We start from the raw sequence: 55,716 nt of genomic DNA, 5'->3' as shown, positions 1-55,716 counted from the left end.
GGCACGGTACACGCCCGCCACGAAATCGAAGTGGTGGCCCGTGTCGGTGGTGTAATTGAGCGTGTGGGTCAGGCGTTTGTACCCGGCGGTTTCTTCGATGAGGGTGCCAGCCTACTTCAGCTTGAACAGGCGGATTATGTCTACAAGGTGACCCGCTCCGAGTCACAGCTGGCGGATGCCAAGTCCGCCCTCGCCCAGGAGCAAGGCCGAGCCAAACAGGCCAAGCGCGAGTGGCGCGATCTGGGGAGTGCAGCCGCCAACGCCCTGTTCCTGCGCAAACCCCACCTGCAGGCAGCCGAAGCCGCGGTGGCTGCCGCGCGAGCGGATCGCGATCAGGCCAAGCTGGATCTGGCGCGCACCGAGGTGAAGACCCCCTTTGCCGGGCGCGTGATGGAAACCTATGTCGACCTGGGCCAATACATCACTCCCGGCACTCCCCTGGCAAAAATTCACAGCACCGGTGTCGCCGAGGTGCGCCTGCCCCTGACCGACCAGCAATTGGCACTGCTCGACCTGCCCCTGGGTAAATCTTTTGAGCAAGGCCCCGAAGTGCGGCTGCAAGCTGTAGTGGCGGGGCGCCAGCGCGAATGGCGCGCCCAGCTGGTGCGTACCGAGGCCAGCATCGATACCAACAGTCGCTTTATTTATGCCGTGGCCCAGGTACAGAACCCCTACCAGGGCGATGTTCCCTTGATGAATGGCCTGTTTGTCGAGGCAGATATAGCGGGCCTGACCCTGGATGACGTGGTGATATTGCCGCGCCAGGCATTGCACGAGGGGGATCACCTGCTGGTGCTGGACGCAGAGAGCAAGCTGCAGTTCAAAACTGTAGAACTGTTGCAGAGTATCGGCGATAAAGTGTGGCTGCGCGGCGATATTGCCAATGGTGATCGCGTGGTGGTCTCCAGTCTGGGATATTCCCGCGAGGGCATGGCGCTGACCGCCAACCCCCTGAATAAAAAACCATCCGGCCTGATTGAGAGTGTGGAGAAAGAGGCGGAAGCCTCCGCAACGGCCACCAGTGAGACCGCGGCAGCGAATAGTGCTGCCCCCGGAGGCCGCTAATGAACGGAATTATTACTTGGTTCGCGCGCAATAGTAAGGCCGCAAACCTGCTGATGATTATGATCATCATCGGTGGTTTTTTCGGTATCAGCGGGATTGATCGCGAGGTATTCCCGGCCATCCAGCCGGGTATCGTCGAGGTGGAAATCTCCTACCCCGGTGCCGGCCCTGCGGAAGTTGAGCAGCAGGTGACCGTGCGTGTCGAGGAGGCTATCTCCGAGGTGAAGGGGGTCAAGGAAGTGAACTCCGCCTCCCGCCGCAGCCACGCCTCCATCGAAATTCAGGCGGTGGATGGTTACGATGAGTTGCGCCTGCTCAACGATATCAAGGTGCAGGTCGATAGTATTAATACCTTCCCCGAGGGTATCGAGCGCCCGGTGATCCGCTTGCAGGAGTGGGATACCCAGCTGATGATGATCGCCATCGGCGGTCCGGTCTCCGAGCGCCAGCTCAAGGAGACCGCCCTGGACCTGCGCGACAAGCTCACCCTGATTCCCGGTGTGCGCAGTGTGGATATCTGGGGCGAACGCCCGGACGAGCTGTCCATCGAGGTTTCCGAACTGGATCTGCGTCGTTATAACCTGAGCTTCAATGATGTAGCTAATGCGGTGCGCCGCTCCTCCCTGGATTTGCCCGCGGGCATGGTGCGTTCCGACCGGGGTGATATCCAGGTACAGACTCGCGGCCAGGCCTATAGCGCCGAGGATTTTGAACGTATTCCCGTCGTCAGTCGCGCGGATGGCTCGGTGCTGCTGCTGCGCGATGTAGCCACCGTGCGGGATGGCTTCGAAGAGTACAATAACGTCATTCTCTTCAACGGCAACCCGGCCATGAACCTGCGCGTCGTGCAGGGTGAACCGCTGGATGTGGTCGCTACCGCCGAGCGTATCAAAACATTTATGGCGGAGGCTCGCACCCAGCTGCCGCCGGGTATGGAGTTCGACGTCTGGTTCGACTTCTCCAAAGCTTTTGAAGGCCGCATGAACCTGCTGACCACCAACGCCTTAAGCGGCTTCGCCATGGTCTTTATCATGTTGATGCTGTTCCTGCGCCCGGCTTTGGCGATGTGGGTGACCGTGGGGATTATCGTGGCCTTCCTCGGTGCATTTTGGCTGTTGCCGATCACTGGGGTCAGCCTGAATATGCTGTCGCTGTTCGCCTTCCTGCTGATTCTCGGGATTGTGGTGGACGATGCGATTATTGTGGGGGAAGCGGTGCATGCGGCCCACGACCGCGGCGTTACCGGTCTGGCCGCAGCGGAAGAGGGGGTGAAGCAGGTCTCCGCTCCGGTGATTTTTGCCGTGACCTCCACCATGGTGTTCTTTATTCCGATGCTGTTCCTGCCCGGTTATACCGCGCAGATGATGCTGGCCCTGCCGGTGGTGGTATTGCTGTGCCTGGTGTTCTCCCTGGTGGAATCCCTGTTGATCCTGCCGGCGCATTTGGTGGGTATGAAACCGGAGCAGCCGGCCAAGTCCAGTTTGGGCATCAAGCTGCAGAAGCTGCGCGGGCACTTCGCCGGCGCCATGAAAACCGCCGGTGATAAGTACTATCTGCCACTGTTGAAAAAGTCTCTCGGCAATAGCCGCACCACGGTGATGGGTTTTCTGCTGGCACTGGGGCTCTCGATCAGTGTCTTTATGAGTGGATACGTGGGTTCCTCTTTCTCACCCCAGGTACCGTCGGACCTACTGGAGCTGCGCGCCAGCATGGCGGATGGCGAACCTTTCCACGAAGCCGAGCGAGTGATGAATCAGGTGCTGGCCGCAGCGGATAAGCTCGCGACCGATGAAGAGATGCTGAAGAAAAACAACGGCGCGCCTTTTGTTCAGAACTCCATGGTATTCAACTGGCGCGGCAATATTTTTGTGATATTGCAGCTGACCGACGGTGAGTTGCGCGATGTGACATCCAAAACCCTGTCGCTGCGCTGGCGCGAATTGATTGGTGAAATGCCGGCCAGTGTCGAGGACTTGAATATCGACGCCACCATTAACGATGGCGGCAACGGTATGAGCCTGAACCTGAGCACTGCTTCGGGGGATATGGACGAGTTGCGCGCGGCCGCTGATGCGGTGAAGAAGAAAATGAACACCTACGCCGGTGTTTACGATGTGCGCGACAACCTCACCAGTGCCCGCCGCGATATCGAAATCCAGCTGAGGCCCTACGCCACCAATATGGGGATCAACCTGGCCGATGTGGCCAGACAGGTACGCCAGGGTTTCTATGGTGAAGAGGTGCAGCGTATTCCCCGCGGCCGCGAGGATGTGCGCGTGATGGTGCGCTATCCCCAGGAGGAGCGTGCCAGTGAGGAGCAGATGGACCGCATCCGCATTCGCACAGCGGAGGGCGAGGTACCTTTCTCCGCGGTGGCCGATGCGGTGTATGTACCCGGTTACACCACGATCCGCCGCAACAATCGCGAGCGCACCGTAAGGGTCTTTGCCGAGATAACACCGAATACCTCAACCGCGCAGGAAATTCTCAAGGATATGCGCGAGACCCTGGTGCCTGAGCTGGAGCGTGAGTTCCCCGGTTTCTCCCTGCGTACCGCTGGGGAAATGCAGGAGGAAGAGGAATTTAACGGGGCGATCCTGGCGTTCTTCGTGCTGTCCCTGTTCGCTATTTATGCCTTGCTGGCCATTGCCTTCCGTTCCTACTCACAGCCGCTGCTGATCCTCACCGCTGTGCCGTTCGGTTTCTTCGGTGCGGTGGTTGGCCATTTGTTGATGGGGCACGACATCAGCATTATGTCCATGCTCGGCTTCCTCGCCGCCGCGGGGGTAGTGGTAAACGACAACCTGGTCTTGATGGACCGTATCAACCAGCTGCGCGCTCAGGGCTGGGCGGTAATGGACGCGGTGATTCAGGCCGGACGCGATCGCTTCCGCCCCATTATCCTGACTTCCATCACCACTTTTATCGGCCTGGTGCCGATCATGTTCGAGCGCTCTATCCAGGCGCAGTTCCTGATTCCGATGGTGATCAGCCTCGCCTTCGGCGTACTGTTTGCCACTGCGGTGACTCTGGTATTGGTGCCAAATCTGTACAAGGTGATCGAAGTGCTTCGCCCGAAAAGCAAGCGTCTGGGTCAAGGTGAGCCCCCGGTATCACTGGAAACCGTGTGATCCTATCGCGCCCGAGGCAATGGTGGAATGACTCCGCCATTGCCTCACCAGCCTATAAATGCCTAAACTACCTGCCTGCAAAACGCCGACATCCCTGTCGGCTTTTTTATAGTGTTTTACAGGATCTTCCCCCATGCGCATCCCGCGTATCTTCTCCCACCAGGCGCTGGCGGGTGTTTCGCACGTTGAACTGGATGAATCCGCTTCCCGGCATCTGGTAAAAGTCCTGCGCCTTGGCGCCGGTCATCCAATTACCCTGTTCGATGGCCTCGGTGGCGAGTACAACGCAGAGTTGGCTGAAACAGGCAAGCGCGCGCGGGTGCGTATCGGTGCATTTCGCGAGGATAATCGCCAGTCGCCGCTGGCACTGACTCTGGCCATTGGCATTTCCCGTGGTGACCGCTTCGATTGGGTGGTGCAAAAGGCCACCGAGCTGGGGGTGGCGGTCATACAGCCGCTCTTTAGCGAGCGCTGCGAAGTGAAATTATCCGGCGAGCGGTTGCAGAAAAAACTCGGCCACTGGCGTCAAATTGCCGTTAGCGCCTGCGAGCAGTGTGAGCGCAACCTGATACCGGAGATTGCTGAGCCGGTAAAACTTACTCAGTATTTACCGGCTTCGGTACAGCAGGGGGCTTCTTCGACCAAACTAGTTCTGCACCATCGCACTGAGCTGGATTTGCGTCGCTGGCAGGTGGACAATGGCAAACCGGATTCCGCGGTGCTGTTGGTGGGGCCGGAGGGTGGGCTGTCCCAGGCAGAAATCGATATGGCTCTGGCACACGCGTTTATGCCCCTACGCCTGGGGCCGAGGGTAATGCGCACGGAGACCGCCCCCATTGCCGCACTCTCTGTACTGCAATTTCAATGGGGTGACCTGTAGCGGTCAGCGCAGTAAAAAATTTGATGTGATCATAATCCGGGAGGGAGACCATGATCAGAGTACTTATAGGGATGTTGGGCGTCGTTATCGTCGTGTTGTCGGTGGCGATAATCGCCAGGCCGCATCTGGCGCAAAAGATTAGTGAGCGCCTGAATGAAACCGGCTATTTCTTTTCCGCCTGGCTGCGCATCGCCGTTGGGCTATTCCTGCTTTTGATCGCCGGTACGCGACACTGGTATATCCTATTCAATGCCCTGGGCGTACTGGTGCTGTTGAGTGGTGCTTATATGCTGCAAATTGGCTTTGAGCGCGGCAAGGCGCTGGCGATCAAGCTCTCCAGAGGCAATGAAAACTTCCTGCGCATCAGCGGCATACTCGGTGTGATCATCGGTATTATGCTGCTCTCCGCGCGCTGACTTTATGGGGTCCCATGTCTTCCACAGATTTGATCATTTTTGATTGCGATGGCGTGCTGGTAGACAGCGAAAGTATTGTCTGCCGCATCCTGGCCGAGGAAATGAATAAGCTGGGCATGGCCACCACTGCAGAAGAGCTGGATGAACAGTTCAGTGGCCGCCCCGCCAGGGATTGCCTGCTGGAAATCGAAAAGCGTTTCGGCGGCCCCCTACCCGACAATTATTTTGGTAACACCGAACGGCGCATTCGCGAGGCATTTCACGCCGAACTGCAGCCAGTGGCCGGTATCGAGGGGTTACTCGACCACTTACAGCAAATTGGCCTGCGCAGCTGTGTGGCCTCATCGGGCTCCCATCAAAAGATGCAGTTAACCCTGAATAAAACCGGCCTCTTCGACTACTTTGACGGCAAGATCTTTAGTGCAGAGGATGTCTCCCGTGGCAAACCTTGGCCGGAGCTATTTCTGCACGCGGCGACCACCATGGGGGTGGACCCGCAGCGCTGCCTCGTAGTGGAAGACTCCATCGCCGGGGTGGAGGCCGCGGTAGCCGCGGGCATGCGGGTGGTGGGCTACAGCACCCATGCGCTCAGGGCCCCGCAATTGGAGCAGCGCGGCGCGCGGGTTGTCGGCGATATGATGGCGGTAGTGAATTTCCTCTAATACGGATAGCCCCCTCGATTAGTTCCCTGTGCTGTCAGGGACCGGCATCCATGTTCTACACTGAATTTGACGTCTGGAAACCGGAAGTTCTACCTATGGCGGACAAGCCTTTAGTCGTCTGCTGCCTCGTCCTGCTGGTGTTGTTGCTTGCCGGCTGCCCCGATCCTGACCCCAATAGGAAATATGCACTGAAACCCCTTGCGGAGGTACAGTCTGGAGAGGGTGAAAAAGTGGCGCGACAGGCCGCTCCTTTCGGCGATGATCTGGTGCGCTTCCTGCGTGGAAGTACGCGTAAGGGAGGGGACACTTTTCGGTTGCGACTGGAGTTTGCCCCCGGTGGGTTCGCACCACAGATGGATAGCATTGCCGACCTGGAAGCACTGCTGGTGATCATGCGCGATTTTCCGGAAATGCGTATTGCGATTGAGGGGCACACCGACAATGATGGTGACCCCAAGAAGAATCTGCACCTGTCCCAGTGGCGGGCCGACTGGGTGCGTAATTTTCTTATAGAACGCGGTATCGATTCCGAGCGTATGCAGGCCCAGGGTTATGGGGATACGGATCCCATTGCCGATAATGAGAGTAAGAAGGGGCAGAGGGAAAACCGGCGCTTAGTGATCCGCGTACTGAACTTTGACCGGATGCCCAGTCGATTACCGCAGTTGCAGTCCTCTCCGAACCCGTGAACCCAGTGGAGAAACCCGGCCGGGGCCGGGCGTTCCCTCCTGCTGACAGGTGTTGGCCTTAGGTGGGCGCTTTGTCCAGCACCTTATCACTATCACTGTCTGGTGATACTGTCGCTGGCTTGCCGCTAATTACCCGGCGCATCAACTTAGCTCCCTCACGCAACCCCAGAATACTTTGCGCGGTCAGCACACCGGAGATCATCGCCCCGGCGACACCGCAGCTCATAACATCCTGGCCCGTCAGGTACAGGCCCTGCAGTCGTGTCTTGGGTCTCAGCCAGCTTTGCTCAAAGCGTTTCGGGTCGTGATCGAGCCCATAGATCTCTCCGCGCGGGTAGAAGCAAAAGTAATCCGTCGATAGTGGCGTGGATAATTCGTAGTAATCGATTTGCCCGCGCAGTTGTGGAAAATGCTTATACAGGTGCTCCAACAAGCGTTGGCTGAAGGCTTCTTTGAGGGCTTCGTAGTCGTCACCGCGCTTGCCCCAGGGCTTGTCGTGCCACTGGGCAAACCAATCGTAATTGGCTGGCGCTACGATCTCGATCGTGGCGCGCCCCGGATAGCGCTGGGTAAAGGTGGGGTCTTTGGCCGAGGGGAAAGAAATATAGGCCAGCGGAATATCCTGGTCGCTGTCCTGCAGGAAAGCCTGCATGTCCCCTTCGTAGTGTTCGCTGGCATAGAGCCAGTAATTGGTTTTGGGCAGCTGCAGCTCTTCGGCGGTTTTCTCCAGGCCGATATACAGGCACAGATGAGACATGGACGGAGTGACGGTTTTCAGGTTGCGCAGATAACCGAGGCGCTCACTGGCGCTCTGTGGAAGCAGCTTCTCGAAGGTATTGAATACACCGGCGCTGGAAATTACTAGCGGCGCCTCGATCTCAGTGCCATCGCCCATACGCAGACCGCGTACTTTGTTCCCCTGCAACAAGATGGTTTCCACCTTGGCGTAGGTAAGCACATCGCCACCACTGGCTTGGATCTGTGGAATAATGGTTTCGGAAATCTTGCTGGCACCACCAACCGGATAATAACCGCCGTATAAGTAGTGCTTGGCGATCAGCGCGTGAATAATAAAACTGCTCTTCGCCGGGGTCATGCCGTTGTCGCCCCACTGGCCAGTGAGCACCGAGATAAGCTTTTCGTTGCTGGTAATTTCTGCCAGTACCTCTCGGGTAGTCTTGTTCAGCCAGGAGGGATCGCGCAGTTTTCGCCATAGGCGCACTGCAGGACCACACCAGCGGGGAAACAATTTTTCCATGGCTATACGCTGGATGGACTTGGCTACCTCATTGAGACGGCCCAGATAGCGTTCGATATTTTCCCGCTCAGCGGGAAAGTGTTTGACCAGCTCATCGATAAATTCGCGTCGCCCAGCGTGTAGATCAAATTGTTCCTCGCCAATGCAAATTCGGTCGTAGACCTTGTCCATTGGTGCCCAATGCAGATTACCGGCCGTGATAAAGTCAAAAATTTTGCTCGTCATGGTGGGGTGTTCACCGACATCGCCAATGTAGTGCACACCCACATCCCACTCGTAACCGTTGCGGTCGTAGGCATGGGTATAGCCGCCGGCAGTATAGTGTTGTTCCAGGACCAGTACCTTCTTACCAGTGGCGCTCAACATCGCTGCTGTGGTCAGCCCACCAATGCCGGAACCAATAATCAGGGCATCGTAGGGGCCTTCTAAACGACTGGCGCGATAGCGCTTACCAATGCGCAGGCGGCTTGGCTTGGGAGCGCTGCGTTTCTTCTCGGTGTTTTCGGACATGGTGGCCTCGTCACTATTGTTTTTATGGATCAACCATATCGCTCAAAAATTTCCTATGCAACAAGTTGCATAATATTGTCATGGTGTCCGTCCTTGCCCTCACCTTGAAAAAGAATATACACTTTGGATATGAAACGTATATGAAGTGTATAGTATGGGAATCGTCAAACTCTCGGATGAATTACATGATGAGATCCGTAAAGCCAGCACAACTCTGGGGCGCTCAATCAATGCGCAGGCGGAGTACTGGATAAAGATCGGTATGCTCGCCGAGCTGAATCCAGAGCTCAGTTACAGCCAGTTGTGCAAGAAGCTGCTGCGGACAGATGCATTTACTTTGGAAGAGCTCACTCGTGAATAACATCAAAATAAAGACCGCCAGGGAACAGGCGTTGATGCGTAACTCCGGCGAGTTACTGAGCCGTGTGTTTGCCAGGCTCGATGACATTGTTAAGCCGGGTATCACCACCATGGAAATTAATAACCAGGTGGAAATGTTTATTCTCCGAGAGCTACAGGCACGCCCAGCAAGCAAGGGTCAATACGACTACCCCTACTCTCTCAATACTTCGATTAACGATGTGGTATGTCACGGCATGCCTCGCGAGGGGCAGGCGCTGCGCGATGGCGATATCGTCAATGTAGATATTACCCTGGAGAAATCTGGCTATATTGCCGACTCCAGCAAGATGTATATGATCGGCAGCGTTACGCCGATTGCCAAGAAGCTGGTGCAGTGTTGCTACGAGGCGATGTGGGCTGGTATTCACACAGTCAAACCCGGGGCTACTTTTGGTGATGTAGGCCATGCCATTCAGCAATATACCGAGCGGCGCGGATTCAGCGTGGTGCGGGAATATTGCGGCCATGGTATTGGCCGTGAAATGCATGAAGAGCCCCAAGTAATGCATTTTGGTCGGGTTGGCACAGGTGCTGTTTTGCGTGAGGGGATGACATTTACGATTGAGCCCATGATCAATCAGGGCAACCGCAAAACCAAACTCAAGAAAGACGGTTGGACCGTGGTGACTAAGGACGGCAAGCTTTCCGCACAATGGGAGCATACGGTGTTGGTTACCGCGGATGGATATGAGGTGCTGACCTTGAGGGAAGAGGAAAGGAAGAGTTAGAAGAAAGACTAATTTCTTCGCTTTCACAGCACGCAGAGAGCAGTTCCCTGCGTGCTTGTAGACCTGGACGAGCTCTTGGACTCAGGATGTCTGGCCTGAATCCGTTTCACTACCTGTTGTGGCTTCTCTTGCGACCCAGTCGAGCAATTTTTTAGCGCGCGATCGAACCTTGTGATTGTGGGACCAGATCAGAGTTCTCTCCAGAAATGGTTTTGCGAGCTGTGGCTTTTTAAGTTTTGCGAGATAAAAGCCAATAGCACTATTAATTTCAATACTATTTGGGTTCTGCTGATAGGCGGCCATCATAGTTTTTAGTGCGGCAACACTTTCGCCTTTGTACTGCTGAGCCATCCATTTAAACTGGTAGGCCGATAGGGATGTCGGGTTCAGTTCAATGGCCATATCTGCATAATGCAGAGTGTTGGTATAGCTCTCCTCATCCCATTGCTGGGATTCGAGTGTATTTTGTAAGCTATATAAATGGTAAACAGACAGATTAGTTGCCGCGGTATGGTTTAATTCAGGTATTGCTGATAATTTTTCAAGTAAAGCCTGTGCTGCAGCCTCCTGCTGTTCATGCATTAAAAGGTTCGCTTTCAGAGCGATCACCCCTGGGAGTTTGGTAGCATTGCCTTTTACTTTGTTCAGATAGCTTAAAGCCTGGCCGTATCTTTCGAGATCAACGGCTCGTTCCGCTAATAATAGAGACTTTTCATTATGACTCAGTTTGCGCTTCTCAATTTTAAAGTCACTAGTGGCTAGATTAACCTTGTATCCTGATAGGCGTCGCTCTTTTAAGTATCGGGTTAATGCAATATCCAAGTCTTCCACTCGGATGTCATAATGCTGTATGAAGAGGTCTAATGGATCTCCACCATTATTGATGTCGGTTAGGTAGTTTTTGGTTTTTTCATTGTATGCATTATCTCTGGCATCTTCACTGAAAAATAAATAGTGTAATAATAACCATGCACTGGCGTAATACCGATTGGCATGCTGCCAACCTTTTTTACTGTAATCCGGCTGTAGAATCTCCCTCGCTTTAAGGGGGCCCTCTTCCAGGGCGTAAGCTCTCCATTCAGGAAAGTTGCCGATGGTGATGGAATCTTTATTAATGGTTGCACTGGCCAGTAACTCTGCGAAACCCTCTGAATACCACTTTGGATAGCGCATGGAGCCGCGTTCACGCATCAGATGGTGAACATATTCATGAAACATTATTTCTTTACCGCTCAATATGCCGCGTCTGTTTTCCTGAGAGAAAATCAAGGGGCCATCGATGGTGTTGGTATAGAAGCCGGCTATACTTCTTTTTCCTGAGAATTTTTCAAATTCTCTAGATTTATTAAAGTGGTATACCCTAAGCCTTGAATTTTCAAAACGATCTTCCATGCCCGTTAGCACAAGGGTGGCACTGCGAAATTTTTCCAAATCGCGCAATAACGCCTCAGATTTTTTCGGTGAAATATCGGAGTAGACAGTAAAGTTAGTGCTTTTATATTCTCGCCAATCTCTGGCATAAGCTGATACCGTCAGAGCGGATAGCAAGAGAAAGGATATAAGGCAGTAAGCTCTGCTTTTCATGGGGTATCTCGAATCAAAGTGCGGAGAGGCCTACTATTCTTCCGTAGTTTTCCTCATTCGTCAGCTCCTTGATCTCTATGGAGGCCAGTTCTTTGCGGGCAATATCCTCGGGGAGTCCGCTTTTAGTACATAGTCCGTAAGTACCATCGATAAAGTGTTTCCATTCGTTTTCAATATGTGTAGAAAGCCCCTTGTTCATTTTTCTACCGGAGCAGGCATGGCCAATGGACTTCAATTGGTAGACCGTATCCAGGTATCTTTTCTTGAACAACGTAAATACCTGTTCTGGATTGCTCTGAGACTGAAGATTCTTTAGCCATGACACATACCCTTTGGCATAAAACTCCCGGTTTTGGGATTCACTGTGGGCGCCGAAGAATGAATGGCATTGTAGGTCTAACACTAGTGTGTACGAAGCTTTAGGCATAACAAAGGTGTTTTGATAGGATGTAAATTCTTCTTGCCCTAGATTACACAGAGACAGCAATTGCTCTTTGAGGTAAAAGTGATTTTGTAAATACTCTATCAGTTCCATAAGTGCACACCCGTATATCCTGTTGCGATTTGATTGGTGGTGCAGGGTTACATAAACGGCACCGCAATACTCCGATGGGGGGCTTAGTGTGTTAGCAGGGCTCTAGGGTATGGTCGACAAATTTCGCAAAATTCTACAGAACCGTTTCTTTTTATTCTGGTTCTAGCCGCTTCCCTGCGGTTAAAATTTATCCATGGATTTTTAAAAAATAGCGGAAGGTTGATGCGGTTCTTCAATCCTGAAGAAATAATACGTCTGTACGAATAATATATTTCGTACCCTGAGTAATTGGCGTTGAGCTGTGAATTCTATGCAGGGGGTGCATACCATGGGGAAAGCACAGCACAGATCCAGCCGGTGTGCGTACATCGATGTCTTTCATGGAGTGCCGGTTGGGCTGCTGATAAGGGTCTTCTGCATTGACTCGAAAACGTGTGGCACCGCCATTGAAGTCCTCGCTGAGTAAAACCAGGAAAGTCATTTCACTAAAACGATCAGGAAAACCATTACTGATCAATCGATCATCTATGATTCGACTACCCGGCCAGGCGCCGTCGGTATGGAATTGGAAGTAATCACCCACGCCATAACGGTAGAAACGAAAACGCTGATTGAGGCCAACTGGCTGTCGGCCCTCAAAATGGTGATTGGGGTCTTGCATTAAAGGGCTGCAGCGCTCCCAGATGAGTCGCTCACTAACCGCATCTACTACCCAAGTGAGGTTGTCGTTATGACGTACTTCTCTTGGCAGGGAGACAGCGGCATCTGGCAGATAACCGATATTCTCTGTGATCTCGATCAGACGCTGACATTCATCATTGGAAAATACGTTGAGTAATTGAAAAGCACCGGGGACTCCGACAATTTCTCTACGCTGAATTAAAGAGGGGGCTGTATTATTTAGTGAAGCAGGGTTCTCCTCTCTCGATGCCCAGGTGGGCAGAGCGGGATGCTCCGCGCCGGGTTCCCGAGCGATAATAAAGAACTTCTGCTTTAGATTCCTGCTGGAATCCGTTGGCGTATTTGTATCGGCGACTGGAGTACTTGGCATAATCACTTCATCCAAATTATATTCATGAAGGCTTTATATTCGTTAAATTAATGGTTAATTACGGTGAGCTGGGCAAACTGACGATGTCCCTCGGCACCACCATGAAAGCCAAATCCACTTTGTTTTGCCCCTACCCATGGTGTTCCTCCGGCTCCCTGATTTATACCGATCATGCCAGCCTGTAATTGATTCGCAACCAGGAGGGCATCATCTTTGCCGAAGACAACGGCACCCAGGCCATATATGGAATCGTTTGCTCTGTGGATCACTTCTTCAATGGTACTGAAGCGATCCATTGCGACCACCGGTCCGAAAGTTTCCTCGTCTTCCAGTTGCATCCCCGGTTTTATTTTGCTGATAACCGTTGGTGGTATAAAGGGAAGTTTGGGAGATTTATCTCCCAATAGAAGAGTTGCGCCCTTCTCCAGTGCATCCTGAATATGTCTAACCACTTTTTTATGTTGGCGTGCATTTACCAGTGGGCCTATATCGACATCAGTGTCAGGCCAGCCGCCAACACGATAATTTTTCGCGATAGCTACCACAGCGTGTTCAAATTGATCGGCGATACGCTCGTCCACGTAAATACGCTCCGTAGAGGTGCACATTTGACCGGCATTCTCAAAGCTGGATGCCACGGCAAATTGTGCGGCTCTGGGAATGTCCGCACTGGCCAAAACCACCATGGGATCGTTTCCGCCTAATTCCATAATCAAGCGTTTTAAGTTTGCTGCGGCATTGGCCATGATGGTCTGGCCGGTTGCGCGAGAACCAGTAAAAGCAATCATATTGATGTTCGCTTTTACCAGGGCTTCTCCAGTGCGTCCATCTCCATGGGCGATTTGCAGTACCCCGGTGGGGAGGGATTGATTTAGGGTTTTTATTAGGAGATCGGCAACCAGCGGTGTTTCCTCAGAGGGTTTTAAAATAACGCTGTTGCCGGCAATCAGTGCCGGAACTAACAAGTTATTGGCCATCGCCAGAGGATAATTCCAGGGGGAAATTACTGCGACCACGCCCAGCGCTCGGTATTGAATCTCGTTGTTGCCCGTGCGCTGGCTGCGCAAGGCATCAGCGGAGTCTTCAGCTAACCAGGGACCGCTGTGAATTGCACCGCCGGCTTCATACGTTGCGCGCCGGGCGTCCTTACCCATTTCACGACTAATCAGTTTGGCTAGTGTTGCCTGTATAGGCTGTAGGTTTTTATAGGCTTGTTGAACCAAGTGTACGCGCTGTTGAATGGATTGTTTTGCCCAAGAGAGTTGGGCCTGCTTTGCCTGTTTTACCAAGGTTTGAATTGAGTCTTCATCACAAACATCGACATTGCCGATCACTTCGCCGTTAAAGGGGTCTATAGAATTTAAAGTTTTTTGCATATTTGCCTACTGGATTTGTTAGCTAAAAACTGGGCTAGGGCACCACCAACCTGGCGGGATAAAATTCATTACTTATACAGGGCAATCGTTCGCACTTCGATACTGGTGCGTCTGACGGCATTTTCACTGTCTGGTAGATCAAAGGCGCTGTGAGGTGTGCCGGTAATTGTGCCTGTGTGTTCGCTGTCAAAAACTCTGAGCAAAAGTCCTTCACCTGGGCGCATAGCACTAAACCAGATCCAACGGTGTTTGGGGTTGGGGCTGATGACTGAGATCTGTCCTTCGCGCTCGGGATAAATCAGGCGCATTTTATGAAAGTCTGTTTCGACCACGCAGCGTAAATCCACCATCGCTAACGGGGATTCCTCCACGGGATTTAAAAGTGGCAACCATAGATTTACAAATTGATAGCGGGGGAAATCTCTGGGGTTTAAATTGTATTCGGGCAGAGTCTGATTGAGTTGTCGCTGTGCAGACCATGGGGTGTAATCGTTGTGTACGATTTTAACCGGGGCGCGGCGGCTACGGCTTTTTTCCGTATTCGAGTCCGCAGAAGCTTGAGCTCTCAAGGTATGGTCAAAGGTCAAAACATGCTCTGCACCCAGGTGCGTTGCCAGCCACTTCTGCAGCGCCGGATACCACTGTGTGCGGATGAGTGTGTCGCGGGCTTGTGGTGCCAGGGCGTGGTTACTGACGCTGTCCAATGCTCTCAAGGTCTCGTCCAGTTGGTGCAGGTCGATCTCGAGGTTGGGTTCTACCAGCTCAAATCCCTGTTCAGTTAGGCTGAAAGCTTCTCCAGCAGCGCTTAGTTGTCTGCCATCGTGAAGCGTTACCTGTTGGGGAATGACCTGTTCTATCAGGCTCGCAGGACCGGGTCCGGTGTGGCGCTGATCGTAAACCAGGTCTGCACTGGGGTCTGCATAGTTGATGTTCGCTTTCAGTGTTTTGCGGGGCGGCGGTTGCAGAGTCTTATCCGGCACTATGGCCTCCTCACTCGCGGTGGATCAATCTACCGGTAATGCTAGGCTGGAGTGGATACAAAGAAAATCAATTAACGCTTGTAGGTGATACAGGTTTGAGTAGAGGTCATAGGCCAGACCGCCTCGAGCGACTGGAGTTAAAGCAGCTGCGCCTCTTGCAGGCTATTTTGCGGGAGTTGAATTTAACGCGGGTAGCCGACCAGCTAGGTGTGACCCAGCAGACGGTCAGCGAGCAACTCAAGCGATTGAGGGAGGTGTTTGATGACCGTTTATTTATTCGAGCCAGTAACGGAGTGATAGCCACTCCCCTGGCAGAGCGCCTGGGGCCCAAACTAGATAGGATTTTGAACGATATTGCCGCACTGCTGCGTGGGCAAGAATTTAACCCAGCGGAATATACGGGAATTTTTACGATCAGTGCCACCGACTTCGAACAACGTGTGGTACTACCGGGTCTGCTGAAAAAGCTACGTGAACAGGCGCCTGGGCTCAGGGTGGTTGTGCTCAAGCTGGAAATTGACCGTATGGCCCAGCAGTTGCAAACCGGCGAGGTGGACCTGGTTTTCAGCACGCCCGGTTTTGTGCCGGATAGCTGCCCAACGATGCTTTTGTATCGGGAGCACTATGTCTGTGTTTGTTGCCGGCAGGCAAACTTGCCTGGTTGTGAAACGGGTGAGCCCCTGGCGCTGGCTCAACTGGCGGCTCGACCACAGCTGGTCGTTTCCCCCTCCCGAGGCGATCTGCGCGGTATGGCCGATATTTGGTTTGAAGCGTTTGGCTTGCAGCGCAATGTGGTTTTGTCAGTCCCTTCTTTTGCCGCTGCAGCCGAGTGTATCGCTTCTACCAATACGGTGGCTTTTCTGCCTTCGCGCCTGCTTCCCGATGCGCGCTTAAGCACCTTGCCGATCGCCGCTCAACCACCGGGTTTCGATGTAATTGCCGCCTGGCACAGTCGCAGTGGGCAGGACCCACTTCATAAATGGGTCAGGGAGTTATTAGCGCGGCAGTTCGCTTCGAATACTGATGAATAGGCTGGAATTTCTGCTAATCGGGCCTGATAAACGAGCTTGCATCAGTGTTCGGCATGGCCCCCCATAAAGTTCAGATATTCAAGACTCTTAATGAATCTGACCTGTTTACTTACCCAGATGGGATTGGCAAAGCCCGATAAGCAGTGACGAAACTTTATCGGCCCACCGGGTTTTGGCTCAGGAATACTGCAATGATAGTGTCGAGTGCTCAGCCAGCTATTTTGAAGACCACACCAGCTACCCGACTCTAAAAATCCCCAGAGAAAAGCCTATCGATACAAAAGCCGATGTATTTTCCGGCAATGGCGTGGCGTTTAATGACGTAAAATTCGATATTAGTGCCCCTGTCAGTGCTATTCTTGGCGCCTATACTCTAGCGCCGGTGGACCCTATGGTGGCCATGTAAGCCACCGTGTGGAATATCACGATCACACGGCACAGGGCCAGCAGCTAGGCTTACCCCTCGGTGGCGAGCCATGCGCCTATTATCGGGGTCGCTATGGATGGCTAATAGAACACAAGTATCCTTGCCTGAGATATGGCTATCAATCACCCCTAAGCTGGCTGGCCTGTTGCCTCTCACTTGATCTGACCGAGTGGTTTTGTTGTTGGCTGGCTCGATAATACCGGCCTTTTAATAGGCTCGTTGAGTGATTGCATTGAAACCTGGTTATTCTCCGATGAATCATCCCTCCAATGTTTACCTGATCAGAATGGTGGAATCCCTGGGCCTGCTAGTGCGCACCCGCCTTTGGATGCAAATAGTATTAGCCATGGTTTTGGGGTTGGGCACTGGCCTGCTGCTATCGCCGGAAGGGGCCGGATGGGTCGATGAGGGCCTCAGTGTCATATTGGCCAGTTGGTTCAAACTGCCCGGTGCGTTGTTCCTGAATATGATCCAGATGGTGGTGATTCCACTGGTGGTCTCTTCCATCATCCTTGGGCTTTGCGGCAGCGGTAATGTGGGCCAGCTCAGGCGGGTCGGGCTGCGTATTGCCCCCTATTTTATCGCCACCACCACCGTAGCGGTGATTATCGGAATAGTCCTGGCCCAGATAATCCAGCCGGGTCATTACATTGATGAAGCGCTGCTTACGGCGGCAACTGAGTTACCCAAATCTGCTCCCCTTCAGGTACTTGAATCCAAACCCCTGCCGGAGCGGATTGCCGAGCTGATACCGGCCAACCTGAATCAAAGCATCGCCATGCGCAATATGCTGCAGCTGGTGGTCTACGCAATCTTCACTGGCGTTGCGGTCATGTTATTGCCGAGCAAGCAGCGTGAAACGGCGGTTTATGCCTTTGGCATAGTGCAGGAAATTGCTCTGAAAATTGTTGGCTGGGCCATGTTGTTCGCACCGCTGGCGGTATTTGGCCTGCTTGCCGATATCGCTATCCGTGTGGGGTTAACCGCAATTGTCGGTATGTCTGTTTATGTAGGCACAGTGATCTTGGGTCTGTTGATTCTGTTGACGTTTTACCTGTTGATTGTTTCGCTGGCCACGCCACAGGGTCCCTTAAGCTTTTTGCAGCGCATCGGCGGGGTGCAGCTCCTGGCCTTTTCCACCTCCAGTTCCGCCGCAGTGATGCCGCTTTCTATGCGTGTTGCCGAGCACTCTCTCGGAGTCAAGCCGCCCATCGCCAAGTTTATTGTGCCTCTTGGGGCCACGGTGAATATGGATGGCACGGCACTTTACCAGGTTATCGCGGCGATCTTTCTCACCCAGGTATACGGTATAGATCTCAGCACAGCGCAGCTGGTCGGCCTGACAGTCACCACTGTGGGAGCCTCAATTGGTTCCCCAAGTACACCCGGTGTGGGAATCGTAATCCTAGCCACCATCCTGACCGGTATTGGTGTGCCGGCCGAGGGCATCGCGCTCATTATTGGCGTGGACCGAATCCTCGATATGTGCAGGACTTCAGTAAATGTCACCGGAGACCTGACCGCTTGCTTGGTGATGGATAAATTACTGGGCAGCGACAGCCTGGAGGATGCCGGGACTCAGGCTGCGTGAAGGCTGTTCATTAGGAGGGTTTGATCGTACTGGAGTCCTGCAGGATCTCTAGTGTGCGCGAGTCCTGTTGCCCCCCGTAGTATCTTGCTAAAACCTGGGTAAATAGGTTGTCGGTACCGCCTTCAGCCTGAGCGAACAAAGTCATGCTGGATCTGACCTTGATGGCATCAAGGCTTCCAAATATCTCCTGGGCGCTGAGACCTTGCAGGTTTAACAGCGCCTGGCAACATTCCCGCAGTTGCGGGCCAAGCTGTGGATGCTTCAGGTAAGCCTGCGCCTCTTCCAGACCCGTCAGTCCATAGCGTTGTGATGTAGCACTGTGGCCCAGCCCCTTCAGCTGCGGAAAAATATACCAAATCCAATGGCTACGTTTGTGTCCCTGCCGCAACTCCTGCAGGGCCTGTGCATAAGTATCGTTTTGTGCCTGGCAGAACCGCTCCAGGTCAAAATAATCACTCATAAACATTTTTCCGTAAAAGGTTATTTATGTTTTACAAAAAGAAAAGCGTAGCATGAATATCCATGGGCTAGGTTATAGCGGCCATGTTCTGGCAGGAATAGTAAAGTGGTAGTACTTACCCTCTAAGCAGACGCTTTTGAGACATGTGAACTCGTGGTGATCAAACCCTTGTCTATTACGCCCTGTTTGACGATAAAATTTTTCAGGATTAGTTATTTGAAAGACGGGGTTAACCGTCTTTTTGATTGAAGAAATCCAATTTAAGCGGTGGGCAATAAAGCCCGTATATCATCAGGTACCGGCATAGATTTCCCAGCCTGTTGGTCTACCCAAACAATCTTAGCTTCACCGGTGGTGTAGACTTTATCGGTGTTATCCGCATCTCTGATCTCATAATAGCTATTAAAGCTACTGCGCCCTGGAGTACCGCCATACATACTTACAGTAATGTTGGCAGGAAATACCAAAGGTAAATGAAAATTGGCTGAGGCATTCAGTAATACAGGGCCATCTCCTTGATTGCTGCTTAGAGCGCCTGAGCTATATATCGAGGCTAACCAACTGCAGCGACACTGCTCAAAGTAGCTGAAGTAGGTAGCGTTGTTAATATGTCCAAAGGCATCCATATCACCCCAGCGCACGGCTAAGGTTTCCTGATGTAGAAGGTTGCGGGGGGCTTCACTCATTGTTATTACACTTAAGTCAATACAGTAAAGCTGTTAATTGTAATAGGCCACTGGAGCTATGAATAGTTCTATATTTTTTACCTTGAGATAAAGACGAGATTGCAAGTAAAAAATAATTATTCCTAGTATTTTTCACGGCCTCTAAGAGGAGTTTGATAGCGGCTTATATTGATAAGCCGCTGAGGAGCGCTTAACTAACTTCTTTTAAAATGTATAGCCTGACTGATGGTAATAAGGAGCAGCTTTGTGTCTGTAAGTTAGCTGTCCTCCGGGTAAGCGTTTAATGAGCATGCCTCCATCAAGTTCTTCCAGAAGATGTTTTGTAGGTTTTAGTTGATCTGCCGGCAGTGGATACTGGCCTGATAGTTCCTTGGCCATAATCTTAGCAATTATCGTAGGCGCTTTCGTCAGTTCTTCTTTTAATAATTTTCCCTGATTGGCTAGCCAAATATTGCCATTTGGGTTGTGGTTATCTATCTCGACAAATCGGTACTTTAATTTCGATAGGGACCTATTCAGTAGCGGCTTATTTCTTTCTGCAAGAGTTTTTGGTACTGATGAATCGGTAGGATATTTTTCATTTAATCGTCTAATCTCAGCTTCTCTTTCTTCTGGGTTGAGAAGGTGGACTGATCTATTGTGTGGGTAAGATTGAAATATAATTAAATTGTGGTAGGCAAGTTCATGATTTTTTCCGTTTACTCTATTATATAAAGAGTATTCAGTAATAAATTCGATAACTTCCATGTTAGGAGTCATGGAATATTTTGTGGAAATAAGTAAAAGCGAATCCTCTTTGGCAAATCGCATGTACTCATTTTGTTGAATCCTCCACTAATTTGCTCACTAGTAAAGCTTCTGTTTTTGCCCCAACCTTGATGTTCCAGATTATTCTTAAATGAAGTTTCCAGAAGATCTTTTAGGTTGATATCCTGTTCAAGAACTTTGAAAGGGTGGATTATTTTTGCACCTTGAATGGCGTGAACGGCTTTTGCTAGCGAAATTACTGCTCCTCCAGTGCCGAGTGGACTTACAAAGGGCTCTTTGATTAAAGAGTCCTGCTGAACATGAGAAATGACTCTAATACTTGCACTTTTCTCTATTTTTTGAGGATTAAAGTTTTCATATGGAGATAGTGAGCATGCGCCAACCAATAAGGCTCCGGCTAATACGAAAATCTTCTTGATCATTTCTTTCCTAAAAATATACAACTTAAGATTTCAGGTATATTACAGGAGTAGGGTCGAATCCGTTAATTTAGTGTGTTGTTCAGTACTTATGTAAGATCTCTCTAATACTCTGTTTCATAGCGGAGATGATAAATACTTGGGTGCCAACGATCACTCTCATCTGAGGCTCAAATTTTAATGATTCTATGTCAAGATGATGAAATTTTTGGAATCTTTAAATGAAAATAGTCCTTTCTAAGCAGATAACGATAACTGCTGCCACAGCTTGATAAAGTATCATTCACCTTCAAACCAGCTAATTTTTTCTTTTCTATTCACTAATTAAGCATAGAGTCATGTTTAGCTATGAAGGGGTTTTGAGTATTTGCCGCAATTGAGGGTCAAGAGGATAGGGGCTTAGAGGGTGTGCTGAACTGAAAATACCAACTTTATTTTAACTAGCTGAATGTAGAGGTTGGCATTTGGGAGGAGAAAGAAACTAAGCGATTTTTTGAGCTGCAAGCCCTTACGCGCGAGTGCCAAGTTGGCTTGCGTCGTTATTCGTTAGAGCATAAAAAAGCCCCATCTCTGCGGATGAGGCTTTTTAAAAATGGTGCCCGGAGGCGGAATCGAACCACCGACACGGGGATTTTCAATGCCAATAGTTTACTGCACGTTCGGAACAGTATCCCCATAAATCAAATACTTAGCGAGTTATTGGTGCAGGTTTATCCTCGTTTCAGCTCCTTTGCGTTGACGCTTTGTTGACATGCAGCTGACTATGCCGATCTTTCATGAGAATAGTATTCCTCTCTTTTCATTGCCGCATCTCGACAAGGAGCCAATGTTTTGGGTCCTGAGTCTAGAAATCAAAAAGTAAAAGCTGTTGATAGCAGGCGGTTAAAAATTGCTCAAACGGTGGCGACCATTTGAGCAGCTATCTTGCCGGAACCTTCACGTGGAAATCGTTTGACGAGTAGCGATAACATATTCCGTAAGTGGTGTTACCAAAGTAGTTTCTTGTAGCGGATCTCACCCCGATAACAATCCGGTACGTGAGTATTGTCAATTATAAGGCTTTGGCTGCCCTGCTGTTTTCTTCCTGTGATAAGTTGTCCAGATCAGTAGGAATGTCTTGAGGATGACGTATGGCTCTGAATTTACACGATGCGTGCAAAGCGCGGTTGCTCCAAGTACTTAGCGATGAGCTTCCTGAAGTTATGGTTGATAATCGTATGTTCTTGAGTAGGAAGTCAGCAATTCGATTTTATCCGGCTGAAGACATCGTACCAAGTTCAGGGGAAATTCGGGAATGGTTGAATAATTACATAAGTGATATTCCAGTTTCTGAATTTTTTTTCGAGACTTTATCCCGTGACCTATTCGATAACCAAGACTACCAAGCGGATGAAGTTGGTTCGAAATTAACTGATCTGCCAGGATGTGAAGATGCTCAAACCGTCGCAGTTAACTTGATAGAAAAGCTAGACTCTCTACCCTGGAATTACTCTTTCTCTTTACGCCTTCCCTCTGAGTTGTCAGGAGTCCTGGATGAATCATTAAAAGACTACAGTTTCAGTGACTACCTTAAATTAGTAAAAGTTGATGAGCAGTTTAGGAGTCGCTTCCCAATACCAATTGATAATTTTCCAGTTGCTAAAGGTGAAGGGCTGGCGGCTCTCGCTAGGGTCTACTTAGATCCGTGGGATGGGACCGATAAGGTTGTTTTGCAGGTTAACCGGGAAGGCTTCATCGGAAAATATGGTCTTACTGAGACTTATATACAAGTTGAGGAGCTTATTAGGGCATTTTTTGGCTTAGGAATAGCCCTGCGGTTATTCAAGATAGATAGAAAATATCAGTCTACGCCTCAGAAAGCGGAAATTTATATTCACAAAATTGAAGGTGAGGCTTGGAGCTTCCAGCAGAGTCAAGAAATTGATGCGTCGAAGTCCGAGTCAATAAATGACTTAACAATTCATGATCTAAATGGAAAGTTAGATAGCGAAGCTAAAAAGCAATTCTGGATACAAGATGTATTGGCAGATATTGGTATGGTCTTTGAGTTTGACAGCAAGACCAAAAAGCTAATTTTGGCCAGTCAGTGGCTATTTGATAGTTACTGCGGAAAGGACGAGTTACTAGCGTTTATCCAGTCGACAGTGGTGATCGAGATTTTGTTGGGGGATAAGGCTGAATCTGATGTGGCAGGGCTTGGGGTTCTATTGAGAAATCGATGCGCCTATTTAATTGGTGCGAGCCAAACCCAAAGGGAAGAGGTTCTGAAGGACTTTCAGGAAATCTATGATGTTCGATCAAGAATTGTGCATGGAGGGAAAAATAGATTAAACAGGAAGGAGCGTAAATTGCTCACTAAATTACAGTGGATGTCTCGACGCATTATTCAGGAAGAGGTGCGTCTCCTAAAGGAAGATACATCTGAGGATTAGGGGGGCTCCTCTTTCTTTACCCAAGTCTGAAGCAATTGTACATGCTTAGGGGGCGGCATCGTGAATCGCGAAGAGACTGCGATAAGTGGGCAGCTTTCTTACGAAGCGCAAGAAGAGATTTAAAGGATATCGCTGCAAGGGGGTTTTACTCCCCCTGTCACGTGATTGTTTGGAGCTTCTGGTAGATTGATTGAAAAGTGAGCTTTTTTTGATTGGGGTGAGCGACTTAGGGGGCGTGAAGCCAGCGATGTACTCGCAAAATCGGGATTTAGGGGATCTGCGTTGACACTGGTGGGTATTTAGATGCTTTGGTGGGACATTAAAAAACCCGCGAAAGCTAGCGCTGACGCGGGTTTTAATATGGTGCCCGGAGGCGGAATCGAACCACCGACACGGGGATTTTCAATCCCCTGCTCTACCGACTGAGCTATCCGGGCTTTGCGATTTTGCTGGGCTTCCCCTGCGTCGCGAGGCGCGTATTAAAGCTCTTCCCCGGTATAGAGTCAACCCCTTGATTATAAAAAGTTTTCTTTCTTTACCGAGGAAGGTTTGCGAGGCCCGCTTACTGTTGTTCCGGGGGGACGTAGCCGTCGGCGGCGTCGTACTCTTCGCCGCTGAGGAACTTCATCATCTGCTCACTGAGATAGGCGCGGCTGGAGGGTTCCATCATGTTCAGATGCTTTTCGTTGATCAGCATGGTCTGGTGTGACATCCACTCCTGCCAGGCTTTTTTGGATACGTGTTCAAAAAGTTCTACGCCTTTGGGGCCGGGGAAGGGCGGTGCGTCCAAGCCTTCCAATTCCTCTTGGTACTTGCGGCAGAATACGGTTCTGGACATGGACTCCTCCTGATTTTAGTCGGCCGTTGTTGGTGCTCACAGGGGTGCCTGCAGCGCCAGTAGTTGTTTTGCCAGCTTGACGATCGGGGCGGGTAGCCCCAGTTCCTGGGCCGCGCGAGCGCGGTTTAACTGCCGGAGTTTATACCAGCCGGCGCCGTTCTCCGCCACCTGTGCGGGGACTTTGTCGAGTTGTACCCACTGCGGGGTAATATCCAAGTGAAAGTGGCTGAAGGTATGGCGCAGTAGTGGCAATGTTTGTATGGCGCTGGCGTGCCAGCGCCGTTGAGCCAGCCAGGCCTTGGGATCTTCAGCTTGGGGTGGACTCCAGAGGCCGCCCCAAATACCGCTAGCGGGGCGCTGCTGCAGATAAATCTCACCTTCGTATTCCAGTAGCAAGAGGGTGGCACTGCGCACCGGTTTTTCCTTGCGCGGTTTCTTTCCGGGGTAATCCTGCGGTTTGCCCTGGGCGTGGGCCGCACAGGATTTCTTTAACGGACACTCTTCACAGCGGGGTTTGCTGCGAGTACACAAGGTAGCGCCCAGATCCATCATCACCTGGGTGTAATCATTGACGCGCTTGTCGGGCGTGTAGGTCTCGGCCAGATCCCACAGCTCTTTGGCCACGGCGCTCTGCCCAGGCCAGCCCTCTACGGCGCGGTAGCGCGCCAGAACCCGTTTTACGTTGCCGTCGAGGATTGGTGCTCGGAGCCCCATACTGATACTGGCAATCGCGCCGGCAGTGGAGCGACCGATACCGCTCAATTCTGTGAGTGCTTCAACATCCTGTGGGAATTCTCCGCGGTGTACCTGCAAAACTGTCTGCGCACATTTGTGCAGGTTGCGCGCACGGGCGTAATAGCCGAGGCCGCTCCAGTGGGCCAGTACCTTATCCAGCGGCGCGGTGGCGAGGGTCTGCAGGGTGGGGAAGCTCTGCATAAAGCGCTCGAAATAGGGGATAACGGCGCTCACTTGAGTCTGTTGCAGCATGATCTCGGAGACCCACACTCGGTAGGGATTGATGTTTTGTTGCCAGGGCAGGTCCTTGCGCCCGTGTTTGTCGAACCATTTGAGGACGGCGTTTTGGAACTGCTTTGGGGTCATGGAGGTACTGCGAGTTTGGGTGGCGTGGAGTATTGGGGCCGGAGTTGCGTACCGGGCGGACCCGGTGCGGCTGCGATCAACGGCCGAAGAGATTTTTCAATTTTTCTTTTAGTTCGTCGACCTTTTCTTCGATTTTATCCCCATATTTTTTTGGCTTTGTATTTCAGTTCTTCGCGCAAGAGGTTGTCGATACGGCGGCTGAGGGGGCTACAGCACATCGGATCAGTGTTGATCGGCAGGTACTGGGGGCGGGGATCTACCTACCGGCCCGAAAGAGAAGCGTCAGTGGTAGAGGCATCCCCTGATCCTGGTTACAAATAACCAGGGGGGAGCCCCCAATAGAGTTGCGTACGCTGACGGCACTGTTTGGATCGCCCAGATGAAATATATGAGGGCCGGTCACACATCCCGTATCGTCTAGATCTGCCTGAGAAAGATCGTGACGATCCCGGTTGAGTTGTCAGACCTGAATGCCCTCTTCCGGCACATAGAAATAGCCGACAAAGTGATAGTCCGTGGCTGCCATACCATAGTTATGGTTTGCTCTTTCCAGCTGCTTGGGCAGAATCACAAAACCGGGGCCGTAGTTTTTCACCCCGTGAGCGCCTGGTTTGTGAGTCCAGTAGCCGGTTTCCGGGTCTCGCCGGTACCAGTGGTGATCGGTTGTGGACTTATATAGGGCAACACAATAATAACCCTTTGTGAAAGGGGGGGGATCATTTGCTGGGGCATTGGCTACATAGGCCATACCGTCGCGCTTGGCGCCCTCAATCAGACGGGCATTGTCCAGGCCCGCGTCATAGCCGGAGTTGGAGCCGGGGTCTGGCTTGCCCTTGTGGGGCTTCTCGCAGTTTGCGGCCCAGGCATAGCAGTTCACGTGGTTGTTACCCCAGGCCTCCTCTCCAGGTGTGTTTTTCGCAGCATTAGTAACCAGCTTGGTGATCACTTGCTTGGATTTATTGTCTCGATTCCGTTCCAGTAATGGCATTTGTTATTCCCGTTATTTGGCCAATTCACCCTGTAGAGTTTGTACTGATCTTGGGAAAAGAAAGTGCAAGCAATAAGGAAGTTGTCGTGGGATGGGAAAAAAATCAAAGGATATGTAAAAAAGGGCAGGGGATGATTCAGGCCTTTGGCAACGGTATCGCCAGTCCCCTCGTTATCATTCGTTACTGCAGTTCAATGCGGTCTTTAGAAACGGCTTTCGAGTAATGAGGGTATTGCGAGCGTGGCTGGCGTGGAATATTGGGGCCGAAGTTGCGCACCGGGCGGACCCCGGTGCGGCTTTCATTAACGGCCAAAAAGGTTTTTCAATTTTTCTTTCAGTTCGTCGACCTTTTCTTCCACTTTATCGCCATATTTTTTTTTGGCTTTGTATTTCAGTTCTTCGCGCACCAGGTCGTCGATGCGGCGGCTGTCGGGTTTACAGGTACCCGGTCCCACATCGTTGAAGTCGCCCTTGCAGCGCAGTGGCAGCGGGCGGTTGCGCCAGCGCTTGTTCTTCACGGAGCAGCCGTCGGCGGAGGTGTTCTCGCCGACCAGGGCGAGGCCGAGGGCGAAATCGAAGTCCTGTTTTTTCAGGTCTATCTCACCATCGCCGGTCATGGCGATATTCTCGATGCCGGCGAGAATTTCGGTCACGTTCACCTCTTCGCCTTTCACCGCGATAGTGGCGCGCAGGTCTTGCAGGTCGGTTTGCGCTGGCCAGTCGCGGTCTGGCATCGGGGTACTCTCCGCATAGCTGAACAGTTGGCACATGCTCTTTTCCAGGTTAAACGGCGTTATGGAGAGCTCTTTGCTGGACAGGTTAACGGCCGCGCGCAGATTCTCCTGCAGATCGGTGGAGGTTTTGCCCTTGGTGCGCCCATCCCAATTCACGCTGGCCTCGCCGGTCACCTGTACTTTCTCACTGGGGAACAGCGCTTCCTGCACCTTACCGATATCCACGCCGGTGAGGCCGCCGCGGACTTGTCCTTCGGCCGTCTGGGCGCGGGCGTTAAACTGGCCGTTGCTATTGAGTTGGCCACCATAGAGGTCGGCACTGAGTTTTTGTAGCTGGTAGAGGCCGTTGTCCACCGTGAGTTGTATTTCCGGGCTGTCGAGCTGCAGACCGGCGGCTTGCAACTGATCCAGGGCGAGGCTGATGTTGGCGTTGAAACCGCGCAGATCGCTGAGGGGCAGGGGTTCGCCGGGTACTTGCTGGGCGGTTTTCCCCTGCGTGTCGGCCTTGGATTTCTTTTCGGTCTGCTGAGCGCTGAGGGTCTCCGCGGACGTTGGAGTTTGTGTCGATTCCTCACTTTGTGCTGTGGCTTCCGTGGAGGGTGCCTTTGTTACAGGCTCCCCGCTCTTCTTATTGCCCTCCTCACCGCTTTCTTCATCGGAAGGCGGCAGGTAGCTGTCCAGGTTAAAAACGCCGCCGCGCAGGCTTAGGTCGAGCCCAGGCATTTCCGCGTTGCGCAGCTGAGCGCTGCCGTTGAAGGTGGTGCCGTCGAGCTGCAACTGTAGTGGTGTCAGATTGAGTTTTTGTTCCGTGCCTTCGATGCTGGCTTCGATATTCAGTTTCTGTAGTACGGCGCTATCGCGGGTAACGACTTCGCTGCCGGTCAGATCGAGCCAGGGGCGCAGGGGGTCGGCGCTGGCGTTGAGATTCATCTGTACACGCCAGGGCTGATTGCCGTTGTCGCGACGCACATAGCCGCGTAGGTGTACGGTGGCCTTGGCGCTGTTGCTGGAGGTAACGATTAGTTGCAGGGGTTGCAGACGCAGGCCGTTGAGGCCTTCGTCCAGGGCCAGGGTACTGTCCAGTTTCAGTTTGAGCGGATAGCGCAAATCGCTGCCACTCACATTGGCATTGGCGCTGAGTTGCCCAGGTTCGCCGCCGGGCACTAGGTTGTCGGCGCTAATACTCAGGTCTTCCACCTTGTAGGTCTTAGCGGTGCGGGCGTCACTGTAGGAAAGCAGACCCTGTTCAATACGCAGTTTGTCCAGGCTGAGCTCAACTTGTTGCTGGGCCGGCTCTTCCGATTCCCTGGGAATTTCCAGCTTGGGCGGCTGTTTTTTCTGCGCCTCCAGTGCTTCGCTGATCAGCTCCCAATTACCGCGCCCCTCTTTGTCCACGGAGAGTTCAATCTGTGGGGCGATCAGTACAATTTCCTCGGCCTCCACACGGCGCTGCAGCAGAGGCTTGAGGGCCACCCCCACGGCGATCTTATCGGCGCGCACCAGGATCTCTTCGGGCAGTTGCAGCGGGGCCATGGTGATATCGCGCAGTTGCAAACCGACCTGGGGCCATATCTGCCAGCCGATGTCTCCCTGCAGTTGCAGAGAGATGCCCTGCTTGGCGGCGAGTTTCTCCAACTGCGGTTTGTATTGATTGATGTCTAGGCCAGCCAGTAGCCAGGCGACGGCGCCGGCGAGCAGAAGGAAAACGACCAGTAAGGCGATAAGTGTGCGCTTGATCCAGGCCATGGAGAGGATTGTCCCTGTGTTTTTTAGAAGATTCGTCGTGTATACCAACACTTCAGACGCTGCGGCGGGGGTTGATGTTCCCGTGCCCTTCACAAAGAGCTTATCCGGGAAGTGTAGGAAATACAGCCCCGCAGGGCCGATGCACTGCGGGGCCATTGAAGCAATTGTGCCTTAGAAAATAAAGCGCACGCCGGCTTCGATGCTGCGGCCCGGTGCCGGTGCATAGTCGCGCAGCAGAGAGGTGGCGTTGCGGATTTCCTCGTCGAGCAGGTTGCGCGCGCTGGCGAAGAGCACTGCGTCGCTGCCGCCGATCGTGAAGTTGTACTCAGCGCTCAGGTCCATGCGGGTGTAGCCGTCGGTAGGCTCTTCATAGGCACCGGCGCGGTCCTGATCCGCGGCCTGTACTGTGCGCCATTCCCAACCCCACTGGTCGTATTCGGCACCCAGAGCCAGGCCCATACGCAGTGGCGGCATACGCGGTACATCGGAGCTTTCACCAGTGATGGCTTCATCGAAGCGCGCGCGCACCATATCGCCAAACAGTGTCACGTAATAACTGCCCCGCAGGGGAAAGGTCACCGAGGCCTCGGCACCGTAGAAAGTCGCATCGCGATTGGCATAGGCGTAGATGGGCAGCCCCTCTTCCTCGCCGCCGGTGTTCTGTGCGTAGATATAGTCGCCGATCTGATTGTAGAACACACTGGCCTCAATCCGGGCGGCGTGCCAGCCGCTGGCCGCTTCGTTGTGGTGGTGATAACCCAGCTCCAGGTTAACGCCGCTCTCCTTATCCAGTTCGTTATTTCCCAACAGATAGCGGGATTCCGCCAAATGTGCGCCGTCGGCAAACAGTTCCTCGGCTACCGGGGCGCGCTCGGAGTGGGTGGCGCCGAGACTGACATGTTGGTGCTCGGCGAGGAAGTACTGCAGTGTGGCGCTGGCGCCGACCAGGTTGAAATCGCGCTCGTTGGCCATTTCTGGATCTATATCCACGCGCTCCAGGCGCGCGCCCAGATCCAGGTGCCAGTCGCCCCACTCGCGCTCTTTCATGGTGAAAAAACCGGCGCTGCGGGTACGCGAGGGCTGGATAAAGGCCTCGTCGCCAACGGCGGCGAAGTCTTTGTCAGTCAATTGCAAACCGTAGGCACCGCGCCAGCCGTTACCGGCATCGTGAGTGATTTCAATCCGGCTCTCCCAGGCTTCGTTAGTGAAGCGGGTGCCCGCCACGTCGCCATCCAGCTCCACATGCTCGTAATCGTTGTAGCCGATGCGTAAGCTCAGTTTGTCCCAGTAATCGCCGTCGAAGCGATGCTCGCCTTTGAGATCGTAGCGGGTCTGGGCCATGTCGATACGCACTGCATCGATTGCACCGACCTCGGCGTGTTCCTCATGTTCATCGTGGTCTTCCCCTGCGTGCGCTTCCTCGTGGTGGTGCTCGTGGGTACCCAGGGGGATGCCGTAGTTGTTTTCCAGGCGGTTGACCGAGACACCGATAAAGCCGCTGTCGGTGATCCAGGAGGCGCCGCCGCTATAGCTGTGGGCGCGGGCATTGGTGTTGCCCACATAGCCGTCGGTGTTGAACGCCTCTTCGTGCTCGCTTTCTTCGCCGGCGTGTTCCTCGTGTTCCTCGTGATCATCGTGCTCTTCGCCGTGTTCGATAATGGCGAGGCCCGGAATTTCTGTATCGCCATTTTCCCGATAGACCCCGTCCACATACCAGGCCAGCTGCCCCGCGCCACCGGTGAGGCGAAAGACGGAGGCGTCCTGGCGGTCGGCGCTGTTGTGGCGCAGCTCGACTGCGCCCTCCACCGCTTCGGGCACGGCGCTGGGGATGCGTCCATCGATGATATTAACCACGCCACCCACGGCTCCGCTGCCATAGCGCAGGGCGGCGGGGCCGCGCAGTATCTCGATGCGCTCGGCGAGCAGCGGCTCGATACTGGCGGCGTGGTCGGAGCTGGTGCTGGAGGCGTCGGACACATCTAGGTTATCGCTGAGGATTTTTACCCGATTGGCGCTCTGGCCGCGAATCACCGGCAGGCCCACGCCACTGCCGAAGGAGGCGTTGGCCACACCGGGCTGATCTTGCAGAGTCTGGCCCAGGGTCGCTGCGGCGGACTTGCGCAGTGCGTCGCCGGAGAGGACGGTGACTGGCGCAGCTACGGCATCGGCGGGTTTATCCAGCGGCGATACGGTGACGTTGACCTCTTCTAAGGTCGAGTGGGTTTCAGCAGCGTAAATAGCGGGCGCGGCCAGGCTGGCGATGGCCAGGGCCAAAGTGTTGAACTTGGTCATTGGTTTTTGTGTCCTGTCACAGGCGGACGCCGCCCAAGGCGCACAGGCGCGGGCATCCACAAAGCAAGTTGTTAGTGTTTTTTGGATTAACGGAGTGACAGGGAGGGAGGTGGGGCGCGCGCGCTCTGGCGCTCCGGCTGGCAATCGCGCGCTGTCGGCGCAGAGCGTCGGTTGTAATGACTTTGGGGCTCAGCCTGAACGAGCAATGGCTCGCTGCTGAGTGCTGCGGGGGAGTGCATACAGCACAGGTCACACAGTTCTACCTGGCTGTTGCCAAGGTGGAAATGCTCCGCCCACAGCGGCTGTGCTGCGACTAAGGCGAGTAGCAGAAACAGGCTGGCCCAGTAATGGGATTTTCGGCGCTTGAAGGTAACCATGCTGAGCATGATAGGTGCTCAGGATTACGAATCAAGTTTCATCTGACACTAGCGGACCACAGGGGGCGTCATTCATCCTATAATTTGCGCCCTCTGTCTTATCGACCAAAAAAGGAACGCTCTCGATGCGTAAGGCTAGCGTCACCCGCGACACTCTGGAAACCAAGATTCAAGTCAGCGTCAACCTGGACGGCCAGGGGCACGGCCAGTTTGCCACCGGGGTTCCCTTTTTGGAGCATATGCTCGATCAGATTGCCCGCCACGGTATGATCGATATGGATATCCGCTGCGATGGCGATATCCATATCGATGACCACCATACGGTGGAAGATATTGGCATCACCCTCGGCAAAGCCATCACCGAAGCTCTGGGAGATAAGAAGGGCATGACCCGCTACGGTCACAGCTATGTGCCGCTGGATGAGGCCCTTTCCAGGGTGGTGATCGACTTTTCCGGTCGCCCCGGCCTGGTGATGGAGGTGCCTTTCACGCAAAAGCGCATCGGCAACTTCGATACCGAGCTGTTCTACGAATTCTTCCAGGGCTTTGTAAACCATGCGCTGGTGACGGTGCATATCGATTGCCTGCGCGGCTACAACGCCCATCACCAGGTGGAAACCGTATTCAAAGCGTTCGGCCGCGCCCTGCGTATGGCGCTGACCCCGGACCCGCGGATGGCCGGCACCATGCCCTCCACCAAGGGGGTGTTGTGATGGGGAAGATTGCGGTACTCGACTACGGCATGGGCAATCTGCACTCGGTGGCCAGTGCCCTGGACAAAGTGGCGCCGCAAGCCGAGGTCGTGCTGGCGCAAACTCCCGAGCAGGCCGAGGGCGCAGAGCGCTTATTGGTACCGGGAGTTGGTGCTATCCGCGACTGTATGACAGGGTTTGTCGAGGCGGGTTTCGCGCCGCTGCTCGAGGATGCCATCGCCGCGGAGACGCCGGTGCTGGGTATCTGTGTGGGCATGCAAATTATGATGCGCCACAGTGAGGAAAATAATGGGGTCGATTGTCTGGATATTTTTCCGCAGCCAGTGAAATTTTTCGGCAAGGCCCTGCCCTTGGCCGCCATGGGGGAGCGCTTGAAAGTCCCGCATATGGGCTGGAACAGTGTGCGGCAAACTCGCGAGCACCCCCTGTGGGCCGGCATCGCCGACAACAGCCGTTTTTACTTTGTGCACAGTTACTATGTCCCCGCTGAGGACAATGCGGATCTGGCCGGGAGCACGGACTACGGTGTGCCCCTGGCGGCCGCGGTGGCGCGGGAAAATATTTTCGCTACCCAGTTTCACCCGGAGAAGAGCGCCGAGACTGGCCTGCAACTACTTAAAAACTTTGTCAGCTGGAATGGCCGGGCCTGAGGCCCGCGGACTATTCCCGCCCCCAATAACTACTGCCGATGAAAGACAGAGCATGATTGTAATACCCGCTATCGATTTGAAGGATGGCCAGTGCGTACGCCTGCGTCAGGGCGAAATGGACGACGCCACCGTATTTTCCGACGACCCCCTGGCCACTGCCCAGCACTGGGTGAACGAGGGCGCCAAGCGCCTGCACCTGGTGGACCTGAATGGCGCCTTCGCCGGCAATCCGGTCAACGGTGAGGCCGTCACCGCTATCGCCAAACAGTTTCCCCACCTGCCAGTGCAGATCGGCGGCGGTATCCGCGACTTGCACACCATCGAGCGCTATCTGCAAGCCGGAGTGACCTGGGCCATTATCGGCACTGCGGCAGTGAAAGAGCCCAGGCTGGTGGAGGAGGCCTGTCGTGAATTCGAGGGGCATATTATCGTCGGTCTCGATGCCAAAGACGGATTGGTGGCCACTGAGGGTTGGGCCGAGGTATCCGAGCTGAAAGCCACAGAACTGGCCAAGCGTTTCGCCGATTGTGGGGTCAGCTCGATCGTATACACCGATATCGCCCGCGACGGGATGATGCAGGGGGTCAATATCGAGGCCACCCTGGAAATGGCCCGTGCGGTGCAGGTGCCGATTATCGCCTCCGGTGGGGTCAGCAGCATCGAGGATATCGAACAGCTACTGGATACCGGTGCGATATACGGGGCGATTACCGGTCGGGCAATTTACGAAGACAAGCTGAACCTGCGCGCGGCGCAGCAGCTCTGCGATCAACGGAAAAAATAATGGCACTGGCGAAACGCATTATTCCCTGTCTCGATGTCGATGGCGGCCGCGTGGTAAAGGGCGTGAACTTTGTCGATATCCGCGATGCCGGCGACCCGGTAGAAATCGCCCGCCGCTACAACGAGGCGGGGGCCGATGAGGTCACTTTTCTCGATATCACCGCCACCCACGAGCAACGCGATACGATTCTGCATATCGTGGAAAAAATGGCGCACGAGGTGTTTATTCCGCTCACCGTCGGTGGTGGCGTACGCAGCCTGCAGGATATCCGCAATCTGCTTAACGCCGGTGCGGACAAGACGGCGATCAACTCTGCAGCGGTGAAGAATCCCGAGTTTGTGCGCGAGGCGGCCGAGCGTTTCGGCAGCCAGTGCATTGTGGTGGCCATCGATGCCAAGCAGGTGGGCGAGAACCGCTGGGAGATCTTTACCCACGGTGGGCGCCAGCCCACCGGTATAGACGCCGTGGGTTGGGCGCGGCAGATGGCCGAGTACGGCGCCGGTGAAATACTGCTCACCAGTATGGATCGCGATGGCACCAAGAATGGTTTCGACCTGAATCTGACCCGCACGATTACAGAGGCGGTGCCGGTGCCGGTGATTGCCTCCGGCGGCGTCGGCAATCTGCAGCATTTGGCCGAGGGCGTATTACAGGGTGGTGCCGATGCGGTACTGGCGGCCAGTATCTTCCACTTTGGCGAGTTCAGTATCGCCGAAGCCAAAGCCTATATGCAGGAAGCTGGGATAGAGATGCGCCTATAGATATTTGAGGTCTTTGAGATGCCTGTGGGCAGAGAGGGGGATCGCGGACAGGTGAGGGGTGCGTTAAGTTGAAGCGGTTGCGCTGACGGCGGGTGTGAGCCCGCCGCGCGCCAGTTACTGCTTTTTATCTGCACGGGCAAAGCGTTCGCGCAGACCCCTGTCCCTGTGAGCGTAGAGATTCAGCCCTTTGAGTACATTGAGTGCCTCGAAAATCTGATTGTCGCGATCCAGCCAGTTATCGCGCTCCTCCTGTTCCCGCGCACGGTCCTCCGAAGTTCGATCGGCACCGCCATTGCCATTGTCCAGGTGTCCGGCCAGGTCCGCTTCAGTGGGGCGCGGCGTATCGTTGAGACGGGTGACTTTGACCCGTTCCACGGTGATGTCCGGCGTGATGCCCTGGGCCTGGATGGAGCGACCGTTGGGGGTGTAATAGAGGGCGGTGGTCAGTTTAATGGCGCGCTCGTCATTGATGGGGATCACCGTTTGCACCGAGCCCTTGCCGAAGCTGTCGGTACCCATAACCACGGCGCGGCGGTGGTCCTGTAGGGCGCCGGCGACAATTTCTGCGGCCGAGGCGGAACCGGCGTTGATCAACACGACCAGTGGGGCGCCCTCAGTGAGGTCGCCGGGTTCGGCGGAGTAGCTCAGATTGGCGGCTTCATTGCGTCCCTCGGTGTAGACCACCAGCCCCTCTTCAAGGAAGGCATCGGCCACTTTTACCGAGGACTGCAATACGCCGCCGGGGTTGTTGCGCAGGTCGATAATCAGGCCCTTCAGGGCGCCTTTCTTCTGCAGTTTGATCAGTTCCTCGGCGACATCGGCGCCGGTGTCCAGCTGAAACTGGCTGATACGCAGGTAGCCGTAGCCCTCGTCGAGTACTTTGCTGCGCACACTGCGCACGCGCACGGTATCGCGCTTGAGGGTGACATCGAAGGGTTGCTTGTGGCCCTTGCGGGCGATAGTCAGTGTCACGCTGCTGCCCTTGGGCCCGCGCATCCACTCCACCGCCTCGTCCAGGCCGATGCCTTTCAAGGATTTGCCTGAAAGGCGCAGTATCACATCGCCCGATTTGAGCCCGGCGCGGGAGGCGGGGGTGTCATCCATCGGAGTGATGACGGTGATGTGGTCGTCCTCGATACCCACCTCGATCCCGAGACCGGCAAATTCACCGGTGGTGTTTGCCTGCAGGTCGTCGAAGGAGCGGCGGTCGAGATAGGAGGAGTGGGGATCTAGGCCCTGCAGCATGCCTTTGATGGCGTATTCCAGCAGGGTGCGGTCGTCCACCTCTTCCACATAGCCCTGGCGAATTTGCTCGAAGACCTTGGCGAAGCTGCGCAGGTCTTCGAGGGGCAGGCGCCCGCTGTTCTCGGTGGCCACATTGGGTTGGTTGCCCCCCTCGCTGAGTCCCATCAATGGCAGGGCTGTGAGGGCGGCAGCTCCGAGAAAAGTGGTGAGCGCCTTGGATATGAACATATTGTTGTGACCTCTGCCTTATTTCTTCGCTGCTTTGCGAAAGTGTAGACCGCAGAGATTGGCAGGGATTCTAATGCGCCGCCAAATTCTACTGTGTCACAGGCTTAGTCGCGAAAAGCCCGACTGTCTTGCAGTGGCTCTGAGCACTGGTACAAATGCGTGGCATGCACCAAAGAACCAAGAGCCATCGAGCGGGACGGCTATTGTTTAACCCCGGCACCACACCGTGGGATCCTGGGCTCTGCCGCGATGGCGGATTTCAAAATAGACGCCGCTGTGGGTGAGGCCGCCGCTGTTACCGACCCGCGCGATGGTATCGCCACTCTCGACCCATTCGCCAATATTGCGGGTGAGGGATTGATTGTGCGCGTAGAGACTCATATAGCCGTCGCCGTGCTCGAGGATCACCAGCATGCCGTGGCCGCGCAGGTAGTCGGAAAAGACCACGCGCCCGCGGTGTACTGCGCGCACGGGCTCCCCCGCGGCGGCGCGGATGGTCACCCCTTTCCAGGTGATACCGTTGGCGCGGCGCTGGCCGTAGGCATTGGCGCGACGCCCTTTGACCGGCCATTGCAGCTTGCCCCGCTGGCGGGCGAAGGGCTTGTGCTGGTCCGGATTGACCAGTGAGGCGATAGCCCGCCCCACCTCGTCGATCAATGTCTGCAGGCGCTTGCGGTCACCCTGCAGCTGTTTGAGTTCACCGCCGCCATTGGCGAGTTTCGCCGCCAATTTTTCCAGTGTGCGTTTGCGCCCCTGTTGTGCGCTGCGCAGTTTTTCCTGGCGCTCCTGCAGCTGTGCCCGCTCTGCCTGCAAGGTATTCTGCTCGCGCTCAATCGATGCCGAGACCGTCTCCAGCGAGGTGAGGGTTTGCAGGTAGTGGTCGATAACGCGGCTGCGTTCTTGGAGGAAGTAATCGTGGTAGCGGAGCTGGCGGGCGATGTTCTGTGGGTCTTGTTGGTTGAGGAGGAGTTTGATCTGTTCTTGTCGGCCCAGTCGGTAAGCGGCGGCGATCTCCTGTTCGACCCGCCGCTGCATACTTCGCCGGGCCTCCTGTAGCGTTTTCTGCTCCTGCCGGAGTTCGCGCAGCTTTTCTGTGCGGCTGCGCATATCCCGCCGGATCTGGTCTATGCGCCGGTGCAGCCCGGAGATATCTTTCTCGTTCTCTTCCAGATCCTTGAGCAGCTGGTCGCGCTGGCCGCGCACCTGGTTGAGCTCCTGTTGCAGGGACTCGATACGCTGCTTAATTTCGGTGAGGCGTGCTTGTTGGTCCGCCTCCGCCTGACTCCAGGCGGGCAGGGACAATAGGGCGATCAGGAAGAGTACGAGAGTTTTCATCAGTCCATTTTTACCAAACTATGGCCAGTCATTTCTGCCGGTTGTGGCAGGTGCATCAACGCTAACATGGTTGGCGCCACATCCGCCAGACTGCCTCCGTCACACATTTGCACATTGCGTGCACCGACATAAACGAATGGTACCGGCAGCGTGGAGTGCTGGGTGCTGACCTGGCCCGAGTTAGCGTCAAACATTTCCTCCACATTGCCGTGATCCGCAGTGATCAATACTTCACCGCCTGCGGCCAGCGCTGCGTCGACTACGCGCTCGACACACTGGTCCAGGGCTTCTACAGCCTTCACTGCCGCCTCGAAGACGCCGGTGTGGCCGACCATATCGCCGTTGGCGTAGTTACAAATAATGGTGTCGTACGCACCGCTGTCGATGGCGGCGACCAGTTTGTCGGTGACTTCCGCTGCGTTCATTTCCGGTTGCAGGTCGTAAGTGGCCACATCTGGAGACTTGATCAGCTCGCGGGTTTCACCGCTATAGGGTTCTTCGCGACCGCCGCTGAAGAAGAAAGTGACGTGTGCGTACTTCTCGGTCTCGGCGATGCGCAGTTGGGTTTTGCCCTGAGCCGAAAGGTACTCGCCGAGGGCGTTGACCAGTTTTTCTGGGGGAAAGGCGCAGCTGGCATGAATAGTGGCAGCGTATTCGGTGGTCATCACAAAGTCTGCCAGTTGCGGCTTGGCAATGCGCTCGAAGCCATCGAAATCCGCCTCGGTGAAGGCGCGGGTCAGCTGACGCGCGCGATCCGGGCGGAAATTCATAAAGATCAGGGCATCGCCATCCTGAATTGGAGCCGGCTCGCCGATAACTGTTGGGGCGACAAACTCATCGTTCTCACCGCGCTCATAAGCGGCGGCCAGCCCCGCCAGGGCATCGCGGGCACTGTGCTGTGCAGTGCCCAGGGTGAGCATATCGTAGACGGATTTGGTGCGTTCCCAGCGCTGGTCCCGGTCCATGGCGAAGTAGCGGCCGGCCAGGGTGGCCATATGCGCATTGCCAACGGCATCGCACACCTGCATCAGACGTGCGATAGAGGGCTCGGCACTGCGCGGTGGCGTATCGCGGCCATCGAGGAAGGCGTGCACATAGATGGCGCGGGCACCGCGCTGTGCGGCCAGGGTTACCATGGCGACGATATGATCTTCGTGGCTGTGCACGCCGCCCTCGGAGAGCAGCCCCATAATATGTATCGCGCCGTTGTTGGTGATGGCTTTGTCTACCGCTGCGGTATAGGCGGCATTGCGAAAGAAGTCGCCGTCCTGGATGGCCTTATTGATCCGGGTGAAGTTCTGGTACACCACCCGGCCGGCGCCCAGTGTCATATGCCCAACTTCGGAGTTGCCCATTTGTCCCTCGGGCAGGCCCACTGCCATACCGGAGGTCTGGATCAGCGTTTTTGGACGGGTTGCCCAGATGTTGTCCCATACCGGAGACTTTGCGGCGCGAATCGCGTTGTACTCGGGATTGTCGCTGTGGCCGAAGCCGTCCAGAATCAGCAGGACCAGGGGGCGTTTTTGCGGGGCTTGCGGAGCGGCCATAGCGACGGATTTCCTCTATCGGGTGGTTTGGATTGCGGACGCGGATTTTAACCCGTTCGGCCATCGTTTAACCATGTCGATTAGTGCTGGATGGGTCCTGTAGAGTCTATGTGAGTGCCGTAGGGGGAACATTTTGCTGGTTAGAAATTCGCCACAATCGTGTATACTCCCGCCAGCTTTGGCGCAGCTGCGCCGTAACGATCACCACGATGGATTTTGGGGGCGGAGTGGATTTTTTCGTTTTTTTGAGTGAGCAGTGGCTGCTGGTCGGCCTGCTTGTTGCACTGCTGTATGCGCTGGTTCTGAGTGAGCGCTACAAGGCCGGTGTACCGGTATCCCTGCATGAGGTGACCCGGTTGATTAACAGCGATGGGGCCAAGGTCCTGGATGTGCGCGATCGCAGTGAGTTTACCGCCGGACATATCGTCGATGCCCTACATATCCCCCACGGGGAGGTGGCCGAACGCTTTGCTGAGCTGGAGCCATTTAAGGAAAAGGTCGTAATTGTCGCGGATAAAATGGGCCAGCACGCCGGGCCCGCGGGCCGCCTGCTGAAGCAGAAGGGCTTCCAGGTGCGCCGATTACAGGGCGGCATGAGCGAGTGGAGCAACCAGAACCTGCCCTTGGTGAAAGGCAAGGGTTAATTGGATGTATCAGTTTGACGGAGTTTTGTCATGCAGGATGTAGTCATCTATACCACCCGTTTTTGTCCTTATTGTGTGCGTGCCAAGCAACTGCTGAAGAGTAAGGGTGTGCACTATCGTGAGATTGCGGTGGATAACAAGCCCGAGCTGCGCGCGCAGATGGCGGAAAAGGCCGGTCGCCGCACGGTACCGCAGATCTGGATTGGCGAGTTCCATGTGGGCGGTTGCGACGAGTTGATGGCCGCAGAGCGCAGTGGCAAGCTCGATGGATTGCTCAAGTCGGCTGGTTGATAAAGGTTGACGTCGCGTGCCTCAAGCGGTTTTCAATATTTGCGATTAATCCGGTCCGGGCCTTGAAACGGTATTTGCAGGCCCCAATCTGAAGGCTTCATATGGGGAGTCTTTCTCACGGAAGGCATCAATACACTTTTTATAAAAACAGGCAGTAACATGGCTGAAGAATTAAACGGCGCGGCAAACGCAGAGGCTCCACAAGTACAATTCGCAATGCAGCGTATCTACCTGAAGGACCTCTCCTTCGAGACCCCAATGGGTGTCGATGTTTTCAAAAAACAGTGGAAGCCCCAGGTAAACCAGGAGCTGAACACCAAGACCGCCAAGGTTGAAGACGATCTGTACGAAGTGGCGCTGACGCTCACCATCACGGTGAAGCTGGAAGAAGACACGGCGTTCCTGGTGGAAGTGAAGCAGGCCGGCCTGTTTGGTATCAAAGGCCTGGAAGGTCAACAGCTGGCGCAGGCACTGAATACCGCCTGTCCGCAGATCCTGTTCCCGTATGCCCGCGAAGTGATCGACAACGCTGTTGTTAAAGGCTCTTTCCCGGCTCTGATGTTGCCACCGGTTAATTTCGACGCCCTGTTTGCCCAAGCCCTGAATCAGGCGCAGCAGCAGACTGAAGGCGCTCAGGTCAAAGCGGACGCATAATCCCGCTGCAGCTTGTGAAAAGGCCCCCTAGGGGGCCTTTTTTTATACCTGTTATTTGCGCATTCTAAGCAAATACGTGGAACCCTGTTTTCACCGTTTCTTGAATCTAGCCAGGGCTTGCCTATGCAATGGGATTTACCCAATCCTTTTATCCACAAGGTGGTGGTGCGCGCTCAGCATGTGGATGGTCTGCACCATGCCAATAATGCCGAATATGTACGCTGGTGCGAGGCCACCGCCTGGGCGCACAGCACTGAACTGGGATTAGATGTCACGAATTACCAGGAACTCGACCGGGGAATGGCCATTCGTCACGGGCAGTATGACTATATACTGGCGGCGAGAGAGGGGGATGAATTGGTATTTGGCACCTGGCTCACGCAGGTGGACGGGCGCCTGAACATGTCCCGCTGCTTTCAAGTCTTTCGCGCCGCCGATGGGGCATTGGTACTGCGGGCCCAGTGGCGGTTGGTGTGCATCGAGCTGTCCAGTGGTAGGCCGAAGCGCATGCCGGCGATCTTCAAGGAAATTTACAGTCCGGTCGTGACTGCCCCGGAGGCTGAAGAAAATGAGTGAAGAGTTTGTAACCCTGACGGAAAACACAGGGGCGCTTAAGGACAAGACCCTCTTTATCACCGGTGCCAGCCGCGGTATTGGCCGCGCCATAGCGCTCAAGTGTGCCGCCGATGGCGCCAATATTGTGATCGCCGCCAAGTCCGCAGAACCCCACCCAAAGCTGCCCGGCACCATCTTTTCGGTGGCGCAGGAAGTGGAGAATGCCGGAGGCAAGGCTCTGGCGCTTCAGGTTGACGTGCGCGATGAGCAGCGTGTACAGGAAGCGATGGCACTGGCTGCCGACCAGTTCGGCGGTATCGATGCGGTGATCAACAACGCCGGCGCCATTAACCTGACCAGCGTGGAGTCCACTCCGCCCAAGCGCTACGACCTGATGCAGAACATCAACAGCCGCGCAGTGTATCTGACCGCGCACTTGGCGATGCCCTATCTAAAGCAATCGAGCAATGCGCACATCCTCAGTTTGTGCCCTCCGCTCAACCTGCAGCCGAAGTGGTTGGGGCCCTTCGCACCCTACGCCCTGTCCAAGTTCGGCATGACCATCTTGAGCCTGGGATTGGCAGAGGAGTTGCGCGAGGCGGGGATTGCCGTTAATACTCTGTGGCCGCGTACCCTGGTGGCCACAGCCGCCATTGAGTTCGCGGTGGGTAATCGCGAGATGTTTGAGCAGAGCCGCAAGCCGGCGATCATGGCGGATGCGGCCTATGAAGTGCTGGTGACCAAGGGTGCCGCATTGAGTGGGCGCCAGCTGATTGATGAAGAGATACTCGTCGAGCGCGGTGTGAAGGATTTTACCGACTATGCCCATAACCCCGATAATGCGGGGGACTTAACTAAGGATCTATTTTTGGACTGACGCTGGCGGGGGAAGATTTAATGAGCAGCGACAGCAAGTTGTTTAAAGACGCCCTCGGAGAGTTGGGGGACGTCAAGCCGCTGGTGCAAGAGCGCCGGGTGACGCTGCGCAAGGCCGATGAGCCCTCTGAGCGGATGGTGCGCGAGCGCCGCGCCGCTGCAACCCGGCGCACCGCGCGTGATATGAATCCCCTCTCTGGCGAATATATCGAATTGGTAGCGCCTTGGGACCCCATCGAGTTTAAGCGCGACGGGGTGCAGAATGGCGTCTACCGCAACCTGCGCCTGGGGAAATATAAAATCGATGCGCGCCTCGACCTGCACCGCCACTCGGTGGAAATGGCGCGCAGCGCCGTTGTCGAGTTTGTGCGCGACTGTGTCGAGGCGGATGTGCGCTGTGCTCTGATTACTCATGGCAAGGGGGAGGGGCGCAAGCAGCCAGCACTGTTGAAGAGCTGTATTAAGCATTGGTTGCCGCAGTTGGATGCGGTACTGGCATTCCACAGTGCACAAAAACAGCACGGTGGTATGGGGGCTACTTACGTGTTGCTGCGCAAGAGTGAGCGCAAACGCCTGGAAAACCTGGAGCGACATCAGCGGCGCTTTTAATAACCGCTTTGTCATTTTTTTGTCATCTGTAAAAACTATGATGCGCGCCGTGGCTTTCCTAAGCGAATGCGTATCTGACTCATTTTTTTGATTCTTCTTGATTGTTATATTGGCGACCCGCTGGGTCGCCTTTTTTATGGGCGCTACTTAGAGGGGGTGTGAGCGGGTTGCGTCAGCGCATAATCTCGTCGACTCGGTCGAATTCCAGTCGCGTACCCCTGTCATTGCTGCTTAGAATCAACTTATTGCCCACCACCTCCAGATAGCGGGCTTTGCGCAGAGCTCTCAGGTAATTGGCTTCGAGTTCGTCACTGGGGCGACTGCTACCCACTCTGGAGATCTCCGGTGTTCTGGGCCAGGACAACTCCCCGCTATTTTCCAGGGAAAACCGCCCCAGATATGGATTGATCCCGCCATTACCGCGCACGTAACCGAATCGATCGCAGGTGAAGAAGGGGCGCTCGCGCCAGAACTTCTTCCACATTAGCGTGTACTCGTAGGTGTCCTCGCCATCTTGCAGGTCGGATAGTATCCAGTCGTGCTCACAGGCGGACCACGCGGATTGTCTGGGGGGCTGCTGGTAGGGCTCATGGAATGACATGCACCCTGAAAAAAACAGGGCGAATACAGTGGGGACCACAAGCGGCAAGCGTAGGTGAGATCGCGGCATGATGTCGTTCTCATTGTTTTTGCGACATTTAATCGTAAAAGCTATCAGTGGTCTGTGGTGGTGTTCAAGGTCCTGCCCTGACATATTCAATATAAATATCGCCAGAGGCGTCGCGCAGGATAAGGCGCTTGCCGCGGGACTTGGTAAATGCCTGGCGGGTATCGCCCAGTGCGCGCAGGTAAGTGTATTCCTGTTGCATTAGGGCCTCGGGACCGCGCATCTTAGTAGAGGCGAAACTGGAGCTGTCCCACAGCATTAGGCCATTATCCGTCACTTGTAGTTCGCCGCGATAGGTGTTGATACCACTGCGCCCCATTACATTGCCATCGAGATTACATACGAAGGTAAAGTCTGCGGGCTTTTGGATCGGGATGGCGCCACCATTTATACGCAGGCGCACCAATTGCCACTTCTTATTGCACACCGTACTTGCCGTCCCTGCGCTCTGTACTACCCTGGCCTCCTCCGCACTGTTTGTCAGGCACCCGCCAATCACCAGAAGGGCCCCCAGTAGCCACAGTTGCACCAACCTGCTCATCGGTGAGTTACTCCCAAATCCCGGCATCTACAATCTCGAGCGGGTCGATCGACATACCTCCAGCCCGGTCTAGGCAAAGCTTAGTCGCTGCCCTCTATAAAGAGACGGTAGGCATGACAAGCTATGCTTCCCCTGAGGCAGGGCGCGCTACGCAGGCAGCAGAGCAAGGTTAGGTCCGGCATGATTCGACGAACAAAAATTGTCGCCACACTCGGTCCCGCGACTGATGAGGGGGATATTCTGCGTCAGTTGATCGCGGCGGGCGTCAACATTGTGCGGCTGAATTTCTCCCATGGCGAAATCGAAGAGCACCGCCGCCGCGCCGAGCAGGTGCGTGTGGAGAGTGCCCGTCAGGGATGTCACGTCGCCATATTGGGGGATCTGCAGGGGCCTAAAATCCGGGTGGGAGACTTTTCCACGGGTGGTGTGCACCTGGATAGCGGTAGCGAGTTTATCTTGGACCCCTCCTGGTCGAGGGAGGGCGGTAACAGTACCGGGGTATCAGTGGATTACCCTAGTCTGGCCAGTGATTGTTGTCCCGGCGACAGCCTGCTGCTGGACGATGGGCGCCTCAGTCTGTGCATCAAAAAAATTGAGGGCAGTGCCGTTATCACGGAGGTGCGAGACGGCGGCTGGTTATCGAATCGAAAAGGAATCAATAAGCGTGGCGGCGGACTCACCGCTCCCGCTCTAACCGATAAGGATCTCTGCGATATTCAGGTTGCCGCCGACCTGCAACTGGATTATCTGGCGGTATCCTTTCCCCGAGATGCGCGGGATATTCATCGGGCGCGGGAGCTTTTGCAGCAGGCGGGAGGGAATAGTCAAATTGTCGCCAAGATTGAGCGAGCCGAGGCGATTGCCAGTGATGAGCATTTGCAGGCGCTGATTCTGGCGAGCGATGTCATCATGGTGGCGCGGGGGGATCTGGCGGTGGAAATTGGTGATGCAGAATTGATGGGGGTGCAAAAACACTTGATTCGATTTGCCCGCTATTTGAATCGCACGGTGATCACTGCAACCCAGATGATGGAGTCGATGATTTCTAGTCCGGTGCCCACACGTGCAGAGGTGTGTGATGTCGCCAATGCGGTGCTGGATGGCACCGATGCGGTGATGCTGTCAGCGGAGACCGCTAGCGGCCAGTATCCGGTAGAGACCGTTCGGCATATGGCCGAGGTGATTATGGGGGCGGAAAAACATCGGGCGACGCAAAGGCCTTCCGATGTTTTGCGTGGCAATTATCCGGCCGGTGATGCCTGTATCGCTGTGGCCGCAATTACCATTGCCAATCACTGCCGCGATATCAAAGCCATTATTTGTCAGACAGAGACCGGTAATACCGCCCTGTTGATGTCGCGGGTGCGTGCCGTAATTCCCATTTACGCTTTTTGTCGACATCGCCGGATCTGTAACCGGGTCGCCCTCTATCGCGGTGTCGATCCGGTTTTAATGGCAGTGGCGGGTATTGATGGTCCCTCCCGAGATCAGAAGGCAATCAACCATCTCAAGCAGCGCAATCTGTTAAAATCGGGCGAATTTGTTCTGGTTTCCCGTGGTTATCGACAAGATGCGGGAGGGCAAACCGATACTTTGCGTGTGGTGAGGGTCGACTAATGGTTTTTAGGCTTCTTTTACTTTGCAGGGACTACTGTCCATACCGCATTAATAACTGTGGATAAAAATATATTTTCGAATAAATATTATTTTTTAACCCGAGCGCGCACAGCGTACCAGTGTCTTGGTTTCCAGTTCCTGTTCCACACAGTGAAATTTTTTTCCGTCCAGCGTCAAAGATTTTGGACTTCTTTGTGACGCGTTTGTCGAGCAAGCGGTAAAACTTGCTGTCAGCACCAGAGTAAGCAGCAATGGCAGGACTTTCTGCACTGGAATTGCCTCACGAGTTGAGAGAATTTGACGACTGTCTTACCTCAGGGTAGAGGCAATGGCTGTCAAAGTGAGGAAATAAGCGCCATTTTGTGAAAATAGACGCCCCTGAAAAGGAAAACTTGTTTTGAAAAAGGGTTTATTTGTCTTGGGGAAAAGTCTTTCGCTACTACATAAAACTCTACGGCTGTGCGCTACCAACCATTTTTAATTGATAACCCCCACCGGCATCGGGCGACAACGGTGGGGGTAAATTTTTATTAGCAGCTAAGCGCTAGCGTCTTCTGTGGTGGCTCCCTCCGCGAGCACGATGGTAGCCGCGATGTGATCTGTAACCGCGGTGACTGCGATATCCGCGATGACCGCCGCGATAGCCACGATGGTGGGCGCGATAGCGCAGGTGCGTTGAGCGGGGAGAGTAGAAGCGGTTGTAATAGGGCAGCCCGCGGTAATAGTACCTAGCCCGGTAGCGGGGATTACCGCGGTAGCCGGGGGCGCGGTAGTAAGAATAGGCACCTCCATAGGAGTAGCCGTAGCGCGGGGTTGCCCGGTAATACTGGTAAACCGGTGTTCGGTAGGAGACGTAGATATTACTTGAAGGGTAGTAGTTTGGGGTCGCATAGGGATAAACAAAAGAGGATGTGTAGGCTACTCCCCCCCCTCTGTAGTAGCCACCGTTATAGTAACCATCGGTCGCACAGGCGCCCAAGGCTAGGGCCGTGCAAACCGTGACGGCAATAAAGGCCGTCTTAACAGCTCTATTCATAGCGCAGTCTCCGGTAAGTGAAATGTCCCCCCGGAGAGGCCCGGCAGGGGCCAAGCCCCTTCTGTGCGCCAAGCGGGCGCACAGAAAAAATCAAATTCAGTAGGGTCTGGCCTGATAGGGCGGATCGGGCGGGTCAATCACCTGGTAATTTCTATTTACTACCGCAGGTGGCCTCAGGCGGTAAAAATTACCATCCCAATAAAAGTTACAGTGCTGCATGTTGTGGCAAACCCCATCGGGGTGGCAGTGGGCGTAGCGGCCACGCAGGTTGTAATATGTCTTGCTGTAATAAGGGCTATATCCGTAATAACTGGCTGAGCAATCATTACTGCCACAGGGATAGCCTGTTCCCGTACACGCCGATAGGGAGAACCCTGCGGCAATTGCCAGTGCGTAGCCAGAGTGGCGAAGCAGCCGTAGCGACAGCGGTTTCATCTAGACCTCCACACCTATTGGTGGGTAAAACGTCTAATAATCAGCCTAGCACTTTTGTCGCAAATTTCATCACAATAAAAAATAAATGTTCTAGTAGCAGGAGTTTGAGTGGCTGCTAGTAATTCGATGGGATGTGGTAAGGAAAATTTGTCCGAGAGAGGTATTAGTGGGCAGATTGCCATTCTAGGGTCGATCGGTTGGCCGGACCAAAAAGAACAGAGTACCGGGTTTTGATCCCCGGTACTCTGTTGACACCCTGTAAATGGGATTTGGGGTTTCCTGCTGTTTAAATGCTGCTGGGCAGGAGTGCAGAGTCAATAGATTCCAGGTAGGCACCGCTACTGAGGAGCTGTTTCGCTTCTTCAATATCCGGGGCAAAATAGCGGTCCTTGTCGTAGAAAGACACGCGTTCACGCAGTTTTGCCTTGGCAGCTTCCAGTTTTTTGGTGGACTTTAATGGTGCACGGAAATCCAGTCCCTGACAGGCGGCAAGTAATTCCACCGCGAGAATGCCACAGGTATTGTCGGCCATATCCCGCAGGCGGCGACCGGCGAAAGTGGCCATAGAGACGTGGTCTTCCTGGTTGGCGGAGGTGGGTAGAGAATCCACACAGGCGGGATGTGCGATGGATTTATTCTCGCTGGCGAGCGCCGCAGAGGTAACCTGGGCGATCATAAAACCGGAATTGACCCCGCCGTTCTGCACGAGAAACGGCGGCAGGCCGGATAGGTTGGTGTCGATCAACAGCGCCATACGCCGCTCGGACAGTGAACCAATTTCTGCCAGTGCCAGTGCCAGGTTGTCGGCAACCATGGCCACCGGCTCCGCGTGAAAGTTACCGCCGGAAATAATGTCAGAGTTTTCCGGATTTTCCGTATCGGTAAATACCAAGGGATTGTCGGAAACGCCGTTGGCTTCGGCCAGTAATACCTCGGCGGCAAAGCGCATTTGCTGTAGACAGGCGCCCATTACTTGGGGCTGGCAGCGCAGGGAGTAGGGGTCCTGCACTTTTTCGCAAAATTCGTGGGAGTCGCCAATCTGGCTGTTTTCTTCAAGCAGATCCCGATAGATGGTAGCCACGTCGCGCTGCGCCTGTTGGCCGCGAGCGTTGTGAATACGATCGTCGAAGGGGCGGCGCGAGCCTTTGGCGGCTTCCAGTGTCATGGCCCCTGTTACTAGGGCACCGGCAAACAGATCTTCGCTGGCGAATAGGCCCAGTAGGGCAAAGGCGGTCGATGCCTGGGTGCCGTTCAGAAGCGCTAAACCCTCTTTAGGCGCCAGGGTAATGGGCTCCAGGCCCGCGGCTTTAAGCCCTTCATGGGCGCTTTTGCGCTCGCCCTTGATAAAGACTTCACCTTCGCCGAGCAAAACCACACTCATATGCGCTAACGGAGCAAGATCGCCGGAAGCACCCACGGAGCCTTTCTCGGGAATTGCAGGATAAACACCGGCATTCACCAGCTGCATCAATGCCTCGATCACTTGTGGACGCACGCCAGAAAAGCCGCGGGCGAGGGAGTTGATTTTTAACACCATTAACAGGCGCACGGTGGCTTCACTCATAAAGTTGCCAGTACCGGCGGCATGGCTCAAAACAATAGAGCGCTGCAGATTTTCCAGATCGTGCTTTTCGATACGGGTATTGGCCAATAAACCAAACCCGGTATTAATACCGTAAACCGTACGGCCTTCAGTAATGACCTGGGCTACGGTATGAGCGGAGGCTTCGATAGCGGAGTAGGCACTTTTTGCCAGGGATAGCTGAACGGATTCGCGGGCAATGCGGCGCAGTTGTGCCAGGCTCAGTTGGCCGGGATTTATTTCTAATTGATACATAAATTATTTCACCAAAAAATATTTACTGCCTTCACGCCAGCTTGAGCACAGCCCGATATGCATTTACCGGGCCGCGTATCAATTTCGCCGACGTTATTTTTATTGCGGTAAAAAATCAGTCTTTCAGCATGGGCAGGTCCAGGCCCTGCGCTTTTGCACAGTCTTTCGCGATTTCATAACCGGCGTCGGCATGGCGCATAACGCCTGTGGCGGGGTCATTCCAGAGGACGCGCTCGATACGTTTGCGTGCCGCGTCGCTGCCGTCACACACAATGACTACACCAGAGTGTTGGGAGAAACCCATTCCCACGCCACCACCGTGGTGCAAGGATACCCAGGTGGCACCGGAAGCGGTGTTCAGCAAGGCGTTGAGCAATGGCCAGTCGGAGACGGCGTCGGAGCCGTCCATCATGGACTCAGTTTCGCGGTTGGGGCTGGCTACAGAGCCGCTATCGAGATGATCGCGACCGATCACTACCGGCGCATCCAACTCGCCATTAGCAACCATCTCATTGAATGCTAGTGCCAGACGTGCGCGATCTTTTAGGCCGACCCAGCAGATGCGCGCGGGCAGCCCCTGGAAGTGAATGCGTTCGCGAGCCATATCCAGCCAGTTGTGCAGCTGTGGGTTGTCGGGGATCAGTTCTTTAACTTTGGCGTCGGTTTTGTAAATATCTTCCGGGTTGCCAGATAGAGCCGCCCAGCGGAAAGGCCCCACACCCTCGCAGAACAGTGGGCGAATATAAGCGGGTACAAAACCGGGGAAATCAAAGGCATTTTCCACCCCCTCTTCGAGGGCCATCTGGCGAATATTATTGCCGTAGTCGAGAGTAGCCGCCCCGCGTTTTTGCAGTTCAAGCATGGCTTCTACTTGAATAGCCATAGATTGTTTGGCTGCTTGTACTACGGCCGCCTCATCCTTTTTGCGCATTTGTGCCGCGTATTCCATGGTCCAGCCCTGGGGCAGATAGCCATTTAGAGGATCGTGCGCGGAAGTTTGGTCGGTTACGACATCTGGCAGGATATTGCGTTGGACAATTTCCGGAAAAATATCGGCGGCGTTGCCCAGTAGGCCTACGGAAATCGCGTTGCCTTTTTCCGTAGCTTCTTCAATCATTTGCAGCGCTTCGTCGAGACTGGTCGCTTTTTTATCTACATAACCGGTGCGCAGACGGAAATCGATACGGGTTTCGTCACACTCCACCGCGATCATGCTGAATCCAGCCATGGTGGCTGCCAGTGGCTGCGCACCACCCATGCCGCCGAGGCCGCCAGTCAAAATCCATTTGCCTTTCGCTTCACCGTTAAAATGTTTGCGTGCCACTGCGGCAAAGGTTTCATAGGTGCCCTGCACGATGCCTTGAGAGCCGATATAAATCCAGGAGCCAGCGGTCATCTGGCCGTACATGGCCAGGCCTTTTTTATCCAGCTCGTTAAAGTGCTCCCAGCTGGCCCAGTGGGGTACCAGATTGGAGTTGGCGATTAAAACACGCGGCGCGTCGGTGTGGGTTTTAAATACGCCTACGGGCTTACCGGACTGGACCAATAGAGTTTCGTCTTCTTCCAGTCGCTTGAGTACATTGACAATTTTATCGAAGCATTCCCAATCTCTCGCAGCGCGGCCGATACCACCGTAAACAACCAGATCTTCGGGGCGCTCCGCCACTTCAGGATCCAGATTGTTCATCAGCATGCGCAGTGGTGCTTCGGTAAGCCAGCTTTTCGCATTGAGCTTTGTACCTCGGGGGGCACGAATTTTGCGGCTGAGATCGTGGCGTTTATCAGCGGACATAATTTCCTCACAAAATATTTGTTAAAAATTCACACGCCCTATTTATTGGCTATCGAGCTTTGTCGAGGCGTACGGGATAAATCAGAAACTAGAATCTCAATTGCGCTCCCAAGCGATAGCGATTGCCGGGGTGGACCAGGCGCGCAAAGCTCACCGTACCGGCGCTGCTCTTGGTGCGGCGCCAGACTTGTAAGCAGGCGTCGCCGGTGGCGATTTCCAGGGCATAAGCGATGGAGGCCTCGGCAGCGATTGCTTCAACCGTCGTATCCGCCTCTGTCAGTGGCGCGACCTTGGAAAGATAGGCGTTGGGTGTGGTGTGAGCGAAATCCTGCTGTAGGTATTCCGGGGCCAGGGCCGGATTGGTGAAGCGCTCCTCCCACTGAATCGGCACGCCGTTATCGCAGTGCACAATAATGGAGTGGAACACTTTGGCCTGTTCGGGCACCTCCAGAGCACTGGCCACTTCGTTGTTGGCCATGCTCTGTTGAGCCAGCAGGATTCGATTGCTGTAGCTATGGCCGCGGGCGGAAATCTCGTCGGCGATGTTGCGCACTTCCAGCAGCGAACCGGCCGGCACCGGCTCGGCGACAAAAGTGCCGAGTCCCTGAGAGCGCATCAATACTCGCTCATCGGTCAGTTCACTGAGGGCGCGCCTGGCGGTCATACGGCTGACGTTAAATTCCTGCGCCAGCTGGTTTTCCGAGGGTACCTGGAAATGCACAGGCCAGGTGCCACTCTCGATTTGTTGGCGGATATGGCGTTTGATTGCCGCGTAGCGCGGCTCGCTTGCAGTATTCATAAGCTCAGATAAGATGCCGTTTTATCTTGTATATGGTTGTATATACAAGAAGGGGGAGAGTTTATCATGGTTGCCAGAAAGATGACTGTCAAGCCGGGGCTAGGGTCTGTATCCTAATTGCCCCGAATTTCGCTCGGTGTGGAGCCGGGCATCTATGGTTAAAAAGGAAAAGCGCGCCGCTAGAAGCTTATGACAGAACGCTGTGACCTACTGATTACAAATGTGAATGCCGCCACCATGGACCCCTCGATTGCTGGTGGTTACGGTGCCGTGGAAGATGCCGCTGTGGCGGTTACCGGTGGAAAGATTGTCTGGTTGGGACCGCGCCGCGAGTTGCCGGATTGCGCCCCAGATGAAGTGATCGATGGTGAGGGGCAATGGCTGACGCCAGGGCTGATCGATTGCCACACCCATTTGGTCTATGGAGGCCACCGCGCAGGGGAGTTTGCCCGTCGCCTGGGTGGCGAGAGCTATGAAGAAGTGGCTCGTGCCGGTGGCGGCATTATTTCTACCGTGCGCGCCACACGCGATGCCAGCGCCGAGGAGCTGTATCGTCTATCCGAACCGCGCCTGCGAGCGTTGATGTCAGAAGGGGTTACCACCGTCGAAATCAAATCCGGTTACGGTCTGGACCTGGATACGGAGCTCAAGCAATTGCGCACTGCCCGCCGCCTGGCACAGCACAACCCGGTAGAGATTGTGACCACTTGCCTGGCGGCTCACGCATTGCCTCCGGAGTACGATGGTCGCGCCGATGAATATATCGATTTGATTTGCGAACAGATATTGCCGGTGGTGGCGCGAGAGCAACTGGCGGATGCGGTGGATATGTTTTGTGAGACCATCGGGTTTACCGTCGAGCAGTGCCAGAGAGTGATCGATGCCGCGAGGAAGCTGGATTTGCCGGTGAAAGTGCATGCCGAACAGCTGGCGCGTACCGGCGCCACCGCGATGGCGGCCAAGGCAAGTGCCCTGTCTGTGGATCATATAGAGTACATCAGCGATGCCGATGTGCTGGCCATGGCCGAGAGTGGCACCGTGGCGGTATTGCTGCCCGGTGCCTTTTATACGCTGCGTGAGACTCAGGCTCCGCCGGTGAAAAAGTTGCGTGAGGCGGGGGTTTGCATGGCTCTGTCCACCGACCTGAACCCCGGTAGTTGTCCCATTGGTTCTCTGCGACTGATGATGAATATGGGCTGTAATCTATTTGGTCTAACGCCCGCAGAAGCACTCGCCGGAGTAACTCGTGCCGCGGCTCGTGCACTGGGTCTCTGCTGTTCCCGTGGTGTACTGCGCCCGGGGCAGCGAGCGGATATGGTGTTGTGGCCAATGGATACCCCGGACCAGCTGGCCTATGAAATCGGCGCACTGAAACCTGCACAGATTTTCCTGGGAGGTAAAGATGTTACAGCTGGCTGATATGCGTCTGTGGAGTGGCCGCACCGATAGTGAGGATGGCCGTGCGGGAGAGCGCTGGCACCAACGTATTTCGCCACTGCAGTTGGATAACCCTCCGGGAATCGCCATCCTCGGTTTTGCCTCCGATGAAGGGGTGCGCCGTAACAAGGGGCGCATCGGCGCCGCCAAGGGTCCCCGTATCCTACGCTTAGCCATGGCCAATTTGCCCGCCACATTCGACCTACCACTCTATGATGCTGGCAACGTGCGTGTCGATCGCGAGGACCTTGAATCAGGCCAGGCCCTGCTCGGCGCACGTATTAATGAGTTGTTAGATCATGGGCACTTCCCTTTCGTCTTGGGCGGTGGGCACGAAATTGCCTATGGCAGCTACCAGGGCATCGCGCGATGGATGCGTGAGTTACATCGGGAAAAGACATTGGGGATTATTAACTTCGATGCCCACTTGGACCTGCGCATCCCCGCGCCTAAGGGTTCCTCGGGAACGCCCTTCTATCAAATCGCCGAGCAGTGCCAGATCAACGGCCGCCCGTTTAAATATCTCTGTGTTGGTGCCGCCGATAATGCCAATACGCCGGCGCTCTATCAGCGCGCCGATGAGCTGGGTGCCGAGGTGATTCGCGATCGCGAAATCAATAGTTGGAATCTGGAGAAGGTGAAGACACAGATTCGGGAGTTTGCCGACAAAGTGGACTTTATTTACCTGACCGTTTGCCTGGATGTTTTGCCTGCGGCAGAGATGCCTGCCGTCAGCGCGCCCTCTGGACGGGGGGTTTCAATGGCACTGCTCGAAGAGCTTTTGGATACGGTTCTGGATTCAAACAAGGTGTGTCTTGCGGATATGGCCGAGTTCAATCCCTATTTCGATATTGAGGACCACGCCGCACGCACTGCCGCACGGCTGGGTTTTCAGATCGCCAATAGGGCTGCGCGCTCAGCGCATATGGGGTGAAGGGGTTGGCTGGCTGCTAGGGCGCCAGCCATATCGACTGAGCTAAACTGTGATATGCAGTCTCACGGTAACATTGTCGCGTGTTGCATTAGAGTAGGGGCAGACTTCCTCGTGCGCCCTTAAGGCCACGCGTTCGGCGACCACCTTGTCCATTCCCGGTAGCTCTATATAGAGATCCACTTCCAAACCAAAGCCTTTCCCTCTGGGACCTATGCCTACTTCAGCTCGCACACGGGTCTCTGTCGGTGTGGCCACTTTTTCCTTATCGGCAACAAATTTCATCGCACCGATAAAGCAAGCCGAATAGCCTGCTGCAAATAATTGCTCTGGGTTGGTGCCGCTACCGCCATCTCCGCCCAGTTCTTTCGGAATACTGAGCTGCACATCCAGAGCGCCATCCGAAGATTTGGCTTGTCCGTCACGACCGCCCGTAGCAGTGGCGATTGCGGTATAGAGGGTTTTCATGTGAATGTCCTTTAAAGATTTCGGCTTTCGGAGTTTCGTTGATACCACGGTTATTAAGCTATCTCGGAATAACCCTGTGGGGGGCACAGCAAATCGAATTCCTGAGTTAAATCCGTTGTGTTGAAAAAGATTTTGTAAGGTTTTTTCCCACACCGATACAGTAGTTCACTATAGATGCTGGAGTGGCCGGTGGAATTGCGGGATCAATTATTTCAACAAGCGATAGCGGAATATGCCGAGGGTGTATCCCGGGTGGCACGAAGTTATGTACGCTCGGGCGCCGAGCACGAGGACCTGTTACAGGAAATCTGGCTGGGACTCTGGCGAGCCCTGCCTTCTTTTCGGGGGGATGCCAGTCTTAAGACGTTTGTCTATCGGATTACTCATAATCGATGTGTGACCGAGATTAGCAGGCGAAAACCGCAGCATGGTGGAGAGGACCTACTGCTGGAACTGGAAGACACCTGCCCAGGTCCCGCTGAGCAATTGGCCGCTGAACGTAAATCGGAACGTCTCCTTAGTGCCGTTCAACAATTGCCTTTGGGGCTTCGTCAGACATTGACTCTGCGTTTGGAAGGATTGAGCTATGCAGAAATATCTGAGGTACTGGGTATTAGTGAAACTAATATCGCGGTGCGACTCAACCGAGCAAAAGAGCGTCTTAACATCAGCCTTTCAGGAGGTGAAAAATGAATGGAGCAGACTCTGAGAAGCAGTGGCTTGAACTGGAAAACCTGTGGAAACTCCAGCGGGTTAAGAAGGATATTCCGGCTGCAATCTTAAAGTGGGTGCGCCATCAGGAGCGACGCATGCGTCTAGTGACTGCTTCTGAGATCCTCCTTTGGTTGTTATCGGCAATTTATATAACTAAGACGATAATGGCTAAAAGTCTGCCCGACACCCCCGCCAGACTGTTTTTTGCATTTACCGTTTTCGCTATGGGGATTAGTTTTTCAATCTTGAACCGCCGTGGTTTGTGGGGGCCTTTGGAGGAGAGTGCTCAGGCGTATATAGATCTCGCGCTATTAAGGCTTAGACGGAAACGCAGAGAAGTACATTTCTGTTGGCTCTATTTATTTATTCAGCTAGGAATTTTGGGCGTGTGGCATTTTATTTCAATTGAAATGGATGCGACCTCTCCAGTTATTCGTAATCCTAAAGAATCAGCCTTAGTTGTTCTGGGCTTAACCATTTTTCTGGCCGCCTATAGTTACTATATTTACTGGCGTACCGGGTGGGAGAAAGTCAGCCTGAAAAATCTGCAGGAAAAATATCTTAATTAACTGTAAAGAATGTTCAGCAAGTGAGACTGTAGTTAGTAACAATCTATGCTATTAGAAAAAGGTACTAAAGAGTATGTTTACTCGTCTCGAGGAATTAACCGCAAGTTTTATGGATATTCTCAGTGGAATTAATCCGCTGAAAGGCTCTCTGTTTGTTCTTTTATTTTTGGCTGTATCTTTTTTGCCAGCGATCATTGCATTTTTTTTTAATCGCAAGCACTTTACCAAGATCCTGGTAGCCAATGTGCCGGCAATACTCTCCTGGGTGGCTTGGTTTGCTTTATTGGCGTGGGCGATTACCGGTCAGGTACGTAAGCCAAAGGAAGGAAAGGTACATACCGTAGATAAGGATGATGATGTGCAGGATGCCTCTCCAGGAAAGGGTATGGTTTCGACGGAGAGTCAATAGGTTGTACAGATGCTGACAGTGCGTACGCCCTGCGGAAGCTTCGACGCTCTCTATTAGGCCCTTCTATATAGGTAATACTTAACTTTCCTAGGCGACATTAAATCCGCCCATTTTTTAACCAGAAATCTATTTGAAAATTTTCTACAAAAAGTGCTTGCCGCCCCCCTCCGAAGTCCGTATAGTTCGCCTCCTCGCTGCTCAGGCAGCAGCGGGAAGGCAGCTCCAAGTGATTGATTTTCTTAAGAAAATTACTTCAAAAAAGAGCTTGCCAAGCACCGAGAGGCCGCTATAATGCACGCCACTCAAGCAAGGACGGAAACGGCCTTGCAGGGATTCGGAAAGCTCTTTGAGTCACACGGATCGCCGAGAAAAAAGCTGAAAAAAACACTTGATTCAGCGACCAGGATGTGTAAAA

The 55,716-nt window shown here is 54.2% G+C and carries 56 protein-coding genes and 1 tRNA gene (1 of these 57 only partly in view); 29 read left to right on the top strand and 28 right to left on the bottom strand.

Annotated elements, in window-relative coordinates:
• The 6 genes from ACCI51_RS12140 to ACCI51_RS12115 all read left to right on the top strand — a co-directional run.
• Positions 1-1,065, top strand: the 3' portion of a protein-coding gene (locus ACCI51_RS12140; protein ID WP_371843777.1) for an efflux RND transporter periplasmic adaptor subunit. It extends 183 nt beyond the left edge of the window; 1,065 of the gene's 1,248 nt are visible here — the last part of the coding sequence; its start codon lies beyond the left edge, outside the window; it ends in the stop codon at positions 1,063-1,065.
• Complete coding sequence (locus tag ACCI51_RS12135; protein ID WP_371843775.1) at positions 1,065-4,196, top strand: efflux RND transporter permease subunit; 3,132 nt, start codon at positions 1,065-1,067, stop codon at positions 4,194-4,196. The genes ACCI51_RS12140 and ACCI51_RS12135 overlap by 1 nt, the downstream gene beginning before the upstream one ends.
• Before the next feature lie 133 nt (positions 4,197-4,329).
• A complete protein-coding gene (locus ACCI51_RS12130; RefSeq protein ID WP_371843773.1) occupies positions 4,330-5,076 on the top strand; it encodes a 16S rRNA (uracil(1498)-N(3))-methyltransferase in 747 nt (248 codons plus the stop codon).
• Positions 5,077-5,126: 50 nt separating this feature from the next.
• A complete protein-coding gene (locus tag ACCI51_RS12125; RefSeq protein WP_371843771.1) occupies positions 5,127-5,492 on the top strand; it encodes a hypothetical protein in 366 nt (121 codons plus the stop codon).
• Between the two features lie 14 nt (positions 5,493-5,506).
• Positions 5,507-6,154 (top strand): HAD family hydrolase, encoded by a 648-nt coding sequence (locus tag ACCI51_RS12120; RefSeq protein ID WP_299588681.1) that lies wholly within the window; start codon positions 5,507-5,509, stop codon positions 6,152-6,154.
• A 50-nt stretch (positions 6,155-6,204) separates the two neighbouring features.
• Entirely contained in the window at positions 6,205-6,843 is a 639-nt protein-coding gene (locus tag ACCI51_RS12115) for an OmpA family protein (protein ID WP_299588679.1), read from the top strand.
• Between the two features lie 58 nt (positions 6,844-6,901).
• Here the strand turns inward: ACCI51_RS12115 and ACCI51_RS12110 are convergent, their stop codons facing one another.
• Positions 6,902-8,611, bottom strand: coding sequence for a phytoene desaturase family protein (locus tag ACCI51_RS12110; RefSeq protein WP_371843769.1), 1,710 nt, complete (start codon positions 8,609-8,611; stop codon positions 6,902-6,904).
• Between the two features lie 154 nt (positions 8,612-8,765).
• Between ACCI51_RS12110 and ACCI51_RS12105 the strand changes: the two genes are divergently transcribed.
• Both ACCI51_RS12105 and map read left to right on the top strand, forming a co-directional pair.
• Entirely contained in the window at positions 8,766-8,972 is a 207-nt protein-coding gene (locus tag ACCI51_RS12105) for a ParD-like family protein (protein WP_299588671.1), read from the top strand.
• The gene (gene map / locus ACCI51_RS12100) at positions 8,965-9,741 is read left to right on the top strand and encodes a type I methionyl aminopeptidase (RefSeq protein WP_371843767.1); all 777 of its coding nucleotides are present in this window, start codon (positions 8,965-8,967) and stop codon (positions 9,739-9,741) included. Before ACCI51_RS12105 ends, map begins: the two co-directional genes overlap by 8 nt.
• 81 nt (positions 9,742-9,822) lie before the next feature.
• Here map and ACCI51_RS12095 read toward each other — a convergent pair whose 3' ends face one another.
• The 5 genes from ACCI51_RS12095 to ACCI51_RS12075 all read right to left on the bottom strand — a co-directional run bounded on the left by ACCI51_RS12095 (position 9,823) and on the right by ACCI51_RS12075 (position 15,267).
• Positions 9,823-11,325, bottom strand: coding sequence for a tetratricopeptide repeat protein (locus tag ACCI51_RS12095; protein ID WP_371843766.1), 1,503 nt, complete (start codon positions 11,323-11,325; stop codon positions 9,823-9,825).
• A gap of 13 nt (positions 11,326-11,338) precedes the next feature.
• Entirely contained in the window at positions 11,339-11,860 is a 522-nt protein-coding gene (locus tag ACCI51_RS12090; protein ID WP_371843765.1) for a DUF6058 family natural product biosynthesis protein, read from the bottom strand.
• A 232-nt stretch (positions 11,861-12,092) separates the two neighbouring features.
• Entirely contained in the window at positions 12,093-12,911 is an 819-nt protein-coding gene (locus ACCI51_RS12085) for a prolyl hydroxylase family protein (RefSeq protein WP_371843764.1), read from the bottom strand.
• Positions 12,912-12,958: 47 nt separating this feature from the next.
• Positions 12,959-14,287: an aldehyde dehydrogenase family protein gene (locus ACCI51_RS12080; protein ID WP_371843763.1), complete on the bottom strand. Its 1,329-nt coding sequence runs from the start codon at positions 14,285-14,287 to the stop codon at positions 12,959-12,961.
• Between the two features lie 68 nt (positions 14,288-14,355).
• Positions 14,356-15,267 carry a CmcJ/NvfI family oxidoreductase gene (locus ACCI51_RS12075; protein WP_371843762.1) on the bottom strand — a complete coding sequence of 304 codons (912 nt, stop codon included), beginning with the start codon at positions 15,265-15,267 and terminating at the stop codon, positions 14,356-14,358.
• A 95-nt stretch (positions 15,268-15,362) separates the two neighbouring features.
• On the opposite strand from ACCI51_RS12075, the gene ACCI51_RS12070 reads away from it, so the two are divergent.
• The 3 genes from ACCI51_RS12070 (at position 15,363) to ACCI51_RS12060 (ending at position 18,316) form a co-directional block, all read left to right on the top strand.
• Positions 15,363-16,298 (top strand): LysR substrate-binding domain-containing protein, encoded by a 936-nt coding sequence (locus tag ACCI51_RS12070; RefSeq protein ID WP_371843761.1) that lies wholly within the window; start codon positions 15,363-15,365, stop codon positions 16,296-16,298.
• Between the two features lie 172 nt (positions 16,299-16,470).
• On the top strand, positions 16,471-16,704 hold the full coding sequence (locus ACCI51_RS12065; protein ID WP_371843760.1) for a hypothetical protein: 234 nt from the start codon (positions 16,471-16,473) through the stop codon (positions 16,702-16,704).
• 274 nt (positions 16,705-16,978) lie between these two features.
• Entirely contained in the window at positions 16,979-18,316 is a 1,338-nt protein-coding gene (locus tag ACCI51_RS12060) for a dicarboxylate/amino acid:cation symporter (protein ID WP_299588646.1), read from the top strand.
• Positions 18,317-18,326: 10 nt separating this feature from the next.
• Here ACCI51_RS12060 and ACCI51_RS12055 read toward each other — a convergent pair whose 3' ends face one another.
• From ACCI51_RS12055 to ACCI51_RS12040, 4 genes are all read right to left on the bottom strand, one after another.
• Positions 18,327-18,776 (bottom strand): DUF1810 domain-containing protein, encoded by a 450-nt coding sequence (locus ACCI51_RS12055; RefSeq protein WP_371843758.1) that lies wholly within the window; start codon positions 18,774-18,776, stop codon positions 18,327-18,329.
• A 260-nt stretch (positions 18,777-19,036) separates the two neighbouring features.
• On the bottom strand, positions 19,037-19,462 hold the full coding sequence (locus ACCI51_RS12050; RefSeq protein WP_299588641.1) for an acyl-CoA thioesterase: 426 nt from the start codon (positions 19,460-19,462) through the stop codon (positions 19,037-19,039).
• 204 nt (positions 19,463-19,666) lie between these two features.
• Complete coding sequence (locus ACCI51_RS12045) at positions 19,667-20,209, bottom strand: hypothetical protein (RefSeq protein ID WP_371843757.1); 543 nt, start codon at positions 20,207-20,209, stop codon at positions 19,667-19,669.
• Positions 20,210-20,217: 8 nt separating this feature from the next.
• The gene (locus ACCI51_RS12040; RefSeq protein WP_371843756.1) at positions 20,218-20,652 is read right to left on the bottom strand and encodes a hypothetical protein; all 435 of its coding nucleotides are present in this window, start codon (positions 20,650-20,652) and stop codon (positions 20,218-20,220) included.
• 1,127 nt (positions 20,653-21,779) lie between these two features.
• On the opposite strand from ACCI51_RS12040, the gene ACCI51_RS12035 reads away from it, so the two are divergent.
• Positions 21,780-23,081: a hypothetical protein gene (locus ACCI51_RS12035; RefSeq protein ID WP_371843755.1), complete on the top strand. Its 1,302-nt coding sequence runs from the start codon at positions 21,780-21,782 to the stop codon at positions 23,079-23,081.
• A 361-nt stretch (positions 23,082-23,442) separates the two neighbouring features.
• Here ACCI51_RS12035 and ACCI51_RS12030 read toward each other — a convergent pair.
• The 4 genes from ACCI51_RS12030 to ACCI51_RS12015 all read right to left on the bottom strand — a co-directional run bounded on the left by ACCI51_RS12030 (position 23,443) and on the right by ACCI51_RS12015 (position 26,008).
• Positions 23,443-23,518, bottom strand: a tRNA-Phe gene (locus ACCI51_RS12030).
• A 125-nt stretch (positions 23,519-23,643) separates the two neighbouring features.
• Entirely contained in the window at positions 23,644-23,919 is a 276-nt protein-coding gene (locus ACCI51_RS12025; RefSeq protein WP_299588064.1) for an oxidative damage protection protein, read from the bottom strand.
• 36 nt (positions 23,920-23,955) lie between these two features.
• Positions 23,956-25,020, bottom strand: a complete 1,065-nt coding sequence (gene mutY / locus ACCI51_RS12020) for an A/G-specific adenine glycosylase (RefSeq protein WP_371843754.1) — start codon at positions 25,018-25,020, stop codon at positions 23,956-23,958.
• A gap of 460 nt (positions 25,021-25,480) precedes the next feature.
• A complete protein-coding gene (locus ACCI51_RS12015; protein WP_299588069.1) occupies positions 25,481-26,008 on the bottom strand; it encodes a hypothetical protein in 528 nt (175 codons plus the stop codon).
• Between ACCI51_RS12015 and ACCI51_RS12010 the strand changes: the two genes are divergently transcribed.
• Complete coding sequence (locus ACCI51_RS12010; protein ID WP_371843752.1) at positions 26,002-26,232, top strand: hypothetical protein; 231 nt, start codon at positions 26,002-26,004, stop codon at positions 26,230-26,232. The two genes, ACCI51_RS12015 and ACCI51_RS12010, sit on opposite strands and share 7 nt — an antisense overlap.
• Positions 26,233-26,310: 78 nt before the next feature.
• Here the strand turns inward: ACCI51_RS12010 and ACCI51_RS12005 are convergent, their stop codons facing one another.
• From ACCI51_RS12005 to ACCI51_RS11995, 3 genes are all read right to left on the bottom strand, one after another.
• A complete protein-coding gene (locus tag ACCI51_RS12005; RefSeq protein WP_371843750.1) occupies positions 26,311-28,644 on the bottom strand; it encodes an AsmA family protein in 2,334 nt (777 codons plus the stop codon).
• A 15-nt stretch (positions 28,645-28,659) separates the two neighbouring features.
• Positions 28,660-30,780, bottom strand: coding sequence for a TonB-dependent receptor (locus ACCI51_RS12000; protein WP_371843749.1), 2,121 nt, complete (start codon positions 30,778-30,780; stop codon positions 28,660-28,662).
• An 86-nt stretch (positions 30,781-30,866) separates the two neighbouring features.
• Positions 30,867-31,166, bottom strand: a complete 300-nt coding sequence (locus tag ACCI51_RS11995; RefSeq protein ID WP_299588081.1) for a hypothetical protein — start codon at positions 31,164-31,166, stop codon at positions 30,867-30,869.
• A gap of 116 nt (positions 31,167-31,282) precedes the next feature.
• Here ACCI51_RS11995 and hisB point away from each other — a divergent pair, with 116 nt between their 5' ends.
• The 4 genes from hisB to hisF are packed head-to-tail and all read left to right on the top strand — an operon-like array spanning position 31,283 to position 34,065.
• A complete protein-coding gene (hisB, locus tag ACCI51_RS11990; protein ID WP_299588084.1) occupies positions 31,283-31,870 on the top strand; it encodes an imidazoleglycerol-phosphate dehydratase HisB in 588 nt (195 codons plus the stop codon).
• The gene (gene hisH / locus ACCI51_RS11985; RefSeq protein ID WP_371843748.1) at positions 31,870-32,520 is read left to right on the top strand and encodes an imidazole glycerol phosphate synthase subunit HisH; all 651 of its coding nucleotides are present in this window, start codon (positions 31,870-31,872) and stop codon (positions 32,518-32,520) included. The genes hisB and hisH overlap by 1 nt, the downstream gene beginning before the upstream one ends.
• A gap of 52 nt (positions 32,521-32,572) precedes the next feature.
• Positions 32,573-33,304 carry a 1-(5-phosphoribosyl)-5-[(5-phosphoribosylamino)methylideneamino]imidazole-4-carboxamide isomerase gene (gene hisA / locus ACCI51_RS11980; RefSeq protein WP_299588089.1) on the top strand — a complete coding sequence of 244 codons (732 nt, stop codon included), beginning with the start codon at positions 32,573-32,575 and terminating at the stop codon, positions 33,302-33,304.
• Positions 33,304-34,065: an imidazole glycerol phosphate synthase subunit HisF gene (gene hisF / locus ACCI51_RS11975; protein WP_299588091.1), complete on the top strand. Its 762-nt coding sequence runs from the start codon at positions 33,304-33,306 to the stop codon at positions 34,063-34,065. The genes hisA and hisF overlap by 1 nt, the downstream gene beginning before the upstream one ends.
• A gap of 114 nt (positions 34,066-34,179) precedes the next feature.
• Here the strand turns inward: hisF and ACCI51_RS11970 are convergent, their stop codons facing one another.
• The 3 genes from ACCI51_RS11970 to gpmI form a co-directional block, all read right to left on the bottom strand.
• On the bottom strand, positions 34,180-35,538 hold the full coding sequence (locus tag ACCI51_RS11970; protein WP_299588093.1) for a S41 family peptidase: 1,359 nt from the start codon (positions 35,536-35,538) through the stop codon (positions 34,180-34,182).
• A 207-nt stretch (positions 35,539-35,745) separates the two neighbouring features.
• The gene (locus tag ACCI51_RS11965; RefSeq protein WP_371843747.1) at positions 35,746-36,873 is read right to left on the bottom strand and encodes a murein hydrolase activator EnvC family protein; all 1,128 of its coding nucleotides are present in this window, start codon (positions 36,871-36,873) and stop codon (positions 35,746-35,748) included.
• Positions 36,873-38,420, bottom strand: coding sequence for a 2,3-bisphosphoglycerate-independent phosphoglycerate mutase (gene gpmI, locus ACCI51_RS11960; RefSeq protein WP_371843746.1), 1,548 nt, complete (start codon positions 38,418-38,420; stop codon positions 36,873-36,875). The genes ACCI51_RS11965 and gpmI overlap by 1 nt, the downstream gene beginning before the upstream one ends.
• 227 nt (positions 38,421-38,647) lie before the next feature.
• On the opposite strand from gpmI, the gene ACCI51_RS11955 reads away from it, so the two are divergent.
• The 6 genes from ACCI51_RS11955 (at position 38,648) to smrA (ending at position 42,049) form a co-directional block, all read left to right on the top strand.
• Positions 38,648-39,064, top strand: a complete 417-nt coding sequence (locus tag ACCI51_RS11955; RefSeq protein ID WP_371843745.1) for a rhodanese-like domain-containing protein — start codon at positions 38,648-38,650, stop codon at positions 39,062-39,064.
• 30 nt (positions 39,065-39,094) lie between these two features.
• Positions 39,095-39,355 (top strand): glutaredoxin 3, encoded by a 261-nt coding sequence (gene grxC / locus ACCI51_RS11950; protein ID WP_371843744.1) that lies wholly within the window; start codon positions 39,095-39,097, stop codon positions 39,353-39,355.
• A 159-nt stretch (positions 39,356-39,514) separates the two neighbouring features.
• Complete coding sequence (gene secB / locus ACCI51_RS11945; protein WP_299588104.1) at positions 39,515-40,009, top strand: protein-export chaperone SecB; 495 nt, start codon at positions 39,515-39,517, stop codon at positions 40,007-40,009.
• Positions 40,010-40,132: 123 nt separating this feature from the next.
• Positions 40,133-40,585 (top strand): acyl-CoA thioesterase, encoded by a 453-nt coding sequence (locus ACCI51_RS11940; RefSeq protein ID WP_299588108.1) that lies wholly within the window; start codon positions 40,133-40,135, stop codon positions 40,583-40,585.
• Complete coding sequence (locus tag ACCI51_RS11935) at positions 40,578-41,441, top strand: SDR family oxidoreductase (RefSeq protein WP_371843743.1); 864 nt, start codon at positions 40,578-40,580, stop codon at positions 41,439-41,441. The genes ACCI51_RS11940 and ACCI51_RS11935 overlap by 8 nt, the downstream gene beginning before the upstream one ends.
• A 20-nt stretch (positions 41,442-41,461) precedes the next feature.
• Positions 41,462-42,049, top strand: a complete 588-nt coding sequence (gene smrA, locus ACCI51_RS11930; protein WP_371843742.1) for a DNA endonuclease SmrA — start codon at positions 41,462-41,464, stop codon at positions 42,047-42,049.
• Positions 42,050-42,221: 172 nt separating this feature from the next.
• On the opposite strand, the gene ACCI51_RS11925 is transcribed toward smrA, so the two are convergent.
• Both ACCI51_RS11925 and ACCI51_RS11920 read right to left on the bottom strand, forming a co-directional pair.
• A complete protein-coding gene (locus ACCI51_RS11925) occupies positions 42,222-42,719 on the bottom strand; it encodes an META domain-containing protein (RefSeq protein WP_299588115.1) in 498 nt (165 codons plus the stop codon).
• 64 nt (positions 42,720-42,783) lie between these two features.
• Positions 42,784-43,257, bottom strand: a complete 474-nt coding sequence (locus tag ACCI51_RS11920) for an META domain-containing protein (protein WP_371843741.1) — start codon at positions 43,255-43,257, stop codon at positions 42,784-42,786.
• 180 nt (positions 43,258-43,437) lie between these two features.
• Between ACCI51_RS11920 and pyk the strand changes: the two genes are divergently transcribed.
• Complete coding sequence (gene pyk / locus ACCI51_RS11915) at positions 43,438-44,874, top strand: pyruvate kinase (RefSeq protein WP_371843739.1); 1,437 nt, start codon at positions 43,438-43,440, stop codon at positions 44,872-44,874.
• Positions 44,875-45,418: 544 nt separating this feature from the next.
• Here the strand turns inward: pyk and ACCI51_RS11910 are convergent.
• The 5 genes from ACCI51_RS11910 to hutC all read right to left on the bottom strand — a co-directional run bounded on the left by ACCI51_RS11910 (position 45,419) and on the right by hutC (position 50,773).
• Positions 45,419-45,910, bottom strand: a complete 492-nt coding sequence (locus ACCI51_RS11910; protein WP_299588123.1) for a hypothetical protein — start codon at positions 45,908-45,910, stop codon at positions 45,419-45,421.
• A 96-nt stretch (positions 45,911-46,006) separates the two neighbouring features.
• Positions 46,007-46,345 (bottom strand): hypothetical protein, encoded by a 339-nt coding sequence (locus ACCI51_RS11905; protein WP_299588126.1) that lies wholly within the window; start codon positions 46,343-46,345, stop codon positions 46,007-46,009.
• A gap of 286 nt (positions 46,346-46,631) precedes the next feature.
• A complete protein-coding gene (gene hutH / locus ACCI51_RS11900; protein WP_371843737.1) occupies positions 46,632-48,182 on the bottom strand; it encodes a histidine ammonia-lyase in 1,551 nt (516 codons plus the stop codon).
• Positions 48,183-48,297: 115 nt separating this feature from the next.
• Complete coding sequence (gene hutU, locus ACCI51_RS11895) at positions 48,298-49,974, bottom strand: urocanate hydratase (protein WP_371843735.1); 1,677 nt, start codon at positions 49,972-49,974, stop codon at positions 48,298-48,300.
• Between the two features lie 88 nt (positions 49,975-50,062).
• Positions 50,063-50,773 (bottom strand): histidine utilization repressor, encoded by a 711-nt coding sequence (hutC, locus tag ACCI51_RS11890; protein WP_299588135.1) that lies wholly within the window; start codon positions 50,771-50,773, stop codon positions 50,063-50,065.
• Positions 50,774-50,962: 189 nt separating this feature from the next.
• Between hutC and hutI the strand changes: the two genes are divergently transcribed.
• Entirely contained in the window at positions 50,963-52,192 is a 1,230-nt protein-coding gene (gene hutI, locus ACCI51_RS11885; protein ID WP_371843734.1) for an imidazolonepropionase, read from the top strand.
• Entirely contained in the window at positions 52,176-53,144 is a 969-nt protein-coding gene (gene hutG / locus ACCI51_RS11880) for a formimidoylglutamase (RefSeq protein WP_371843733.1), read from the top strand. The genes hutI and hutG overlap by 17 nt, the downstream gene beginning before the upstream one ends.
• A gap of 42 nt (positions 53,145-53,186) precedes the next feature.
• Here the strand turns inward: hutG and ACCI51_RS11875 are convergent, their stop codons facing one another.
• Positions 53,187-53,609: an organic hydroperoxide resistance protein gene (locus tag ACCI51_RS11875; protein ID WP_371843732.1), complete on the bottom strand. Its 423-nt coding sequence runs from the start codon at positions 53,607-53,609 to the stop codon at positions 53,187-53,189.
• 174 nt (positions 53,610-53,783) lie between these two features.
• On the opposite strand from ACCI51_RS11875, the gene ACCI51_RS11870 reads away from it, so the two are divergent.
• The 3 genes from ACCI51_RS11870 to ACCI51_RS11860 all read left to right on the top strand — a co-directional run bounded on the left by ACCI51_RS11870 (position 53,784) and on the right by ACCI51_RS11860 (position 55,301).
• Complete coding sequence (locus tag ACCI51_RS11870; RefSeq protein ID WP_371843731.1) at positions 53,784-54,302, top strand: RNA polymerase sigma factor; 519 nt, start codon at positions 53,784-53,786, stop codon at positions 54,300-54,302.
• Positions 54,299-54,892, top strand: a complete 594-nt coding sequence (locus ACCI51_RS11865; protein ID WP_371843729.1) for a hypothetical protein — start codon at positions 54,299-54,301, stop codon at positions 54,890-54,892. The genes ACCI51_RS11870 and ACCI51_RS11865 overlap by 4 nt, the downstream gene beginning before the upstream one ends.
• 73 nt (positions 54,893-54,965) lie before the next feature.
• On the top strand, positions 54,966-55,301 hold the full coding sequence (locus tag ACCI51_RS11860) for a superinfection immunity protein (RefSeq protein WP_371843728.1): 336 nt from the start codon (positions 54,966-54,968) through the stop codon (positions 55,299-55,301).
• Positions 55,302-55,716 lie beyond the last annotated feature (415 nt).

This window comes from Microbulbifer echini (assembly GCF_041447225.1).
GTDB lineage: Bacteria > Pseudomonadota > Gammaproteobacteria > Pseudomonadales > Cellvibrionaceae > Microbulbifer > Microbulbifer echini.
The sequence above is the reverse complement of the archived record's forward strand: the minus strand, read 5'-3'. Positions and strand labels throughout refer to the sequence as shown.

What these genes read in the sequence shown, in the direction of transcription:
- ACCI51_RS12135 (WP_371843775.1), top strand. Translation starts at nt 1,065, where the DNA reads ATGAACGGAATTATTACTTGGTTCGCGCGCAATAGTAAGGCCGCAAAC.
- ACCI51_RS12130 (WP_371843773.1), top strand. Translation starts at nt 4,330, where the DNA reads ATGCGCATCCCGCGTATCTTCTCCCACCAGGCGCTGGCGGGTGTTTCG.
- ACCI51_RS12125 (WP_371843771.1), top strand. Translation starts at nt 5,127, where the DNA reads ATGATCAGAGTACTTATAGGGATGTTGGGCGTCGTTATCGTCGTGTTG.
- ACCI51_RS12120 (WP_299588681.1), top strand. Translation starts at nt 5,507, where the DNA reads ATGTCTTCCACAGATTTGATCATTTTTGATTGCGATGGCGTGCTGGTA.
- ACCI51_RS12115 (WP_299588679.1), top strand. Translation starts at nt 6,205, where the DNA reads ATGTTCTACACTGAATTTGACGTCTGGAAACCGGAAGTTCTACCTATG.
- ACCI51_RS12110 (WP_371843769.1), bottom strand. Translation starts at nt 8,611, where the DNA reads ATGTCCGAAAACACCGAGAAGAAACGCAGCGCTCCCAAGCCAAGCCGC.
- ACCI51_RS12105 (WP_299588671.1), top strand. Translation starts at nt 8,766, where the DNA reads ATGGGAATCGTCAAACTCTCGGATGAATTACATGATGAGATCCGTAAA.
- ACCI51_RS12095 (WP_371843766.1), bottom strand. Translation starts at nt 11,325, where the DNA reads ATGAAAAGCAGAGCTTACTGCCTTATATCCTTTCTCTTGCTATCCGCT.
- ACCI51_RS12090 (WP_371843765.1), bottom strand. Translation starts at nt 11,860, where the DNA reads ATGGAACTGATAGAGTATTTACAAAATCACTTTTACCTCAAAGAGCAA.
- ACCI51_RS12085 (WP_371843764.1), bottom strand. Translation starts at nt 12,911, where the DNA reads ATGCCAAGTACTCCAGTCGCCGATACAAATACGCCAACGGATTCCAGC.
- ACCI51_RS12080 (WP_371843763.1), bottom strand. Translation starts at nt 14,287, where the DNA reads ATGCAAAAAACTTTAAATTCTATAGACCCCTTTAACGGCGAAGTGATC.
- ACCI51_RS12060 (WP_299588646.1), top strand. Translation starts at nt 16,979, where the DNA reads ATGAATCATCCCTCCAATGTTTACCTGATCAGAATGGTGGAATCCCTG.
- ACCI51_RS12055 (WP_371843758.1), bottom strand. Translation starts at nt 18,776, where the DNA reads ATGAGTGATTATTTTGACCTGGAGCGGTTCTGCCAGGCACAAAACGAT.
- ACCI51_RS12050 (WP_299588641.1), bottom strand. Translation starts at nt 19,462, where the DNA reads ATGAGTGAAGCCCCCCGCAACCTTCTACATCAGGAAACCTTAGCCGTG.
- ACCI51_RS12045 (WP_371843757.1), bottom strand. Translation starts at nt 20,209, where the DNA reads ATGGAAGTTATCGAATTTATTACTGAATACTCTTTATATAATAGAGTA.
- ACCI51_RS12040 (WP_371843756.1), bottom strand. Translation starts at nt 20,652, where the DNA reads ATGATCAAGAAGATTTTCGTATTAGCCGGAGCCTTATTGGTTGGCGCA.
- ACCI51_RS12035 (WP_371843755.1), top strand. Translation starts at nt 21,780, where the DNA reads ATGGCTCTGAATTTACACGATGCGTGCAAAGCGCGGTTGCTCCAAGTA.
- ACCI51_RS12025 (WP_299588064.1), bottom strand. Translation starts at nt 23,919, where the DNA reads ATGTCCAGAACCGTATTCTGCCGCAAGTACCAAGAGGAATTGGAAGGC.
- mutY (WP_371843754.1), bottom strand. Translation starts at nt 25,020, where the DNA reads ATGACCCCAAAGCAGTTCCAAAACGCCGTCCTCAAATGGTTCGACAAA.
- ACCI51_RS12010 (WP_371843752.1), top strand. Translation starts at nt 26,002, where the DNA reads ATGGCATTTGTTATTCCCGTTATTTGGCCAATTCACCCTGTAGAGTTT.
- ACCI51_RS12015 (WP_299588069.1), bottom strand. Translation starts at nt 26,008, where the DNA reads ATGCCATTACTGGAACGGAATCGAGACAATAAATCCAAGCAAGTGATC.
- ACCI51_RS12005 (WP_371843750.1), bottom strand. Translation starts at nt 28,644, where the DNA reads ATGGCCCCGCAGTGCATCGGCCCTGCGGGGCTGTATTTCCTACACTTC.
- ACCI51_RS12000 (WP_371843749.1), bottom strand. Translation starts at nt 30,780, where the DNA reads ATGACCAAGTTCAACACTTTGGCCCTGGCCATCGCCAGCCTGGCCGCG.
- ACCI51_RS11995 (WP_299588081.1), bottom strand. Translation starts at nt 31,166, where the DNA reads ATGCTCAGCATGGTTACCTTCAAGCGCCGAAAATCCCATTACTGGGCC.
- hisB (WP_299588084.1), top strand. Translation starts at nt 31,283, where the DNA reads ATGCGTAAGGCTAGCGTCACCCGCGACACTCTGGAAACCAAGATTCAA.
- hisH (WP_371843748.1), top strand. Translation starts at nt 31,870, where the DNA reads ATGGGGAAGATTGCGGTACTCGACTACGGCATGGGCAATCTGCACTCG.
- hisA (WP_299588089.1), top strand. Translation starts at nt 32,573, where the DNA reads ATGATTGTAATACCCGCTATCGATTTGAAGGATGGCCAGTGCGTACGC.
- hisF (WP_299588091.1), top strand. Translation starts at nt 33,304, where the DNA reads ATGGCACTGGCGAAACGCATTATTCCCTGTCTCGATGTCGATGGCGGC.
- ACCI51_RS11970 (WP_299588093.1), bottom strand. Translation starts at nt 35,538, where the DNA reads ATGTTCATATCCAAGGCGCTCACCACTTTTCTCGGAGCTGCCGCCCTC.
- ACCI51_RS11965 (WP_371843747.1), bottom strand. Translation starts at nt 36,873, where the DNA reads ATGAAAACTCTCGTACTCTTCCTGATCGCCCTATTGTCCCTGCCCGCC.
- gpmI (WP_371843746.1), bottom strand. Translation starts at nt 38,420, where the DNA reads ATGGCCGCTCCGCAAGCCCCGCAAAAACGCCCCCTGGTCCTGCTGATT.
- grxC (WP_371843744.1), top strand. Translation starts at nt 39,095, where the DNA reads ATGCAGGATGTAGTCATCTATACCACCCGTTTTTGTCCTTATTGTGTG.
- secB (WP_299588104.1), top strand. Translation starts at nt 39,515, where the DNA reads ATGGCTGAAGAATTAAACGGCGCGGCAAACGCAGAGGCTCCACAAGTA.
- ACCI51_RS11940 (WP_299588108.1), top strand. Translation starts at nt 40,133, where the DNA reads ATGCAATGGGATTTACCCAATCCTTTTATCCACAAGGTGGTGGTGCGC.
- ACCI51_RS11935 (WP_371843743.1), top strand. Translation starts at nt 40,578, where the DNA reads ATGAGTGAAGAGTTTGTAACCCTGACGGAAAACACAGGGGCGCTTAAG.
- smrA (WP_371843742.1), top strand. Translation starts at nt 41,462, where the DNA reads ATGAGCAGCGACAGCAAGTTGTTTAAAGACGCCCTCGGAGAGTTGGGG.
- ACCI51_RS11925 (WP_299588115.1), bottom strand. Translation starts at nt 42,719, where the DNA reads ATGCCGCGATCTCACCTACGCTTGCCGCTTGTGGTCCCCACTGTATTC.
- ACCI51_RS11920 (WP_371843741.1), bottom strand. Translation starts at nt 43,257, where the DNA reads ATGAGCAGGTTGGTGCAACTGTGGCTACTGGGGGCCCTTCTGGTGATT.
- pyk (WP_371843739.1), top strand. Translation starts at nt 43,438, where the DNA reads ATGATTCGACGAACAAAAATTGTCGCCACACTCGGTCCCGCGACTGAT.
- ACCI51_RS11910 (WP_299588123.1), bottom strand. Translation starts at nt 45,910, where the DNA reads ATGAATAGAGCTGTTAAGACGGCCTTTATTGCCGTCACGGTTTGCACG.
- ACCI51_RS11905 (WP_299588126.1), bottom strand. Translation starts at nt 46,345, where the DNA reads ATGAAACCGCTGTCGCTACGGCTGCTTCGCCACTCTGGCTACGCACTG.
- hutH (WP_371843737.1), bottom strand. Translation starts at nt 48,182, where the DNA reads ATGTATCAATTAGAAATAAATCCCGGCCAACTGAGCCTGGCACAACTG.
- hutU (WP_371843735.1), bottom strand. Translation starts at nt 49,974, where the DNA reads ATGTCCGCTGATAAACGCCACGATCTCAGCCGCAAAATTCGTGCCCCC.
- hutC (WP_299588135.1), bottom strand. Translation starts at nt 50,773, where the DNA reads ATGAATACTGCAAGCGAGCCGCGCTACGCGGCAATCAAACGCCATATC.
- hutI (WP_371843734.1), top strand. Translation starts at nt 50,963, where the DNA reads ATGACAGAACGCTGTGACCTACTGATTACAAATGTGAATGCCGCCACC.
- hutG (WP_371843733.1), top strand. Translation starts at nt 52,176, where the DNA reads ATGTTACAGCTGGCTGATATGCGTCTGTGGAGTGGCCGCACCGATAGT.
- ACCI51_RS11875 (WP_371843732.1), bottom strand. Translation starts at nt 53,609, where the DNA reads ATGAAAACCCTCTATACCGCAATCGCCACTGCTACGGGCGGTCGTGAC.
- ACCI51_RS11870 (WP_371843731.1), top strand. Translation starts at nt 53,784, where the DNA reads ATGCTGGAGTGGCCGGTGGAATTGCGGGATCAATTATTTCAACAAGCG.
- ACCI51_RS11865 (WP_371843729.1), top strand. Translation starts at nt 54,299, where the DNA reads ATGAATGGAGCAGACTCTGAGAAGCAGTGGCTTGAACTGGAAAACCTG.
- ACCI51_RS11860 (WP_371843728.1), top strand. Translation starts at nt 54,966, where the DNA reads ATGTTTACTCGTCTCGAGGAATTAACCGCAAGTTTTATGGATATTCTC.